The sequence below is a fragment of the Corallococcus sp. EGB genome (assembly GCF_019968905.1).
In the GTDB taxonomy this organism is placed as follows: Bacteria; Myxococcota; Myxococcia; order Myxococcales; family Myxococcaceae; genus Corallococcus.
Genome location: NZ_CP079946.1, coordinates 8,970,206 through 9,027,245, shown reverse-complemented (window position 1 = coordinate 9,027,245; position 57,040 = coordinate 8,970,206). Strand labels below are relative to the sequence as shown.

General features: G+C 71.1%; 46 protein-coding genes and 2 pseudogenes (2 of these 48 cut by a window edge). 32 read left to right on the top strand and 16 right to left on the bottom strand.

Features of this window, described 5'->3' with window-relative positions:
- On the top strand, positions 1-322 hold the end of the coding sequence (locus tag KYK13_RS36910) for a S9 family peptidase (protein ID WP_223639688.1). The gene continues 1,736 nt to the left of window position 1, outside the view; 322 of the gene's 2,058 nt are visible here — the last part of the coding sequence; its start codon lies beyond the left edge, outside the window; it ends in the stop codon at positions 320-322.
- On the opposite strand, the gene KYK13_RS36905 is transcribed toward KYK13_RS36910, so the two are convergent.
- The 3 genes from KYK13_RS36905 to KYK13_RS36895 all read right to left on the bottom strand — a co-directional run bounded on the left by KYK13_RS36905 (position 323) and on the right by KYK13_RS36895 (position 2,669).
- A complete protein-coding gene (locus KYK13_RS36905) occupies positions 323-916 on the bottom strand; it encodes a GNAT family N-acetyltransferase (RefSeq protein ID WP_223639686.1) in 594 nt (197 codons plus the stop codon). It lies immediately after the preceding gene.
- Between the two features lie 124 nt (positions 917-1,040).
- Positions 1,041-2,246, bottom strand: coding sequence for an OmpA family protein (locus KYK13_RS36900; protein WP_223639684.1), 1,206 nt, complete (start codon positions 2,244-2,246; stop codon positions 1,041-1,043).
- 57 nt (positions 2,247-2,303) lie between these two features.
- Positions 2,304-2,669 carry a DUF4398 domain-containing protein gene (locus KYK13_RS36895; protein WP_223639682.1) on the bottom strand — a complete coding sequence of 122 codons (366 nt, stop codon included), beginning with the start codon at positions 2,667-2,669 and terminating at the stop codon, positions 2,304-2,306.
- Positions 2,670-2,920: 251 nt separating this feature from the next.
- Between KYK13_RS36895 and KYK13_RS36890 the strand changes: the two genes are divergently transcribed.
- From KYK13_RS36890 to KYK13_RS36875, 4 genes are all read left to right on the top strand, one after another.
- Complete coding sequence (locus KYK13_RS36890; protein WP_223639680.1) at positions 2,921-3,805, top strand: 5'-3' exonuclease H3TH domain-containing protein; 885 nt, start codon at positions 2,921-2,923, stop codon at positions 3,803-3,805.
- Between the two features lie 7 nt (positions 3,806-3,812).
- Positions 3,813-4,253, top strand: a complete 441-nt coding sequence (locus KYK13_RS36885; RefSeq protein ID WP_223639678.1) for a group II truncated hemoglobin — start codon at positions 3,813-3,815, stop codon at positions 4,251-4,253.
- Positions 4,254-4,308: 55 nt separating this feature from the next.
- A complete protein-coding gene (locus KYK13_RS36880; RefSeq protein WP_223639676.1) occupies positions 4,309-5,118 on the top strand; it encodes a hypothetical protein in 810 nt (269 codons plus the stop codon).
- An 82-nt stretch (positions 5,119-5,200) separates the two neighbouring features.
- Positions 5,201-5,680, top strand: coding sequence for a hypothetical protein (locus tag KYK13_RS36875; RefSeq protein WP_223639673.1), 480 nt, complete (start codon positions 5,201-5,203; stop codon positions 5,678-5,680).
- A gap of 15 nt (positions 5,681-5,695) precedes the next feature.
- On the opposite strand, the gene KYK13_RS39165 is transcribed toward KYK13_RS36875, so the two are convergent.
- On the bottom strand, positions 5,696-6,547 hold the full coding sequence (locus KYK13_RS39165) for a hypothetical protein (protein WP_304504077.1): 852 nt from the start codon (positions 6,545-6,547) through the stop codon (positions 5,696-5,698).
- A gap of 129 nt (positions 6,548-6,676) precedes the next feature.
- Here KYK13_RS39165 and KYK13_RS36865 point away from each other — a divergent pair, with 129 nt between their 5' ends.
- The 5 genes from KYK13_RS36865 to KYK13_RS36845 all read left to right on the top strand — a co-directional run bounded on the left by KYK13_RS36865 (position 6,677) and on the right by KYK13_RS36845 (position 12,323).
- Positions 6,677-7,396: a sterol desaturase family protein gene (locus KYK13_RS36865; protein WP_223639670.1), complete on the top strand. Its 720-nt coding sequence runs from the start codon at positions 6,677-6,679 to the stop codon at positions 7,394-7,396.
- A 47-nt stretch (positions 7,397-7,443) separates the two neighbouring features.
- Positions 7,444-9,240, top strand: a complete 1,797-nt coding sequence (locus KYK13_RS36860) for an amidase (protein ID WP_223639668.1) — start codon at positions 7,444-7,446, stop codon at positions 9,238-9,240.
- A gap of 62 nt (positions 9,241-9,302) precedes the next feature.
- Positions 9,303-9,887 (top strand): TetR/AcrR family transcriptional regulator, encoded by a 585-nt coding sequence (locus KYK13_RS36855; protein WP_223639666.1) that lies wholly within the window; start codon positions 9,303-9,305, stop codon positions 9,885-9,887.
- Positions 9,888-9,986: 99 nt separating this feature from the next.
- On the top strand, positions 9,987-11,105 hold the full coding sequence (locus tag KYK13_RS36850) for an aldo/keto reductase (protein WP_223639664.1): 1,119 nt from the start codon (positions 9,987-9,989) through the stop codon (positions 11,103-11,105).
- An 87-nt stretch (positions 11,106-11,192) separates the two neighbouring features.
- A complete protein-coding gene (locus KYK13_RS36845) occupies positions 11,193-12,323 on the top strand; it encodes a spore photoproduct lyase family protein (protein ID WP_223639662.1) in 1,131 nt (376 codons plus the stop codon).
- A gap of 28 nt (positions 12,324-12,351) precedes the next feature.
- Here the strand turns inward: KYK13_RS36845 and KYK13_RS36840 are convergent, their stop codons facing one another.
- Positions 12,352-13,611, bottom strand: coding sequence for a hypothetical protein (locus KYK13_RS36840; RefSeq protein ID WP_223639660.1), 1,260 nt, complete (start codon positions 13,609-13,611; stop codon positions 12,352-12,354).
- Between the two features lie 220 nt (positions 13,612-13,831).
- Positions 13,832-15,391 (bottom strand): alpha/beta hydrolase-fold protein, encoded by a 1,560-nt coding sequence (locus KYK13_RS36835; RefSeq protein WP_223639658.1) that lies wholly within the window; start codon positions 15,389-15,391, stop codon positions 13,832-13,834.
- Positions 15,392-15,608: 217 nt separating this feature from the next.
- Between KYK13_RS36835 and KYK13_RS36830 the strand changes: the two genes are divergently transcribed.
- Entirely contained in the window at positions 15,609-15,812 is a 204-nt protein-coding gene (locus KYK13_RS36830; protein WP_223639655.1) for a YtxH domain-containing protein, read from the top strand.
- A 104-nt stretch (positions 15,813-15,916) separates the two neighbouring features.
- On the opposite strand, the gene KYK13_RS36825 is transcribed toward KYK13_RS36830, so the two are convergent.
- Entirely contained in the window at positions 15,917-17,314 is a 1,398-nt protein-coding gene (locus tag KYK13_RS36825) for a hypothetical protein (RefSeq protein WP_223639652.1), read from the bottom strand.
- Positions 17,315-18,086: 772 nt separating this feature from the next.
- Positions 18,087-18,794: a thioredoxin family protein gene (locus KYK13_RS36820; protein WP_223639649.1), complete on the bottom strand. Its 708-nt coding sequence runs from the start codon at positions 18,792-18,794 to the stop codon at positions 18,087-18,089.
- A 114-nt stretch (positions 18,795-18,908) separates the two neighbouring features.
- Here KYK13_RS36820 and KYK13_RS36815 point away from each other — a divergent pair, with 114 nt between their 5' ends.
- The 10 genes and pseudogenes from KYK13_RS36815 to KYK13_RS38970 form a co-directional block, all read left to right on the top strand.
- The gene (locus KYK13_RS36815) at positions 18,909-20,129 is read left to right on the top strand and encodes a helix-turn-helix domain-containing protein (RefSeq protein ID WP_223639646.1); all 1,221 of its coding nucleotides are present in this window, start codon (positions 18,909-18,911) and stop codon (positions 20,127-20,129) included.
- 26 nt (positions 20,130-20,155) lie between these two features.
- Positions 20,156-20,824 (top strand): glutaminyl-peptide cyclotransferase, encoded by a 669-nt coding sequence (locus tag KYK13_RS36810; protein ID WP_223639643.1) that lies wholly within the window; start codon positions 20,156-20,158, stop codon positions 20,822-20,824.
- Positions 20,825-21,029: 205 nt separating this feature from the next.
- Positions 21,030-21,566: a hypothetical protein gene (locus KYK13_RS39420; protein ID WP_370645236.1), complete on the top strand. Its 537-nt coding sequence runs from the start codon at positions 21,030-21,032 to the stop codon at positions 21,564-21,566.
- A 119-nt stretch (positions 21,567-21,685) separates the two neighbouring features.
- A complete protein-coding gene (locus KYK13_RS36800) occupies positions 21,686-24,166 on the top strand; it encodes a sensor histidine kinase (protein WP_223646942.1) in 2,481 nt (826 codons plus the stop codon).
- 71 nt (positions 24,167-24,237) lie between these two features.
- On the top strand, positions 24,238-26,718 hold the full coding sequence (locus KYK13_RS36795; RefSeq protein ID WP_370645235.1) for an ATP-binding protein: 2,481 nt from the start codon (positions 24,238-24,240) through the stop codon (positions 26,716-26,718).
- Entirely contained in the window at positions 26,718-27,494 is a 777-nt protein-coding gene (locus KYK13_RS36790) for an AraC family transcriptional regulator (protein WP_223639640.1), read from the top strand. The genes KYK13_RS36795 and KYK13_RS36790 overlap by 1 nt, the downstream gene beginning before the upstream one ends.
- Positions 27,495-27,526: 32 nt before the next feature.
- Positions 27,527-27,892, top strand: a complete 366-nt coding sequence (locus KYK13_RS36785) for a VOC family protein (protein ID WP_223639637.1) — start codon at positions 27,527-27,529, stop codon at positions 27,890-27,892.
- 136 nt (positions 27,893-28,028) lie between these two features.
- Positions 28,029-28,229 (top strand): annotated as a pseudogene (locus KYK13_RS38975) (two-component system response regulator); the annotation flags it as partial.
- A gap of 193 nt (positions 28,230-28,422) precedes the next feature.
- Positions 28,423-29,202, top strand: coding sequence for a sensor histidine kinase KdpD (locus KYK13_RS36775; protein WP_223639634.1), 780 nt, complete (start codon positions 28,423-28,425; stop codon positions 29,200-29,202).
- Between the two features lie 51 nt (positions 29,203-29,253).
- Positions 29,254-29,346: pseudogene (locus KYK13_RS38970) on the top strand (hypothetical protein); the annotation flags it as partial.
- Positions 29,347-29,593: 247 nt separating this feature from the next.
- Here KYK13_RS38970 and KYK13_RS36765 read toward each other — a convergent pair.
- Positions 29,594-30,772, bottom strand: coding sequence for an acyltransferase (locus tag KYK13_RS36765; RefSeq protein WP_223639631.1), 1,179 nt, complete (start codon positions 30,770-30,772; stop codon positions 29,594-29,596).
- A gap of 527 nt (positions 30,773-31,299) precedes the next feature.
- On the opposite strand from KYK13_RS36765, the gene KYK13_RS36760 reads away from it, so the two are divergent.
- Positions 31,300-32,352 (top strand): FadR/GntR family transcriptional regulator, encoded by a 1,053-nt coding sequence (locus KYK13_RS36760; protein ID WP_223639628.1) that lies wholly within the window; start codon positions 31,300-31,302, stop codon positions 32,350-32,352.
- A gap of 33 nt (positions 32,353-32,385) precedes the next feature.
- On the opposite strand, the gene KYK13_RS36755 is transcribed toward KYK13_RS36760, so the two are convergent.
- The gene (locus KYK13_RS36755) at positions 32,386-32,916 is read right to left on the bottom strand and encodes a hypothetical protein (protein WP_223639626.1); all 531 of its coding nucleotides are present in this window, start codon (positions 32,914-32,916) and stop codon (positions 32,386-32,388) included.
- 109 nt (positions 32,917-33,025) lie between these two features.
- Here KYK13_RS36755 and KYK13_RS36750 point away from each other — a divergent pair, with 109 nt between their 5' ends.
- The 3 genes from KYK13_RS36750 to KYK13_RS36740 all read left to right on the top strand — a co-directional run bounded on the left by KYK13_RS36750 (position 33,026) and on the right by KYK13_RS36740 (position 38,358).
- Positions 33,026-33,955, top strand: a complete 930-nt coding sequence (locus tag KYK13_RS36750; protein WP_223639623.1) for an ABC transporter ATP-binding protein — start codon at positions 33,026-33,028, stop codon at positions 33,953-33,955.
- Entirely contained in the window at positions 33,952-37,533 is a 3,582-nt protein-coding gene (locus KYK13_RS36745; RefSeq protein WP_223639620.1) for a M1 family aminopeptidase, read from the top strand. The genes KYK13_RS36750 and KYK13_RS36745 overlap by 4 nt, the downstream gene beginning before the upstream one ends.
- Before the next feature lie 171 nt (positions 37,534-37,704).
- Positions 37,705-38,358, top strand: a complete 654-nt coding sequence (locus KYK13_RS36740; RefSeq protein WP_223639618.1) for an autotransporter outer membrane beta-barrel domain-containing protein — start codon at positions 37,705-37,707, stop codon at positions 38,356-38,358.
- A 5-nt stretch (positions 38,359-38,363) separates the two neighbouring features.
- Here KYK13_RS36740 and KYK13_RS36735 read toward each other — a convergent pair whose 3' ends face one another.
- Positions 38,364-39,851, bottom strand: coding sequence for a DUF4397 domain-containing protein (locus tag KYK13_RS36735; protein ID WP_223639616.1), 1,488 nt, complete (start codon positions 39,849-39,851; stop codon positions 38,364-38,366).
- A gap of 332 nt (positions 39,852-40,183) precedes the next feature.
- Between KYK13_RS36735 and KYK13_RS36730 the strand changes: the two genes are divergently transcribed.
- From KYK13_RS36730 to KYK13_RS36720, 3 genes are all read left to right on the top strand, one after another.
- A complete protein-coding gene (locus KYK13_RS36730; protein ID WP_223639614.1) occupies positions 40,184-42,211 on the top strand; it encodes an alpha/beta fold hydrolase in 2,028 nt (675 codons plus the stop codon).
- 121 nt (positions 42,212-42,332) lie between these two features.
- Positions 42,333-42,878, top strand: a complete 546-nt coding sequence (locus tag KYK13_RS36725; RefSeq protein WP_223639612.1) for a hypothetical protein — start codon at positions 42,333-42,335, stop codon at positions 42,876-42,878.
- 8 nt (positions 42,879-42,886) lie between these two features.
- Positions 42,887-43,870 carry a hypothetical protein gene (locus KYK13_RS36720; RefSeq protein WP_223639610.1) on the top strand — a complete coding sequence of 328 codons (984 nt, stop codon included), beginning with the start codon at positions 42,887-42,889 and terminating at the stop codon, positions 43,868-43,870.
- Here KYK13_RS36720 and KYK13_RS36715 read toward each other — a convergent pair.
- Positions 43,867-46,437 carry a GAF domain-containing protein gene (locus tag KYK13_RS36715; protein ID WP_223639606.1) on the bottom strand — a complete coding sequence of 857 codons (2,571 nt, stop codon included), beginning with the start codon at positions 46,435-46,437 and terminating at the stop codon, positions 43,867-43,869. The genes KYK13_RS36720 and KYK13_RS36715 overlap by 4 nt on opposite strands.
- Positions 46,438-46,617: 180 nt before the next feature.
- Between KYK13_RS36715 and KYK13_RS36710 the strand changes: the two genes are divergently transcribed.
- Both KYK13_RS36710 and KYK13_RS36705 read left to right on the top strand, forming a co-directional pair.
- Entirely contained in the window at positions 46,618-48,615 is a 1,998-nt protein-coding gene (locus KYK13_RS36710) for a potassium transporter Kup (protein WP_370645234.1), read from the top strand.
- Positions 48,616-49,012: 397 nt separating this feature from the next.
- On the top strand, positions 49,013-50,026 hold the full coding sequence (locus tag KYK13_RS36705) for a hypothetical protein (RefSeq protein ID WP_223639603.1): 1,014 nt from the start codon (positions 49,013-49,015) through the stop codon (positions 50,024-50,026).
- A 64-nt stretch (positions 50,027-50,090) separates the two neighbouring features.
- On the opposite strand, the gene KYK13_RS36700 is transcribed toward KYK13_RS36705, so the two are convergent.
- On the bottom strand, positions 50,091-50,672 hold the full coding sequence (locus tag KYK13_RS36700; protein ID WP_223639600.1) for a DUF2378 family protein: 582 nt from the start codon (positions 50,670-50,672) through the stop codon (positions 50,091-50,093).
- A gap of 78 nt (positions 50,673-50,750) precedes the next feature.
- A complete protein-coding gene (locus tag KYK13_RS36695; protein ID WP_223639597.1) occupies positions 50,751-51,494 on the bottom strand; it encodes a metallophosphoesterase in 744 nt (247 codons plus the stop codon).
- A gap of 433 nt (positions 51,495-51,927) precedes the next feature.
- Between KYK13_RS36695 and KYK13_RS36690 the strand changes: the two genes are divergently transcribed.
- Together KYK13_RS36690 and KYK13_RS36685 are read left to right on the top strand one after the other, a co-directional pair.
- The gene (locus tag KYK13_RS36690) at positions 51,928-53,544 is read left to right on the top strand and encodes an N-acetylmuramoyl-L-alanine amidase (RefSeq protein WP_223639593.1); all 1,617 of its coding nucleotides are present in this window, start codon (positions 51,928-51,930) and stop codon (positions 53,542-53,544) included.
- 88 nt (positions 53,545-53,632) lie between these two features.
- On the top strand, positions 53,633-54,667 hold the full coding sequence (locus tag KYK13_RS36685; RefSeq protein WP_223639590.1) for a tolB protein precursor protein: 1,035 nt from the start codon (positions 53,633-53,635) through the stop codon (positions 54,665-54,667).
- On the opposite strand, the gene KYK13_RS39160 is transcribed toward KYK13_RS36685, so the two are convergent.
- Positions 54,664-56,631, bottom strand: coding sequence for an ATP-binding protein (locus tag KYK13_RS39160; RefSeq protein ID WP_304504076.1), 1,968 nt, complete (start codon positions 56,629-56,631; stop codon positions 54,664-54,666). The genes KYK13_RS36685 and KYK13_RS39160 overlap by 4 nt on opposite strands.
- Before the next feature lie 148 nt (positions 56,632-56,779).
- Positions 56,780-57,040, bottom strand: the end of a protein-coding gene (locus tag KYK13_RS36675) for a carboxypeptidase-like regulatory domain-containing protein (RefSeq protein ID WP_223639587.1). Its footprint extends 588 nt past the window's final position; only the last 261 of its 849 coding nucleotides appear in the window; the start codon falls outside the window, past its right edge; it ends in the stop codon at positions 56,780-56,782.

Genomic DNA, 57,040 nt, shown 5'->3' with positions numbered 1-57,040 from the left:
GTACTTCGGGGCCTCGGTGTACGACGAGCCGGAGGTGTACACGCGCTCCTCGCCCATCAACGGGGTGAAGCAGGTGAAGGCGCCCACGCTGGTGTTGCACGGCGAGCGGGACGTGGAGGTGCCCGCGTCGCAGGGCTACGAGTTCTACAAGGCGCTGAAGACGCTGGGGGTGAAGACCCAGCTGGTCATCTACGCGGACGAAGGCCACGGCCTGCGCAAGCCCGAACACCAGAAGGACCGGCTGATCCGCACGCTGGACTGGTTCGACGAGAACCTGCCGGCGGCGGAGCCGAAGCCGCGGGTGCGTGCGCCCGCGCGTTGATCAGGGGCCGCCGCGGAGGCCGGGCTCGCCGGGGGCCACGAGCGAATTGAGCACGTGGTCGCGCCACTGTCCGTTGATGAGGAGGAAGTCGCGGGCGTAGCCCTCGGGGATGAAGCCGAGGCGGCGGAGGACGGCGGCGCTGCGCAGGTTCTCCGGCAGGTGGTTGGCCTGGAGCCGGTGCAGGCCCATGGCGCTGAAGGCGAAGTCGCAGAAGGCGCGGAGGGCTTCGGTCATGAGGCCCTTGCCCTCGTGGCGGTGATCCAGGCCGTAGCCCAGGTCCGCGGCCTGGAGCGGCCCCCGGCGGATGTGGGCGAGCGTGGCGTTGCCGATGACGGGAGAGAGCGCGAGAGGCTGGCCTCTGGGGAGGAGGAAGACGCGCAGGGACACGTCATGGCGGAAGTCTTCGCGGTCCTGGGCCAGGCGCGTGCGCCAGTAGGCGGTGGAGAAGAAGGTCGCCGGGCGGGCCGGAGACACCGGGCCCAGGTGGTCCTTGTTGGCCACGTGGTACGCGAGCACCCGCTCCGCCGCGTCAGGCGGCAGCAGCATCAGGTGCAGGCGCTCGGTGGTGAGCAGGACGGGCGACTTGTCGGTCATGGCGGAGCCGGGCTTCAGGGGTTACGCGCCCCCCTTTAGGACATGCGTGCCTGAAGCACGGAAAGAAAAAGGTCTCCATCCAAGCGGGATGGAGACCCTCGTGCGCAAGGCGCGCGAGCGTGCGCTACTGCCCGTGGTCCATGGGCTGCTGGGGCACCTGCTGCTGCGCGGAACCGTCGCCCGTGCCCTGCTCGGGCTGGGGGCTCTGGTGGTCGATGCCCGCTCCGTGCGGCTTCGCCTCCGTGCCGCTGCCGCCCACGCCTCCCGTGCGCGACGGCTGCGCTCCCGCCACGTTGCGCTCCACGACGATCTCCACGCGGCGGTTGTTCGCGCGGCCTTCCGCCGTGCTGTTCGAGGCCACCGGGCGGCTCTTCCCCATGCCCCGGATCTCGATGCGGTCCGCCGGGACGCCCTGGTTCACCAGGAAGTTCTTCACGCTCTCCGCGCGGCGCTCCGACAGTTGGTCGTTGTACTCCGCCGACCCTCGCGCGTCCGTGTGACCCTCGATGAGCAACGGGCTGTTCGACTGCTTCAGCGCCGTCGCCACGTCCGACAGCCGGTCGCGCGCCGCGGGCAACAGCTCCGTCGCGTTCGTCGCGAACAGCACGCTGCCCGACAACGTCACCACCGTGCCGCGCGCCTCCTCGCGCACCTTCAGGTTCTGGTCCTGAAGCCGCGTCAGCGCCTGCGACGCGCGCTGCTCCGCCTGAAGCCGCGCCTGTCGCTCCTGCTCCAGCTCCTGCGTGCGCTGCTGGAGCTGCTGGTTGAGCTCCGCCAGCCGCTGCGCCTCGGCCTGCTGCTGCTCCGTGCGCCGCTGCATCTCCGCTTCCAACTGCTGACGCTGCTGCGCGTCCGCCGTGCGCAGGCGCTCCGCCTCCTGCTGGCGCTGGGCGTCGTACTGCTGGCGCTGCGCCTCGTACTGCTGACGCTGCTGCTCATACTGCTGGCGCTGCTGCTCGTACCTCGCGCGCTCCTCCTCCTGCTGACGCGCCAGCAGCTGCGCGCGCGACTCCTGCTCCTGACGCAGGAGCGCCTCGGCCTGGGCCCGCTGCTGCGCGGCCAGGTCCGCCTCGCCGCGCGCCTGGGCGATCTCCGCCTTGCGCAAGGCCACGTACGCCAGCGAGCGCGTCTTCACCGAACCCTTGCTCTCCGCGTACTCGTTCTCCGCCTCCTGCAGGGCCGCCCGGGCCGCCGCCACGTCCGCGGGGCGCTCGCGTCCCTCGGGGCTCCTGGCCACCTCGTGGTAGGCTTGGCGCGCCGCGGTCAGCTCGCTCGGCGGCGGACCATGGGCACACCCCACGGAGAGCGAGGTGACTCCCGCGACCGCCAACCATCCAAGTTTCCAACGCTGCATGACTCACTCCTCACAAGGCTAGAGGTGGGGGACTCACTGACCGCGGCGCAGGGACTCGGCCTGCTCGGAGGCCCGCCGCGCCTCGTCCTTCATGGGCACCGCGCGGGCCAGCGCCGCCGCGAGGTCCGCGTCCGCGGCCGCCTGGCGGAACCGCAGCTCCGCGGCCTCCTGCTCACCGTCCCGCATCAGCCGCTCGCCATCGGCGATCTGCTGGCGCGCGTACTCCAGATGCCGGGCGGCCTCGGGCACCTTCGGCGCCTGCGAGTTCTCCGCCGAGCGGAGCGCCGCCTCCGCCTGGACGCGCTGCTGATGGGTGGACGTAGCAATCACCTGCCTGCCTCCTGCACAGCCAAGGGCCGCGACGGAGAGCAGGGTGGCGGCGAACAGCTTCGGGCGCATGGATCACCTCATGCCGGTGGAAACGCTGGGACGCTCCGGCGCGGCCCAGAGGGAGTCGGCTCAGAAGATGGGCGGTGTGCCCCCCGTCGGCATCGGCGACCCGTCCCCACAAGGCACGCTGGCCAAGGGGGTTGACAGGCGTCGTGTAGGGAACGAGGCGCACAGGCGGGAGACGCCGCGCAGGGCCACTCCCTGGAGCGCCCGAGCACGGGCTGCTGGCCGTGCGGCGGCAGGGACGCTAGAGGGGGGACATGCGCCTGCACCTCGTGGACGGCACGTATGAGTTGTACAGGGCCCACTACTCGCCCCGGCCGGGCACCACCGCGCCGGATGGGCGCGACGTGAAGGCCACGGCCGGCGTGATGGACTCCCTGCTCGCCCTCCTGCACGACGAAGAGGAGGCCGTGACGCATGTGGCGGTGGCGTTCGACAACCCCATCCGCTCGTTCCGCAACGCGCTGTTCGCCGGTTACAAGAGTGACGAGGGCGTGCCTCCGGAGCTGCACGCGCAGTTCGACCTGGTGGAGGAGGCCGTGGCGGCGCTGGGTGTGCGCGTCTGGTCCATGAAGGACCAGGAGGCGGATGACGCGCTGGCCACCGCGGCGGCGCGCTGGGCGGGCGAGGTGGAGCAGGTGCGCCTGCTCACGCCGGACAAGGACCTGGGCCAGTGCGTGCGCGGCCAGCGCGTGGTGCAGGTGGACCGGCGGCAGCAGAAGGTGATGGACGCGGAGGGCGTGAAGGCGAAGCTGGGCGTGGCGCCGGAGAGCGTGCCGGACCTGCTGGCGCTGATGGGCGATGACGCGGATGGCATCCCGGGGCTGCCCGGCTTCGGGGCGAAGGGCGCGGCGGCGGTGCTCCAGGCGTATGGGAAGCTGGAAGCCATCCCGGACTCCGCCGAGGAGTGGACGGTGAAGGTGCGGGGCGCGGACAAGCTGGCGGCGACGCTGAAGGCGCACCGCGAGGACGCGCGGCTGTACCGCACGCTGGCCACCCTGGTGGAGGACGCGCCGCTGCCGGGCACGGCGTCGCTCGCGGACCTGGAGTGGAAGGGCGTGCCGGAAGCGCGCTTCAAGGCGTTCTGTGAAGGATTGGGATTGAAGAGCCTCCAGCGCCGGCCAAGGCGCTGGGCGGCATGAGGAAGACATGAGCATGGAATTGAAGCCCCCGCCGGCGGACGGCTGGGTCCCCACGCTGGACGACACCCCCTTCACCCGCATGGGCGGCGAGGAGGCCGTCCACGCGCTGGCGGAGACCTTCTACGACGTGATGGACGCGGAGGAGCCCGCGCTCGCGTCGATTCACGAGCTGGACGCGCAGGGCAAGGTGAACCGCGGCACGCGCCAGCGCTTCGGCATGTTCCTGGTGGGCTGGCTGGGTGGGCCACAGCACTACAGCGCGACGCACGGCCACCCCCGGCTGCGCATGCGCCACGGCCACCTGCCGGTGGACACGGCCATGCGGGACGCGTGGCTGCGATGCATGCAGAAGGCCATGGACAAGCGCGGCGTCACCGGCGGCCTGCGAGGCTTCCTGGATGACCGCTTCGCGCAGGTGGCGGACTTCCTTCGCAACACGGAAGGGTGAGGTCCTCGGAGTCCAACTGGATACGAATGGCGCCGGCCCGGCGTAGACTCACGCCATGAGCACGCGATTACAGCCGTCCCCCGTCGCGCCTTCTGTCGATGAGCTCGTGCCGCTGTTCGAGGAGGCCTTGCGTGACCCCGACGACTCCGAGCGCGCGCTGAAGGCGGGCCACCTCAATGCCATCATCGGTCAGCTCTCGCAGTCCGCGGATCCGGCGGCGCTCGCGCCCGCGTTGCAGTCATTGCTGTCGAGGGAGGACGCGAAGCGGCTGCTGGACGGGCAGGGCACGTCCGTCAGGATCGCCGCGACCCAGGCCATGCTGAGCCTGTCCTATCCGCACCCGCTGGAGGTCGCTCCGGAGCACCTGGAGGCCTTGCGCCTGCAGCGCGCGTCCGTCGCCCCTCCCGCGCCCAAGGGGCGGATGTTCACGGTGCTGGCCCTGGCGACCCTGCTTCAAGCCGTCTCCTTCGTCCTGGCGGATGACACGCGGCTCATGCTCCACGGGCTCACCGCTGATCAACTGGCGGGAGGAGCCGGCCTGCACCCCCCACCGGTGGATGGCTTCCTCGACAGGTTGGAGATGGTGGCGTGGTGGCCCGTGCGGCCCCTGGTGCCCTGGGTCCAGGTCTTCGGAGCGGCGGCCCTCTATTACTTCGCCACGACCGTCGCGACGACGGTGTGGGACCGAACCCTGGTGCGGCGCGCCTTCCTGGGCCTGGGCGTCCTGGGACTCGTATGGGGCGTGCTCCCCATGCATGTGTATGAGAACTGCGGAACGCTGGTGTCCGCGCTGGGCTCGCTGCTCGCGGGCTGGCTGCTCCGCACGCCGAAGCCCTCCGGATCGGACGTCCCCCCGGCCGCCTGAGCGCCTGCCCGCCCGGTGGTAGCCGCACGGGCGCGGCGCCCCCAACCTCCAGTTTTCACCACCCAGTTGGGGGTTGGAATCCATGCGAACGAACAACGATGTCTGGACGGCTGCGGGCTTCGGCGTCCTGGCCGGGATGCGGAGCCTGACGGCGCCCGCGTTCCTCGCGCAGGAGCTGTCGCGCAAGCCGACGCGCGCACTGAAGCGGGCCCTGCCGGGCCTCACCTCGAAGCGGACGGCGCGGCGTCTGGGCCTCCTGGCGCTCGGCGAGCTGGTGGGTGACAAGTCTCCCGCGACGCCGGCGCGCACCGCCTTCCCCATCCTGACGGGCCGCGTCCTCTCGGGGGCCATCACCGGCGCCGCGGCATCGCGCGACCGCAAGGGCGCGAGGCTTGGCTTCGCCCTCATTGGCGCCGCCGCCGCCATCGCCTCCAGCTACGTCTTCTATGGCTTCCGCCACCTCCTGACGCAGCGGCTGCGGGTGCCGAACGTGGCTGCGGGCCTGGTCGAGGACGGCCTCGCGCTGGCCCTGGGCGCGCGCCTCACCCGGGCGCTGCGTTAGGCACCACCTCGCGGCTCACCCTGGCGCCTTGCCGGCGGTGAGCCGCGCCTCCAACCGCGTCAGCACCGCGTGCTCCGCCCGCGCCCGCTCCGCCAGGGGCGCGAAGAGCAGCCGCGAGCGCAGGCCCATGCCTTCCGTCAATTCGAACTGGCGCAGGTCCTCCGGCAACGCGAGCAGCACCTCGCCCAGCGGCCGCACCCGGTGCAGTTGGTACGAACCCGCTGCCTCCAGCGCGCGCACCACGTCCGCCACGGGCTCCGCGCGGGCCATGGCCTCGCGGGACTGCTCCTCGTATCGCAGGCCCGCCTCCACGCGCTCCTCCAGGTCCGCGAGCACCGCCGCCGCCGTGCGCTGCGCCTCCTTCACCAGCCGCAGCGGATCCAACGCCCGCTCCACGCGCCTGCGCACCGCCGGAGACAGCGCCCGGGCCCGTCCCTCCACGCGCGACAGCACCGCGTCCCGGTAGCTCGCCGCGAAGCAGACCACGAACAGCGCCTCCTCCAGCGGCGCCCGCTCCCGCGCGGCCAGCCCCTCCGACAGCGCGCACAGCCCCTCGCCGGTGAGCACGTACCGCCGTCCCCGGGGCATTCCCTTCACCGGCGCGCTGGTGCTCGCCTCCGCGTGGCCCGCGCGCACCAGCCGCTCCAGCGTCCGCCGCACCTGCGTCAGGTCGATGTCCTGCGAGGGCCGGGTGACGTCGTGCTCCACCCAGTTGGTGAACAAGAGGAAGTAGAAGCGCACGTCCGACACGCGGAAGCCTCCCGCTCGCGCACCCGCTCCATGCGCCGCGAGCAGCGCCGCCTGCACGAAGGTGGCCTGCGTGTCGATGTAGCCCAACCGCGCCGTCAGGGTGCTGTTCCGAGCCATGCCCGCCAGGATGCCAGCTCCATTCCTCCCGTCCCAAGCCTCTCAGGTGACAGTGTCCGTCAGGCATTTAGACATCTCCGGGCGCGTCATTCGTATGAGGAGCCAGCCTGATTTCTCCGAGGGATTTCCATGCTGCCCTGGCTCATCCTCATCGCCGGTTTCTGTCTGCTCATTGAACAGCTGTCCCTGGGGTGGAAGCTGCCCCATGTGCGCGGCTGGCACGTGCGGGTGGTGCTCATCAACCTGGCGCAGGTGGGGGTGGTGGTGCTGGGCGGCTTCACCTGGGACCGGTGGTTCTCCGCGTCCTCGCTCTTCCACCTGTCCCAGCACGTGAACCCGGTGGTGGGCGGGGTGCTGGCCTATCTCATCGCCACGTTCGTCTTCTACTGGTGGCACCGCGCCCGGCACGAGAGCGACGTGCTCTGGCGGTTCTTCCATCAAATCCATCACAGCCCGCAGCGGCTGGAGGTCATCACCAGCTTCTACAAGCACCCGCTGGAGATGACGGCGAACAGCCTCATTGGCGGGCTGCTCGTCTACACGGTGCTGGGATTGAGTCCGGCGGCGGGCGCCATCTACACGGCCTGCTGCGCGCTGGGCGAATACTTCTATCACACGAACATCCGCACCCCGCGCTGGGTGGGCTGGTTCTTCCAGCGGCCGGAGATGCACCGCATCCACCACGAGTACGGCAAGCACAAGAACAACTACGGCGACCTCCCCCTCTGGGACATGTTGTTCGGCACCTACGAGAACCCCGCCACCTGGGACGCCACGTGCGGCTTCGATGACGCGAAGGAGCAGCGGCTGGGGGACATGCTCGCCTTCCGCGACGTGCACCGCTCGTAGGCGGTGGCACACTGGCGCTCCCTTCGCTCCATCCGAGAGGTTGCGCCATGGCCAGCTCGCGTCGGCAGTTCCTGACCCACACCGTGATTGGACTCGCGAGCACCGCTGTCTCCGCGGCGCCGGACGCGGGCACGTCCACGCCGCCGGCCGGTGCGCCGCCCACCTTCGGCGCGGGCCCCACGGTGGGGCCGGAGGTCACCCCCACCACCTTCGCGGAGGCGGAAAAGCTGATGCAGGTGCATCTCACGCCCGCCGAGCGCGCCCAGGCCGCCAGCAACTGGCGCGTGTCCCTGGCCCCGCTGCACGAGCGCCGCGCCGGCCCTCGCAAGCTCGCGCTGGAGCCCACGCTGTCGCCCGCGTCGCAGTGGAACCCCTCGCTGCCGGGGCTCAAGCCCACCGCGCCTCCCAAGGACCGCTTCGTGCGCAGCCGCGCCACGAAGGTGCCGCTGCCCGCGAAGGAGGAGGACATCGCCTTCGCGCCGCTCACGCAGCTGTCGCGCTGGGTGGAGTCGCGCGCCATCACGTCCGAGCAGCTCACGCAGCTCTACCTTGCACGGCTGAAGCGCCACGACCCGAAGCTCCAGTGCGTCATCACGCTGACGGAGGAGCTGGCGCTCCAGCAGGCGCGGCAGGCGGACCGCGACATCGCGGCGGGCCGCTACAAGGGCCCGCTGCACGGCATCCCCTGGGGAGCGAAGGACCTGGTGGACACCGCGGGCATCCGCACCACCTACGGCGCGGAGCCGTTCCGCGACCGCGTCCCCACCACGGACGCCACCACCGTGGCCCGGCTGCACCAGGCGGGCGCCGTGCTGGTGGCGAAGCTCAGCCTGGGGGCGCTCGCGCTCAACGACATCTGGTTCGGCGGTGAGACGAAGAACCCGTGGCTGTTGGAGGAGGGCTCCTCTGGCAGCAGCGCGGGGCCGGGCGCGGCGACGGCGGCGGGGCTCGTGGGCTTCTCCCTGGGCAGCGAGACGGGCGGCAGCATCGTGTCGCCGTCCATGCGCTGCGGCATCACCGGCCTGCGCCCCACCTACGGCCGCGTGCCGCGCACGGGCGCGATGACGCTGTGCTGGTCGCTGGACAAGCTGGGGCCCATGACGCGCGGGGTGGAGGACACGCTGCTGGTGCTCGCGGCGCTCAACGGACCGGACGCGGGCGACGTGGCGAGCGTGCCCGCGAAGCTGGACTTCGACGCGAACGCGCCCGTGAAGGGGCTGCGCGTGGGCTACGTGCCCGCGTGGATGAAGGAGAACCCCGCCACGGACGTGGACCGCCAGGCGCTGGAGACGCTCAAGGGGCTGGGCCTGACGCCGGTGGAGGTGAAGTTCCCCGACTGGCCGTACTCCGCCCTCAACGTCATCCTCTTCGCGGAGGCCGCCGCCGCCTTCGAGGAGCTCACGCTCAGCCACGGCGTGGACGCGCTGAAGATGCAGACGCCGGACGCGTGGCCCAACCTCTTCCGCCAGTCCCGCTTCCTCTCCGCGGTGGACTTCGTCCAGGCGGACCGGCTGCGCCGCAAGGTGGCCCAGGAGATGGCGCGCATCATGTCGCAGGTGGACGTGCTGCTCGTGCCCTCGCTGCGCGACGAGGCCCTCACCATCACCAACCATACGGGCCACCCGTCGCTCACGCTGCGCACCGGCTTCGTGGAGGTGTCCCAGGCCCGCAGCGACTGGGCCCCGGACCCCAAGCGCCCCATGCCCACCTTCGCCACCCCGCGCCGCGTCCCGCACGGCGTGACGCTCATCGGCCAGCTCTTCGACGAGGGCACCCTGGGCCGCGTGGGCATCGCGCTGGAACGGGCCTCCGGCGTCGCCGGCGAGCGCCCGCCCGGCTTCTAGCCACCCGGGTCCCCCGGGCGGGTTTGTTTGACAGGTCAGTCCAGAATCATTACGTAGGGGGCATGGCACGCACGAAGGAGTTCGACCGCGACGAGGCGGTGCGCCGGGCGATGCAGGTCTTCTGGGAGCAGGGCTATGAGGCCACCTCCACGGACGACCTGCTGCGCGCCATGGGCATTGGCCGGCAGAGCATGTACGACACCTTCGGGGACAAGCACGGCCTCTACCTGGAGGCCCTGCGCGCCTACCAGGCGGAGTACAGCGCCAACCTGATGGAGTGCCTGCGCTCCCGCCCGTCGCCCCTGGGCGCCATCCGCGAGTACCTCCTCTCCATCCCCAATGGCACGCAGAAGGTGCGCGCCCGGGGCTGCCTCTTCGTGAACGCCACGGCGGAGCTCGCGCACGTGGACGCGGACGTCGCCACGCTGCTCAAGACCGGAGGCGCCCTGGGCCAGGGCACGCTGGAGCGTGTCGTGAAGGATGCCCAGCGCAAGGGCGAGCTGAACCCCAGGCTGGACCCGGGCGTCGCCGCCACCTTCCTCCTGTCCACCATCAGCGGGCTGCGCCTGAGCGCCAAGGCCGGCACCCCGCCGGAAACCCTGCGCGCCGTCGTGGACTTCGCGCTGGCGGGCCTCGAGGCCCAGTAGCACCCACCGGTTTTCGCCGCGGGAAGCCCCGCGTGACGTCTTCGCATGCCTGAATCTGGATTGTTCAGTCCAGATATTCCGCTGGAAGGGAGCAACACCATGTCGATGGACCGCTACTACCTGTTGGGCCGTTCGGGGCTGCGCGTCAGCCCGCTGTCGCTGGGCACGATGACGTTCGGGAAGGACGGGACCTACGGAGGGCCCTGGGGCTCCACGGAGGACATGTCCCGGACGCTGTTCAACCGCTACCTGGACGCGGGCGGCAACTTCGTGGACACCGCTGACCTCTACACGCACGGCACCAGTGAGACGCTCATCGGGAAGTTCCTGGAGGAGCGCGGCAGCCGGGACCGCGTCGTCATCTCCACCAAGTACTCGTACAACAGCACCCAGCCGGGGGACCCGAACGCGGGCGGCAACAGCCGCAAGAACATGATGCGCGCGGTGGAGGCTTCCCTGAAGCGGCTGCGCACGGACTACATCGACCTGTACCTCCTGCACACGTGGGACCGGCTCACTCCGGCGGAGGAGGTGGTCCGCACGTTCGACGACCTCGTGCGCTCGGGGAAGATCCGCTACGCGGGCCTGTCCGACGTGCCGGCCTGGTACGCGGCGCGCGCGCAGACCTGGGCGGAGGCGCACGCGCTCACGCCGCTCATCAATCTGCAACTCCAGTACTCGCTCGTGGAGCGCAGCCTGGAGCACGAGTACGTGCCGCTGGCCCAGACGCTGGGCCTGGGCATCACCACCTGGAGCCCGCTGGGCGCGGGGCTGCTCTCCGGCAAATACCGGCCGAGCGAGGCCGGCGCCCACGGCGATGGCCGCCTCAACTCCGCCATCGGCGGCAACCAGCTGGGCCTCTTCACCGAGCGCAACTGGCGCATCGTCGGTACGCTGGAGCGCGTGTCGAAGGAGCTGGGCCGGGACATGTCCCAGGTGGCGCTGAACTGGGTGGCCACGCAGCCCGGAGTGGGCTCGGTCATCATCGGCGCCACGAATCCCAAGCAACTGGACGGCAACCTCGCCGCGCTCGACTTCACCCTCCCCGCCGAGCTGCGCCGCCAGCTGGACGAGGCCAGCGCGCCGCCCGCGCCGTTCCCCCACGGCATGTTCACCAATCCCTACCAGCTGAACCTGCACGGCAACGCCGCGGTGGGGGACAAGCCCGCGGGCTACGCGCCGCCGGTCTTCACCGGCGTGGCACCCCGGGCCGGGTAGGGGGCACCCCGCGTCCCCCCGCCCCTGCTCGAGGCCCTGTGACGGGAGGCGGGTGCATGGCGGACGGAACGCGGTTACATCCGCCGCGTGAAGAACCTGGACCTCTTCCTCCCGGAAGCCGCTCCGCGCCCGGCCCCCGTCCCGGCGGGCCCTGGCCCGCTCGACCGGCTGTTGAGGGTGTCGCGCATCTACCTGGAGCCCGCCGTGCGGGAGCACGCGCGCGGGAGGGAGATATTGGCGAGGTACCCGGAGGCGGAGCGGGTGGAGGTGGCCTCTCACCAGCACATCCCCGGCCTCTTCGGCAACGAAGGCAATGTGGAGGCGTGGAACCGCATCAAGGGCAGCACCCTGGTGCTGGGCGTGAAGAAGACGCTGTCCTTCATCGCCAATGACCGCAGCTCGGACTTCATCGCGCCCTCCACGGCGAACGGCTGTGTCATGGCGTGCGCGTACTGCTACGTGCCGCGCAACAAGGGCTATGCGAACCCGGTCACGGTGTTCGTGAACATCGACCGCATCGAAGAGGCCATCCGCAAGCACGCGTACAAGCACGGGCCCAAGCGGGAGCCCAACACCGTGGATCCGCACGCGTGGGTCTACGACATCGGGTGCAACAGCGACTGCGCCGCGGATGCCGCCATCAGCGACAACGTGCGGGACCTGGTGCGGCTGTTCACCACGCTGCCCAACGCCAAGGCCAGCTTCGCCACCAAGCTCGTCAACCGCGAGCTGCTCACCTACGAGCCCCAGGGCCGGACGCGCATCCGCTTCAGCCTGATGCCGCAAGCGCAGGCGAAGCTGTTGGACGTGCGCACCAGCTCCATCGCGGAGCGCATCGCCGCCATCGACGACTTCGTGGCCGCGGGCTACGAGGTGCACCTCAACTTCTCCCCCGTCATCCTCCACGAGGGCTGGCAGGACGCCTACGTGGAGCTGTTCCAGCAGGTGGACGCCGGCATCGGCGAGCGGGCGAAGCAGCAGCTCGCGTGCGAAATCATCTTCCTCACGCACAACGCGGGCCTGCACGAGGTGAACCTGCGCTGGCACCCGAAGGCGGAGGCGCTGCTGTGGCGGCCTGAAATCCAGGAGACGAAGGTGTCCCAGGGTGGCGGCGTCAACGTGCGCTACCGCACCGGCTTCAAGGGCCGCCACGTGGCGGAGTTCCAGGCCCTGCTCGCGAAGCACCTGCCGTACTGCCGGGTGCGGTACGCCTTCTAGGCGCACCGCCCCCGGCGGACCTCTCCGCTCAGTACTCGTGCTGGATGAGCCAGAACACCGCGGTGCGGTGCGACTGGGGGAAGTAGACGATGTAGAGGTTGTGGAAGTCGTGCGCGCCCGGGGCCACCAGCGGGTCATCGTAGAGGTGCGCCACCACGGGCACCTCCGTGCCGTTGCCCAGCTCCTGCGGCAGCACCTGGCCCAGCTCCGGGAACATCCACGCGATGCGGCTCGCGAAGTCCGCGTACGTCAGGTCCGCCTGCCGCGTGAACCGCACGCGCTGGTTGGAGGACAGCTCCGGCAGCGTGGCGAAGGCGCCCTCCACCACCCAGTCCAGCTGCGTGGGCTGCGTGCCCGCGATGGACGGGACGTTGAGCGTCCAGAGCAGCTCGTCGCAGTAATTCTCGCCGGCCTTGCACCGGGTGTGGCCCGCGGCCCGGGCCGCGTCGATGGCGGAGGAGTGGGCCAGCTCCGTGAGCGGCAGCGGGCCCGCGCCGTAGTAGCGCTGGTAGAAGTCCTTGCACACCGGCCACATCCGCGACGTGAAGGCCGCCTCGCCGTTGGCGCACCAGGCCTTCTGGCCAGAGGGCATCACGCACTGGGACACCCAGGCGTCGTGCGCGTCCTGCGCGTCCGTGCACGGGGGCAGCGCCTGCGCGGGCGCCACGCCCTGCGTCTCCACCACGCTCTCGTCACACACCTCGATGCGCGTGGCCACGTCCAGGTCGCACGCGGTGAAGAGGTCGTCCTGCGCGCAGGCGCCGTTGACGCAGCCCAACGCCAGACGGAGCCGCTTGCCCGCGCCCGTGCCGGTGCTCACCACCGCCAGATATTCGCCGCCCTGCGCCAGCGTCAGGTTGGCCACCTTGGACAGCTCGCCATAGCCCGCGTCGTCATCCTGCGCGAGCACCGTGGTGCCATAGCTGCCGTTGGCGTTCTTCGGGCCGTAGATGAACAGGCCCGTGTCCAGGTACATGCTGCTGCCCAGGTGCGTCACCTCCAGGCTCACCCGAGCCCCCGCCGCCACGTTGAAGCTGAAGGACAGGTACTGCGGGTTCGTCGTGAACTGCGTCTGCACCGAGTCGTTCAGCCCCACCGGGCCCAGGTACGCGGTGCTGTCCACGATGTTACCGCTCGCGGGCACTGGCGGCGGATACAGCACGGACTGCGTGCTCGCGCCGACCTCCGCGGGCGCTTCCGGCGAAGCCACCGGCTCCTGCGACGGACCACACGCCGCCACGAACAGCGACGGCACCAGCCACCACAGCCGATTCCAGGCGTGACGCATGAAACACGTCCTTCGTGTCTTGGTGGAAATACAGCTTGAGACACGGAAGCCTGTTTCACATCTGGAGGTAGGCGTTCAAGTCACAACGGGTTCACGAGGCCTCAGGACCGGCCCTGGAACCAGGCGGCGGAGGGCGTGAGCTGGACGCGCCGCCGATGGACGTCCGGCGCGCCGTCCGTCCACCCCAGGTCGCGTCCATCCGGAGGGGACGGCGGCTTCGTCACTTCTTCACGGGATACAGGAAGCGGAGGATGTCACCGAAGCGGGCGCTCCACGCGGCCTCGTTGTGCAGGCCTCCGTCCACCACGGTGTACTTGAGGTCGCTGTCCACGACCCAGCCCTTGGCCACCAGCGCGTCGCGCAGCGCCTGGGCATCCGCCACCGTCTCCGCCTGGCTGCCGGTGCCCTCGTGGGTGCCGATGTCCTCCCAGATGCGCAGCGCGGGCTTCGCGGTGAGCGCATTCACCTCCGCGATGATTTCGCGGTCCGCCCACCACACGGACGGCGACACCACGCCCAGGCGGCTGAAGACGTCCGGGTGCTTGAGCCCCAGCGACATGGACACGAGCCCGCCCAGCGACGAGCCCGCGAGCCCCGTGTACTCCGCCTCAGGCTTCGTGCGGAACTCCGCGTCGATGCGCGGCTTCAGCTCCTGGATGAGGAAGCGGCCGTACACGTCCGCGCGGCCCGCGTTCGGGTACTCCGGAGGGAACGGTACCGGCGTGTACTCCGCGATGCGGTCCGCCCCGGCGTTGTAGATGCCCACGATGATGAGCGGCTCCACCTGGCCGGACTCCACCAGCGCCTGCGCCGTCTCATCCACGTTCCATTCCCCCGCGAACGCGGTGCTGGCGTCCATCAGGTTCTGGCCGTCGTGCATGTAGAGCACCGGGTAGCGGCGCGTGGCGTCCGCGTCGTAGCCGGGCGGCAGCCAGACGATGACGTCGCGCGGCTTGAGGGTGGCGTCCGTGGGAGTGACGTTGCTCAGGTAGCGCACATCTCCGGTGAGCGTGTGGGTCGGGGGCGGCGGGGTGGTGAGGTCCGCCCACCCGCCCACCACGATGGACACGCGCTCGAAGCCGCCGCCGGTGGTGAAGGTGTGGTTGCTCACCTCCGCGCCGGTGCTGCTCTTCTCCACCTGCTCCCACGAACCGCGCGTCACCTTGAACTCCATGCCCGTGCCCGCGGCGAAGGAGAGGGCGCCCGCGTAGGCGCTGTCCACGGCCTTGTAGAGCTCCACCTCCGCGCCATTCCATCCCCCCAGTTCCGGCAGGTCCCCGGTCAGCCACACCTTCGCATCCACCGGCGTGATGTCCGGGACGTGGACAATGAACACGGTCTTCGCGCTTGTCTCCCCTCCCTCCGCGCCGAAGCGCTCCACCGTCAGGGCGACGTTCTCCTCGTTCTCCTGGACGATGAGGGTGTGGTCCGCCTCCGGCGCTCCCTGGGCGTCCAGCGCCACCTGGGCCGTGGGCGCCGTCATCCGCACGGCGTAGGTGAAGGCGGTGCCCTTGAGCACCCGGGCCTTCTGGCTGAACACCCGGCCGCCCTGATAGACCAGCTCCAGGCCCCGCCCGTCCGTGCCGCCGAACGTGGCGCTGGGGCCCTTGAGGAAGAGCTCCGCGTCCACCGGCGTCTCCGGCGGAACGGTGAGGTCGAACTGGACGTCGGAGTAGGGCTGCTCGGTGGGTTTCGGGTCGTCCGAGGAACAGCCCCAGAGGGCCGTCAGCGCCAGGACGAGCAACAGGGTGGGCCGCGAGAGCCGGACGGACGACGACATGGATGGGTGGGCCTCCGGGGGCGGGACGCGGGCCCCCCGTGAAGGGCTCACGCTAGCAGCGCGCCCCGACGCCTTCAGCGGGGCTCCCAGGACCCGGCGCGCGATGTCCCCGGGGGCTGGCCACTTGGCAGTGGGTGAACAGTGCCTACCTTGCGCCGCGCACGGGGGACGGCGGAACGCATACTGCTCCCCCCCTCAAGCGAAGGAGTCACACCGCATGAAGAAGCTGACGCTGCTGGCCTTGACGCTGGGCGCCCTCTCCGTGGGCGTGGGCTGCCACCGCAACACCCGCGAGTCCGCCAAGGACGACATGGAGCAGGCTGGCGACACCGTGAAGAACAAGGCCGAGGACGCTGCCGAGGCCACGGGCGACGCCGCGGAGAAGGCCGGCGACAAGATCGAGGACGCGACGGACAAGTAGTCCCTCCGCCGCGCCCGGGCGCGACGCGAAGGCCCCGACACCCCGGGCGCCGGACCCTTCACGGGCCCGGCCTCCGGGGTGTCTTCATTCACGGACCCCGCGCGCTACGGGAAGGTGAGGATGCCGTAGCCCAGGAAGAAGCCCTGGATGCTGGAGCGCAGGCTGTTCTGCTGGGGCGTGCCCTGCGTCGTCCCGTAATCCCAGACGGCCGCGTCCGCCAGGCCGGGGATGCTGGAGCAGGACAGCCGGCCGTGGATGGCCTGGGCATGGCCGTTGGTGGTGATGGCGCTCGCCATGCCGGACGTCGAGGGCACCGTCACCGTGCCGGTCGTGTTGACCGCGTTGTAGTTGCTCACGAACGCGAACGCGGTGGACGTCGCGGTCCTGTCGAAGGCGTTGTTCTGCGTGATGGTCTGGTTGATGAGCGGCGCGCCGCCGTTCACGCGCCACGCGCCCTGCTCCTGCGCCGTGGCCACGCCGCTGATGGTCGTCCGGCCGCTGACGCGCCCCAGGTGGTCGAAGCGGGCCGCGCACGGCGAGGTGCAGGGCACGTTGACGGGGAACGGGAAGCGCACCGGGAACAGCCCGCCCGGCCGGTGGATGATGAGGTCCCACCAGTAGTAGTAGACCCAGCGCGAGCAGCTCAGCCGCAGCGACAGCTGGCTGACGCCGGTGGCGGTCCGGTTGAGGCTGATGGGGTACGCCGTCAGCGCGTTGGCGCTCAGCGTGTGCTTCGCGCCCGGCCCGTTCCAGCCGTAGAGGCTCCGGTTCGGGTACGACTGGAAGATGAACTGGGTGACGTTGGGGGTGCGCGCCGTCACCGACTGCCAGCTGCACGTGCAGGGGCCGGAGCGCGGAAACCACCAGTAGAGCTGCTGGGCGTAGACCATGGCCTCGCCGCGCAGGGCCGGGAAGTTCTTGGAGACCTCCTGCACCAGGTCGTACTCGCCCTGGCCAAACTTCGCGTCGAGCTCCGCGACGGCGGCGTCCAGCTCGCTGCTCACGTGCATCACGCCCTTGTCCGACCCTGCGCCGGCGGACACCGTGAGGCCGCACTCCTTCTCGTTCGAGCAGTCCAGGCTCACGTCGTAGGGCTGGGTGGCCAGCGCCTCGCCCTTCGGGTCCTCCAGCACCAGTCGCTGGGCCCAGCCCGTCTCCCAGGGCTTGTCCAGCGCGCCAAACAGCTTCACCTGCGAGGTCTCGCCCGCCTTCGGTGTCACCTCCACGCCCGCGTTGACGGTGTCGTTGCCGTCATGGGAGACGAGCTTCGAGAACGCGGGCAGGTCCTCCTGCCGGTCCGTCCACAGGATGCGCGCGGTCAGCTCTCCGTCCTCCAGCGTCACGTCGAGGATGGTGGCGACCGGCGGGTGCTCTTCCTGCGGGTCCGCGGCGTGGGCCGGGGCGCCCAGCAGCAGCCCTCCGAGCGCGAAGGAGGAGACGGTCAGCGAGCGAAGCCAGGACGGAACGAGGCCTGACAGGACTCGCGAGGAATGATGGGGCATGGGGCAATCCCTGACGGAGAATGGGGTCCCCCTCCGGCGTGGGGCGCCGGAGGGTGGTGCCCTGTCAGAGCAGGTCCCGTGCCAGGGATTGAATCATGTTTGGGATTGTGACTGTTTTCAGAGGGAATGCGTGGTTTTCCACGATGGCTCCGAAAACTTTTTTTGCGTAGGAGATGTATCTCTTCGCGTTACGTGAAGCCCGCCGGTTGTAGCGCGGAGGGCTACAGGCCGAAGGATTCCCAGACCTCGCCGCGCAGGACGCCCTCCTGGTCCAGGGGGAGGGTGCGTGCCATGCATGGCCCCGGTGGCGGCAAGAGTGGACATCGCGTTGCCGCTGTTCAGGCTCGCCTCGGTGCTCTCCCAGCGGCCCGCCGCCCGCACGGAGCCACGGGACTCGAAGCGGCCGGTGCTGCTGTCGCCCTGGCAGGGCGGCCCCCTCCACGCGGGAGCGGCCCGTCTCCTCCGCGATGGCGCGGTTGCCGGGGCTGTGGCGGGTCAGGTCGTCCGCCGTGGGGCTCGTTGAACGGACGTCCGTCTGTGCATGTGACGAACAACGATGAATCCCAGTGAGAGGGTCGCCACGGCGAAGCCCGCGGGGCGCAGCATCGCGCTGAGGGTTCCCGCGACACCGACCGTCACTCCGAGCACCGGCAGGTACGCGACGAGGCACAGCGGGCATTTCGGGAGGAGCGCGGCCATGAGCCCCAGGACCAGCGATACCGCGGGAGCACGCACTGCCGGGCGGCGCTCCACCCGTGGGCCTGCCTCATGCTCAGGGGCCATACTCGTCCCGCCGGCGAACCCAGTGCATCGGCGAGGGCAATCCGTCCTCGGCTCGGCCTTTCGGGACGAGGTCCAGGAGCTGATAGCCCGTGTTGAGCGGATCAATGCCTCGCCCGTAGGTCCCGTAGGTGTGGAAGACGTCGCCGCGTTCATCCTTCGAGAAGACGCTGAAGCCTGGCATGTCTGAAGCGGAGTGCGGCAGCGGTCCGTAGTTGTAGACGGCGTCGCCACGCGCCACGGCGTCTGCTCGGAAGGACACCTGGAAGTCGAAGTTGAACTCGCTTCCATGCGATGACACCCACTTGAAGCGCCAGCCCATCCGCTGCCGGAAGGCCTGCAGCTTCGGCAGCTCCGCGCGTGAGATGGCGACGAAGCTGACGTCCCGCTGACTCAGGTGCTCGACGACTCCGTTGAAGGAATCGGCCCAGAACGAACAGTTCTTGCAACCGGCCTCCCATTCGGGGGCGAACATGAAGTGGTAGACGAGCAACTGGCTTCGGCCCGCGAAGAGCTGCGCAAGCGTCTCCCTGCCCTCGGGGCCATCGAACACGTATGGCTCGGTCACACGCAGCCAGGGCATGGTGCGGCGTGTGGCGCTCAGCTCGTCGCGCATGCGCGTGAGGGCCTTCTCCTTCGCCAACAGCTCCTTGCGCGCGGCCAGCCACTCACTCCTCGACTCCGTAATGGCGTGTGTCACCGTGATTCCTCTGCTGGGGTGGATGCCCCAGACGTAATGGACGGGAAGCGCGAGCCGGGAGTAACAAACGCGACGGGCTTCCCAACACGGAAGGGGTGCCAGAGGATGTGCGTCATGGATGCACTCACCATGGCGGCGGCTCGGGCACTGGAGGAGGGAGACCCCCTGGGTGCACTCCAGCGCGTGGCACTCCGAGAGGACGCGCCAGCGTTGGCCATGAGGGGCATCGCCATGGCGCAGATGGGGGGATTCGCGCAGGCGACGCAGCTCCTGCGGCGCGCGGCTCGCGCCTACGGCTCCAGCGACGCCCTCGCGCGGGCTCGCTGCAACGTCGCGGAGGCCGAGGTGGCACTCGCGTCTCGGGACCTCGGAGGGGCCGGCCGCACGCTCGGCGAAGCGCTGCGCACCTTCATTCGCCACGGTGACTGGCGGAACGCGCGCTACACGCGGTTGTTGCAGGCGCGGCGAGCCCTGTTGCTGGGGCGCGTCGATGAGGCCGAGCGGGCCGTGGCCGAGCTCGACCTCCTGGGTGCATCCGCGATGACCCTGGCTGTCGCGCGTCTGCTGGAATTCGAGGTGGCGCTGCGGCGAGGGGCCACCCATGCCGCCCGCGTCGCGCTCGGACACGCGCGGAGCGCCGCCGAACGTGCGCGCATCCCCTCGCTCGACGCCGAGGTCGAGCATGCCGCTCGTGTCCTGCGCCTCCCCGCCGCGCGAGTCATCGTCCGGGGCGAGGCGAGCCTGGTCATGCTCGATGAGGTCGAGTCGCTGCTGGGCTCGGGGCACCTCGTCGTCAACGCCTGCCGTCGAACGGTCCACGCACGCGCGCGCGTCGTGACGCTGGCCACCCGCCCCGTGTTGTTCGAACTCCTGCGCGTACTGGCCGAGGCCTGGCCTGGCGCGGCCTCGCGAGATGACCTTGCCCGGGACGTATTCGGAGCGCGGCGCGTGAACGCATCCTATCGCGTGCGCCTGCGCGTCGAGCTGGGCCGCCTGAGAGCCCAGTTGCGCGACCTGGCGGATATCCGGGCAACGCCTCTTGGCTTCGCCCTGGCTCCGCGGCATTCAATGGAGGTGCGGGTCCTCGCGCCACCCGTCGAGGGAGCGGGCGGTGCTGTGTTGGCGCTGCTCGCGGACGGCGAACATTGGTCGACTTCGGCGCTCGCGCTCGTGCTCGGTGCAAGTCAACGCACGGTGCAACGCGCCCTCTCCTCGCTGGCGGAGGACGGACGGGTGCGCGCGCTCGGCAGTGGCCGCGCGCGCCGCTGGGTGGCACCCCCTGTCAGTGGCTTCACGACGGCTTTGTTACTCCCAGCCTCCACTCTCTTTGAGTAGAGCGGGGCGCGGGATGGAGCGTGGACATGGACAAGACGCGGAGCGAGGCGGAGGAGACACAGCCAGCGGAGATTCTCCGTGAGTACGGCCCATTTGATGTCGCCTCGCGCGTCCATGGCGTGACGTATGACGGCGCGAACGTCTGGTTCGCCGGAGGCGAGAGACTCCAGGCCTTCGACCCGGTGAGCGGTGAACCTGTGCGCACCCTCGACGTTCCATGCGACGCGGGAACCGCTTTCGATGGTCGGCACCTCTTTCAGCTCGGCGAGGGCCGCATCCGGAAGATCGACCCTGGGACGGGACAGGTTCTGAAGACCGTGCCTGCCCCCGGCAATGGCAACGACTCGGGGCTCACCTGGGCCGAGGGGTTTCTATGGGTGGGGCAGTTTCGCGGCCGGGTGATTCATCAAATCGACCCCGAGACGGGCGCTGTCCTGCGCACCCTTGAATCCAAGCGCTTCGTCACGGGCGTGACGTGGACGCAGGGCGAGTTGTGGCACGGCACCGCGGAAGGTGATTCGAGTGACATCCGACGCATCGACCCGGAAGACGGTCGCGTGCTTGTCCGGCTCACGCTGCCCGAGGGCATGACGGTCACCGGGCTCGAGTCGGACGGTGGCGACATCTTCTACGCGGGTGGAGGGGCGAGCCGCACGGTTCGCGCCGTGAGGAAGCCCCGGCGCCCGCGCCACTGATGCTGCGGCTCCAGGACCTGTTCCGGGTTTTGCGGCGCGTCGCGCTCGCAGGCGGTGAAGGACTCTTTGCGAGAAGTTGCCGCAGCCTTGGGCCGCGGCACTTCGTCTCCAGTCTCTCGGTACGGGCACCGGGCGCGGCTGACCGTCGCCTCGCCAATGCTCGGCCTGCGCATCCGACAGGCCCTCGTCGTGGAAGGCCCAGCGCATGGCCCTCCGCGGCCTCGCCCGGCGTGCGCAGGCCGATGCGGTAGTGGCCGTTCTCCTTCGTGCCGTCGAACAGCTTCTGCGCGAAGGAGCCGCTGTCGATGGGCTCGAAGTCCTGCACTTTCACACCCGGGTGGCCACCGCCGCGGCCCGTGCGGAGGATTACCATCAGGTGGTCGTCCGGGGCCGTGTCGCGCAGCACCTCTTGCTTCAGCTCCTGGCACACCTGGACAATCTCCGGACGCACCGCAGGGGCCTTGTCCTTGCCCGGCGACCTCGGGCCCAGCCACGCCGCCGTTGGACGCAATGCCAGACATTGGCCGTGGAGGAACTGGCCCGCCCGCGCCGCTCTGGGGCCTTGCGACGCGCGCGACAAGCCTCACCGGCGCAACGCTTCGCAGCGGGCCTTCACGATGGGGTCGTGGAGCGCGGCGGCGACAAGGTGCTTCGCAAGGGCGGGGCCGGTATTACGCAGTCGGACTTTTTGATCATCAACAAGACGAAGGCCGCACCGCATGTGGGAGCGGCCCGGGCGTGAGGGAGCGTGACACCCGGAGGATGCGAGCCGAAGGGGCGGCGCCAAGCATTGGACGAACGGCGTGGTCGCCCGACACCCGCGCCCCGCGCCTCGGGGCGGGTTGTGTCAGGGTGCGCGCCGTGGAACTCCTGGAGCGGGCGCGCATTGAGTGGTTCGCGGTGGCGATGGGCCTCGTGGTGGGCACCTCGATGGTGTTCGTGCCCTATGAGTTCGGCTCCGTCCTCTTCCAATACATCTATCCGCACATCCGGCTGCTGGGGAGCCTGTTCCTCGTTGGCGCGGCGCTGATGCTCGTCGCGCGCATGTATCCGGCCTGGCCTGCCTTCGTGGGGTGGGTGGGGCGCGCGTTCGTGCTGGCCGCGGTCGCGGTCTACTGGTGGGCGGTCTGCGTCCTGCCCGTCAGCCTCACGGGCACCGTCGTCTACCTGTTCCTGATGGCCCTGCTCGTCATGGAGCCGCGGACCCTGCGCCGGGGGCGGGGCCTGCTGCCGGTGTTCCTGTCGTGCGTGGCGCTGTGCTTCGGGCCGCTGATGCTCTGGGCGCCCCAGGACTTCGTGCGCTTCGCCCTGGCGTCGCTGGGGCCCTACCTCCGGTGGGTGGGGTTCCTCTTCCTGCTGAAGGGGACGCTGCTCGCCGTGGGGCTGTGGCGCCGCAAGCCGGTGCAGTGCCGGCTGGCCCTGGGCGGCCTGGCCCTCCTGTTCCTGCACATGACGCTCGCGGTGGTGTCGCGGCGCTCGTGGTCGGGGATGAGCGTGTATGCCGTGCTGACGGTGGTGTGCGCGCTGCTGGCGGGGGTGCGCCGGTGGCCGGTCCTGGCAGGGGTGCGCTGGCGGCTGTTCCGCGGCATGGCGCTGGCGTCGGTGCTGCCCATCATGGGCGTGGGCGCGATGGCGTCGTACCTGGCGCAGAAGGCCCTGGAGGCGGAGCTGCACGACAAGGCGCGGCAGGCGGTGGCCGCGGAGACCGCGTGGCTGGCGCAGACGGCCGCCATGGCGAGCTCGATGTTGCGCGTGTACAGCCAGGGGCCCGGCTTCGTCGCCCTGGTGCGCGCGGGGAACCGCGAGGGCATGCGGGAGCGGCTGGCGCTGCTGGAGGGGCAGTCCGGGCTGTTCGACGCGGCCTGGCTGCTGGATGACACCGGCGACACGCTGATGCCCTCCGTGCGGCTCAACTGGGTGAGCGGCAACTTCGCGTACCGGGCCTACTTCCATGACGCGATGAGGGGCGGCGCCCAGGTGCTGCTGTCTCGGCCCTTCCTCTCCCACGCGAACCTGCCCTTCGTCGTGGTCACGGTGCCCATGGACCTGGGCGCGGGCCGGCGCGCCTTCCTCGTGGGCGCGCTGTCGCTGAAGCGGATGGAATTGCAGCCGGCGCTCGCCTCACCCGGCTACCACGTGGAGCTGTTCGACCGCCGTGATGGGACGCTCCTGCGCGAGACGGACCGGGGCGACGTGCTCACGCGGGCGCCGGTGCTGGACCTCATCGGGGCGGAGGCGCTGGCGCGGCCGGAGGGGCTCGTGGAGGCATTCGACGGCACGGGGCGCCGGATGGTGGTGGCACACGCGCAGGTGGAGGGCACGCCCTGGACGGTGGTGGTGACGGCGGGGCTGCGCGAGGCATTCGCGCCGGTGACGCGCATGGGCGGGTGGGTGGTGGCCATCGCGTTGCTCGCGGGGGCCGTCTCGCTCCTCCTGTCGCAGTGGGTGGGGCGGGACGTGGCGGTGCGGCTGGAGAGTCTCCGGGATGGCTTCGCCGTGCTGGGCACGCCGTCCGTGGAGCAGCGCGTGCAGGCCCGGGGCGATGATGAGATTGCCCAGCTCACCGCGGGCTTCAACGAGATGGCGGCGCGCATCGACCGGACGCAGAAGGAGCTGCGCGAGGCCATCGCCATCCGGGATCAATTCCTCTCCATGGCGAGCCACGAGCTGCGCACGCCGCTGACGCCCCTGAAGGCCACGCTGGAGCTGCTCATCCGTCAGCTCAGCTCCGGCCGGGAGGCGAGCCCGGAGCGGCAGCGAGACACCATCGCCCGGCTGAACCGGCAGGTGGACCGGCTGACGCGGCTGATTGGCGACATGCTGGACGTGTCGCGGTTGCAGTCCGGGCGCTTCACGCTGACGGTGGCGCCCATGGACCTGGTGGCGCTGGCGCGCGAGGTGGTGGAGCGCATCCAGGTCACGCGCCCTGAGCGCCAGGGGTTGTTGTCCCTGGAGGTCCCGGACGCGCCGCTGGTGGGGCGGTGGGACGAGCAGCGGTTGGATCAGCTGCTGACGAACCTGGTGGAGAACGCCCTGCGCTATTCGCCGCCGGGGACGCCGGTGGCCGTGCGGGTGCGCGAGGAGGACGGGCAGGTGCGGGTGGACGTGGAGGACCGGGGCATCGGGATTCCGGCGGAGAGCCTGTCGCAGCTCTTCACGCCCTTCTTCCGAGCGCGCAACGCGGCGGAGCACTACGCCGGAGGACTGGGCCTGGGCCTGGCCATCTGCCGCGAAATCGTGGAGCGGCACGGAGGCCGCATCGAGGCGCGCAGCGAGGGGCCGGGGCAGGGCACATGCTTCACGGTGTGGCTGCCCCGCTCGGCTGTCGCGGAAGCGGCCTGATACGCGACAGGGAGCGAGCGGCGGCGACAACCGGGCCGTGCGCTTCCGCCCGGGTTGTGTACTCTCCTTCCGTGGGCATCCTGGAGCGGGCACGGGTGGAGTGGTTCGCGGCGGCCTTCGGCCTCGTCGTGGGCACCACGATGGTCTTCGTGCCCTACGAATTCGGGGCCAGCATCTTCCAGCTCATCTACCCGTACGTCCGCCCGCTCGGCAGCCTCTTCCTGGTGGGCTCGGCGACGATGCTCGCCGCGATGCTGTACCCCACCTGGCCCCCGTTCGTGGGGTGGCTGGGCCGGGCGCTCTTCCTGGGAGCGGTGGCGTTCTACTGGTGGGGCGCCACGGTGCTGCCCCGGGGCATCACCGGCTTCGTGCTCTACCCGCTGCTCGCGGGCCTGTTGTTGCTGGAGCGGACCCGCCGCTTCCAGGAGCGGGGCCTGCTGTCGGTGCTCATCGCCTGCGTGGCGCTGAGCTTCGGCGGACTGATGGTCCTGATTCCCAGCAGCTTCATCCGCATGTCGCTGCTGGCGTTCGGGCCGTTCGTCCGGCTCCTGGGTGGGGCCTTCCTGGCGACGGGAGCGCTGCTGGCGGTGGGCCTGTGGAGACGCCACGGCCGGGCCTGCCGCATCGCCTTGGGTGGCCTGGGCATCCTGTTCCTGAACATGACGCTCGCGCTGGGGTCGCGGGGCTCCTGGGCCGGGATGGGCGTGTACGCGGTGCTGGCCTTGTCCTGTGTGCTGTTGCTGGGGATGCGCGAGCTGCCCGTGCTGTCCGGGGTGCGCTGGCGGCTGTTCCGGGGCATGGCCCTGGCGTCGGTGCTGCCCATCCTGGGGCTGGGGGCGGTGACGTCCTACGTGGCGCAGCGGGCGCTCGAGGTGGAGCTGCGCGGCAAGGCGCAGCAGGCGGTGGTCGCGGAGAAGGCGTGGCTGGAGCAGACGGCGTCGCTGGCGCGCGCGCTCCTGGGCGCGCAGAGCCGGGACCCGGCCTTTATCGCCGCGGCGCGCACGGGGAACCTGGAGGTCCTGCGCGAGCGGGTGGAGCTGCTGGAGTTCGACTCCGGACTGTTCGACGCGACGTGGCTGCTGGACTCGGCGGGGGAGACGCTGGTGCCCTCCGTGAAGCTGAACCGGCGCACCGGCAACTTCGCGGAACGGGAATACTTCCAGCAGACGTTGAAGGGCGGCGACCAGGTGTCCCTGTCCAAGCCCTTCCTCTCCCGGGCCGGGGTGCCCTTCGTGGTCTTCACCGCGCCGGTGGAGCTGGGGGACGGCAGGCGCCTGGTCTTGGTGGGCGGGCTGTCCCTGAAGCGCCTGGGCCTGCAGCCGACGCTCGCCTCGCGCAGCTACCACGTGGAGCTGTTCGACCGCCGTGATGGGACGCTCCTGCGCGAGACGGACCGGGGCGACGTGCTCATGCGGGCGCCGGTGCTGGACTTCATCGGGGAGGAGGCGCTGGCGGCGCCGGAGGGGATGCGGGAGGCGTTCGGCGCGTCCGGGCGGCGCCTGCTGGTGGCACACGCGCAGGTGGAGGGCACGCCCTGGACGGTGGTGGTGACGGCGGGGCTGCGCGAAGCGTTCGCGCCGGTGACGCGCATGGGCGGGTGGGTGGTGGCCATCGCGGCGCTGGCGGGGGCCATCTCACTGCTCCTGTCGCAGTGGGTGGGGCGGGACGTGGCGGTGCGGCTGGAGAGTCTCCGGGATGGCTTCGCCGTGCTGGGCACGCCGTCCGCGGAGCAGCGCGTGCAGGCCCGGGGCGACGACGAGGTGGCGCAGTTGGCATCGGGCTTCAACGAGATGGCGGCGCGCATCGACCGGACGCAGAAGGAGCTGCGCGAGGCCATCGCCATCCGGGATCAATTCCTCTCCATGGCGAGCCACGAGCTGCGCACGCCGCTGACGCCCCTGAAGGCCACGCTGGAGCTGCTCATCCGTCAGGTGGAGTCCAGCGCGGGGATGACGCCGGAGCGGCAGCGCGCCAGCCTGGAGCGGCTGACGCGACAGGTGGACCGGCTGACGCGGCTGATTGGCGACATGCTGGACGTGTCGCGGTTGCAGTCCGGGCGCTTCACGCTGACGGTGGCGCCCATGGACCTGGTGGCGCTGGCGCGCGAGGTGGTGGAGCGCATCCAGGTCACGCGCCCTGAGCGCCAGGGGTTGTTGTCCCTGGAGGTCCCGGACGCGCCGCTGGTGGGGCGGTGGGACGAGCAGCGGTTGGATCAGCTGCTGACGAACCTGGTGGAGAACGCCCTGCGCTATTCGCCGCCGGGGATGCCGGTGGCCGTGCGGGTGCGCGAGGAGGAAGGGCAGGTGCGGGTGGACGTGGAGGACCGGGGCATCGGGATTCCGGCGGAGAGCCTGTCGCAGCTCTTCACGCCCTTCTTCCGAGCGCGCAACGCGGCGGAGCACTACGCCGGAGGACTGGGCCTGGGCCTGGCCATCTGCCGCGAAATCGTGGAGCGGCACGGAGGCCGCATCGAGGCGCGCAGCGAGGGGCCGGGGCAGGGCACATGCTTCACGGTGTGGCTGCCCCGCTCGGCTGTCGCGGAAGCGGTCTGATGCGCTACGTGGAGGCACTCCCTTGTACGGCGCTGGCGCCGTACGTCCAGTGCTACTGGGCGCTGGAGCTGTCGGGCGAGGCGCCAGTGGGCGTGCACCGGGTGTTGCCGGATGGGTGTCTGGACATCCTGGTGGACCTGACGGGTGGGGTGGGGCTGCACGTGGTGGGGGCCATGCGGAAGGCGGAGGTGGTGCCGTTGTCTCCGCGCGCGGCCTTCGTCGCGGTGCGCTTCCGGCCCGGAGGCGCGCAGCCGTTCCTGCGGCTGCCCTTGAACGAACTGACGGACGCGAAGGTGGCGCTGGGGGACCTCTGGCCGCCCGAGGCGCGCGAGTGGCGGGAGCGGCTGGCGGAAGCGCCGGGGACGGCGGCGCGCTTCGCCCTGCTGGAGCGGTTGTTGCTGGGCCGGCTGCCCGGGCAGGAAGGGGACGCGGGGGTGCGGCGCGCGGTGGACCACATCCTGGGGGCGAGGGGCCAGGTGCCGGTGCGCACGCTGGAGGCGGTGGTGGGGGTGGGGACGCGCCAGGTGGAGCGGCGCTTCCACGCGGCGGTGGGACTGTCGCCGAAGGTGTTGTGCCGCATCGCGAGGATGCAGCACGCGGTGGAGTTGTCGCGCGGGCTGGAGGGCGCGGAGTGGGCGTTGGCTGCGGGGTACTACGACCAGGCGCACCAGGTGCGGGAATTCCGGGCGCTGACAGGCCTGACGCCGGGGGCATACGTGCGCGAGCAGGCGCGGCAGGTCGGATTCGTCCAATCCTCCCAGGAGGCGGGTGCGTAAGGTGGGGGTGTTCCCACTTGGAGGAGACACCCATGTCCGCCGCACCGCAGCAGGCCGAGCAGCACCACCGCATCGACTACATCGAGCTTCCCGCGAAGGACATCTCGGAGGCGAAGCGCTTCTACGGCGCCGTGTTCGGCTGGAGGTTCGAGGACTATGGCCCGGACTACACGAGCTTCATGGACGGGCGGCTGAACGGTGGCTTCGACAAGGAGCGCCAGGTATCCAAGGGCGGCGTGCTGCTGGTGCTCTATTCGAAGGACCTGGACGCGACGCTGGCCAAGGTGCGCGAGGCCGGAGGGCGCATCGTGAAGGACACGTTCTCCTTCCCCGGAGGCAAGCGCTTCCACTTCACGGACCCCACGGGCAACGAACTGGCGGTGTGGACGGAGCCTTGAGCCGTCGCGGTTCCAACACTCTCCGCCCGCCTGGAACGCGCTGCGCGTAAGGGGGCGGGGAGTGGGATGATCCCAGGTCGCGTGCGTCGCTGGCGCGCGGTAGAAGCCGGCTCGGCTCCTCCCTGGGAGCGTCGCCGTGCTCGCTGCCATCAAAGCCACCGTCCTCCACGTCAACGACACGCCCGCGAGCCTCTACGTGGGCACCTTCTCGTTGCGCCAGGCGGGCTACGACATGCTGGAGGCGGTCACCGGCGGGGAGGCCCTGCGGCTCGCCGTCGATTCGCACCCGGACGTCATCGTGCTCGACGTGAAGCTGCCCGACATGAGCGGCTACGAGGTGTGCCGGCGGCTGAAGGAGGACCCCCGCACCCGGGAGATCGCCATCATCCACACCTCCGCGACCTTCATCACCGCGGAGAAGAAGGTCGCGGGCCTGCGCGGACGTCTACCTCACCCAGCCCTTCGACCCCGGAGAGCTCATCGCCACCGTCAACAGCGTCCTGCGCCTGCGACGCGTGGAGCGCGAGGCCTTGGCGAACGCCGCCCGCCTGGAGGAGGCCGACCGCAAGAAGAACGAGTTCCTCGCCATGCTCGCCCACGAGCTGCGCAACCCCCTGGCCGCCATCTCCGTCGCGGTGCAACTGCTCGGGCAGAAGGACTCCAATGGCCTGTCCGCGGCCGCCGCGCGCCGCCGCGCCATCCTCGAGCGGCAGGTGAGCCACCTGCGCCACCTGGTGGATGACCTGCTCGACGTCAGCCGCATCACCCGGGGCAAGTACGCCCTGCGCCGCGGCCGGCTGGACCTCCACTCCGTGCTGCAACACACGCTCGCCGCCGCGCGGCCCGTGATGGAGGAGCGCAAGCTCATCCTGCGCGAAGCCCTCTCCACCGGACCCTGTTGGGGGGACGGCGACCGGACGCGCCTGGAGCAGGTCTTCACCAACCTGCTCGACAACGCCTCCAAGGATTCGCCTGAAGGCGGCATCGTCACCGTGGGCGCCCACGTGGCCGAGGGCTCCCGGGTGCGCGTCTCCGCGCAGGACACAGGAATCGGCCTGTGGCCAGAGTACCAGGAGCGCATCTTCGAGCTCTTCGCGCAGCTGGACGCGGGGCTCGCGCGCAGCCGGGGCGGACTGGGCATTGGCCTGACGCTGGTGCGCCACCTGGTGGAGGAGCACGGCGGCCAGGCGGAGGTCTTCAGCGAGGGCCGGGGCCAGGGCAGCACGTTCACCGTCACGCTGCCGCTGCTCACGGAGGGTGCGCGGCCTGAAGCCACCGTGGAGCGCATCGAGTCCCGCAGGGGCAAGTGACACATCCTCCTGGTCGATGACAACCCCGACGCGCGCGAAGGCCTGCGCGAGATGCTCCAGATGTGGGGCCACACCGTCGAGGTCGCCTCGGACGGCTCGGAGGCGCTCGCCATGGCGACCCCTGGCACCTTCGACGTCATCATCCTGGACATCGGTCTGCCGGGCCTGGACGGCTATCAGATGGCGCAGGAGCTGCGGGGGCGCGTGGCCTCGGACGCGCACCTCATCGTATGGGACGCCGGAGGACCGGGCCCGCAGCGAGCACGCCGGCTTCGATCTGCACCTGGTCAAGCCCGTGGAGTTGGTGGAGATCGGCCGGTTGCTCGCGCAGCTGGGACCCGTCAAGTGCGCTCCGCACCGCAGGTCCCAGTCAATGAGCGCGTAGTCGTTCCTACGTCCGAGGCTGGAGGCCCGCGTCGCGCTGCCCCGCGCCCCGGCGCACCCACTGGTCGCGGATCCATCCGCGCGCGGGCTTCTCCACGCGCTCATACGCGAGCACGCTCGTGCACACCGTCCCCACGCAGAACACCGCCACCGCCCAAACCGACGTGGGCGACGCACCCAGCCGCTTGAGCACCGACTTCCAGGCGAACAGCAGCGGCATGTGCAGCAGGTAGAGCGCGTAGCTCGCCTCTCCCAGCAGACGCAGCGGCCGGGAGGCCAGCACCCGCGCCACCACGCCCTCGCTCCGAGCCAGCAGGAGGATCAACGCCGCGAACACCGGCGCCAGCAGCCCATTGTGCAGCAGCGGGAAGGGCAGCGAGGTGCTCCCCAGGAGCGCCGCGACGACCCCGCCTCCCACCACCGCCAGCAGCACCGGACGCGGACGCGGCGCCGCTCCCGCGCGCAGCATGAAGAGGCGGGCCGCGAGGATGCCCAGGACGAACTCCGGCACCCGCGCCAGCGGGTTGAAGCGCAGCGCCAGCATCCACGGTCCGGAGTTGTATGCGGACGCCGTGCCCCCGGTGCGATCCGGATCCACCACCATGTAGAGCGCCGGCAGCAACAGCGCGGCCCCATACGCGAGCACCACGCCCACCGTGAGCGCTCGGGTCCCCAGCCGGTTCATCCGCCCCGCCAGGAAGGGGAAGAGCGCGTAGAAGACCGCCTCCACCGCCAGCGACCAGCCCGCGCCGTTCCACACCAGCGCCGTCCACGGCGTCCAGCTCTGGAGCAGCAGCGGCGTGAGCACCAACGCCTCCGCCTGCCGCAACGCCTCCGACGGCTCCACTGCCCACGCGTCGCGCAGCCCCTTGAGGTACGCGGGCGCGGCGATGGCCAGGCCCAACACATAGACGGGATAGATGCGCGCGAAGCGGGCCACCCAGAATGCCTTGCGCGCCTCACGCGTGTCCGGCGGCCGCTCCAGGTAGTTGTAGCCAAGGATGAAGCCCGACAGGACGAAGAAGAAGCTGACGCCCACGTACCCGCTGTCGAGCAGCCCATGCAGCGCCGGTGGTGCCTCCGCGCCGGTGAACACCAGGTGATACACGTGGTAGGCGACGACGTGCGCGGCCGCGAGGAACCGCAGCCCCGTGAGCGCATCCAGCTGCTGCCGGGAGGAAGCCATGACGGCCGCGAGTCTCGCAGCCCCCCGCGCGTCCCTCAATCAGACCCTGCACCGTGGAGCTGCTCGGCTGCAGGGGAGACGCATTCTCCAACCCCGTCCGACAGTCGGACACGTTCGAGTCGCAGGAGCCCAGGGGCGCACGCATTGAGAAACACCGCGGCGGACCGCGAGACGGACCCGCGGGGGCGCGGAGGTGAGACCACGGCCAGCGTCCCCAGCCGGACGCACTTTCCCGAAAACCCGTGGCTGTCGGAGAGAGCGTCGCAGCCTCAGGCCAGGGACGGGCACCTCTCTCCGTGGCGCGGTGAATGCGAACGGTGTGCCCGCGCGGACGACGATTCGGGACCCCGGGCAGAGCCGCCCGCCGGGCGCGCTGTCTCAAAACCTGTCCGACAGTCGGACAGGTTTTCGCAGCCCGCGCCCCGGGGGGCACGCCGGCCACGCGGGCGGCTCGGACGGCGGGCCTGCGCATCCATCCATGTCAGACCCCTGTGGTTGGATGGCGATGCTGGGACGAGGAAGGGGGAATGGGGATGGGGCGGGGTGGGCTCGTGGCATACGTGGAGGCGGAGTTGGAGCGCGATATCGCTCTGGGGCGGCTGCCGCCCAGCGGGCAGTTCGGCTCGGAAGCGAAGCTGGCGCGTCGCCATAACGTATGTCGGGGCACCATTCGTGAGGCGCTGCGGCGGCTGGCGGCGCGGGGCCTGGTGGTGCAGCGCTCCGGACGCAAGACGCGCGCGGTGGCACTGGATGAGTCGCTGACCCTGGAGAACCTGGGGTTGGCGCTGCATGACGCGCGTTCGCCGGAGGCCCGGTGGCTCCTGGAGGGCTACTTCAGCCTCCGGCGGCAGGTGCTGGTGGAGCTGCTGGTTGACTGCTGCGCGAAGGCCTCCGAGCGGGACCTGGACGTGCTGGGCAGCCTCTGCTTCAGGCTTTGGGACGCGGCGAAGTGGGAATTGGGAGAGCGGTGCGCCCAGGTGGAGTTCGAGCTGCTCCGGCTGGCGGCCCGGGTGGCGGAGCGGCCCGGGCATGTCCTCCTCGTTCAATCCCTGCAGCGGGCCTTCCTGGGCGGCCCGGCCCGACTGCTGCCCTTCATGGAATGTGAAGCGCTGCGCCAGTGGGTGATTTGCGCGACGGATGCCCTGAGAGAGCGTGACACGCGGGCGCTCCAGCAGGACCTGCCCAAGCTGATGAAGGCCTGCGATGACCGCTTGCTGAACGCCTTCGCTCCTGTTCCGAAGGAAGCGGTCTCCGCCGAGTCCCCGTGCGCTCAGGAGTGTTTCTCCAACGATCCCGTGCCAGTCGCGCAGGAGGAATCGCCGGAGGCATTGCCTGGTGACGAGGGGCAGGGCGTTGGCCATTCCGCGCCGGCAATTGAAGACAACACGGCGCCGGTGAGTGCCCCCTTCCCTCATGGGGAGGTCCTCCCTGGGGAGCCAGACCGGGAAACACCACGGCTCCCGGCTGCGACTGAACCCACTTCCCGCGAGCCACGGGGGGACTGCATTGGGGAGGACGTGCCGAGAGCGCCTGTTCATGCGGCTCCTCACACCATCCCTGATGAAGAGCGTCTGTTTTGAACCGGGCTCCCGTACGGAGGGGACTCACGAAGCCTAGATCTGCTCGACGCCCGGTGCGCGCGAGCCATCTTTCACCGGTGCCTCGGCAGGGCGCAGCTTCGCGCGCACGCGGGGATCCAGCTTGATGATGACCGCCTCCACCGCCTGCGCCTGACTGTAGTCATTGGCTGGCGTGAGCAAGAAGATGCCGACGGCCGCGTCACCTCCCGCCGCCACTGCCACCTGCCGCACGTGCTCGATGAGGTCCTGCTTGGAGTCCACCTGCCCCCGGCTGAAGGCCAGTTTGCCCAGCAGTTGGTGCGAATACCCGGCCTTCACCTGGAGCATTTGAGGGGTCATCTCGATGCCCTCCGGAAACGTCTCCTGCAGGAAGATGACCGACGCTACGTCCTTCACCGCCTCGGCCTGGGCCAGCACCTCGCGGTCGCGCTCGGGCAGGTACTCGCCATAGCCCCGGTACTCGTTCTGCTTCAGAGCCCGGCCCTGAAGAGAGGCCGGACCCGAGCAGCCCAGGGCCGCGAAGGCACCCAACACAAGAGAAAGACAGACAGGTCGAAGGTTCATGGTCTGGCTGTCTATCACGCCGCGTGAAGGCGTCTACAGATGCAGCGTGTACCCGCTTCTCGCACGAAGCCGGAAATGGAGCACCCGACTTCGGCGTAGAACGGGCCACATGCTCAGCCTGCGCAATCTGGTGAAGGTGTATCCGGGCCCGGTGACGGCCCTGCGTGGCGTGGACCTGGACGTCCCCAAGGGGATGTTCGGCCTGCTCGGGCCCAACGGCGCGGGCAAGTCCACCCTGATGAAAATCCTCTCCGGCCTGCTGGAGCCGACCTCTGGGGAGGTGACGCTCGACGGCCTGGACCTCGTGCGCCACCCGGAGGCGCTGCGTCCGCACCTGGGCTACCTGCCGCAGGAGTTCGGCTTCTACCCGTACCTCTCCGGACAGGACATGCTGCGCTACCTGCTGGAGCTCAAGGGCGTCACCGCGCCGCAGGGACTGAAGGTCCTGTGTGACCAGCTGTTGGAGCGCGTGAACCTCACCTTCGCGGCGAAGCGCAAGGTGAAGGAGTACTCCGGCGGCATGCGGCAGCGGCTGGGCATCGCGCAGGCGCTGGCCGGCGACCCCAAGCTCATCATCGTGGACGAGCCCACCGCGGGCCTGGACCCCGAGGAGCGCCAGCGCTTCTACCGGCTGCTCGCGGAGGTCGCCCATGAGCGCACGGTGCTCCTGTCCACGCACATCGTGGAGGACGTGGCCATGCTCTGCCCGCGCTTCGCCGTCATCCGCCAGGGCCGCGTGGTGGCCATCACCAGCCCCACGGAAGCGAAGGCCGCTCTCCACGACACCCTCTTCGAGGGCACCGTCCCCCCGGCCGACATGGCCGCCTTCCAACAGGCCCACCGCGTCACCCAGGCCGTGCTCTTCGAGGGCAGGAACCGCGTGCGCATCCACGCGGCCCCGGGCACGCCCGTGCCCCCAGGCTTCGAGCGCACGCCGCCCACGCTGGAGGACGCCTACCTGCTGCTGATGAAGGACGCGCCCGAGCCCACGGCCCCGGCGCCCGTGGCTCCGGAGTCCGCCCCGGCGGTGGGCACATGAACGCAGCCCGGCTCTGGCGCGTGGCGCGCACCGAGTGGCGCCACCAGGTGCGGCGCCCGCTGTTCTGGGTGCTGCTCGTGCTGCTCCTGGCGGTGGTGTGGGGCGTGTCCTCCGGCAACGTCACCATTGAAGCGGGCAGCTCGGAGGTGGGGGGCAAGAAGGCGTGGATCACCAGCGCCTTCGCCGTCGCGCAGGCGGTGCTGCTGCTCACCTTCATGCTGTTCACCTTCTTCGTGTCCGTGGGCGCGGGCATGGCCGTCATCTCCGACGACGAGGCCCGCGTGCAGCCGGTCCTGCACACCACGCCGCTGACGCCCGCGGAGTACGTGTGGGGCAAGTTCGCGGGCGTGCTGAGCGCATACGTGCTGGCGCTTGGATGGATGATGGGGCTGCTCGTCTTCTTCCACCACGTGGTGCCAGCGGGCGCGGACGCGGAGTTCCGCGGGCCCCTCGTGTGGGGGAACTACGTGAGCGCCGCGGTGTGGTTCGGCCTGCCGCTCATCGTCTTCATGGCGGGCATGGCCTTCGCCACGGGGGAGCGCACGCGCCGCGCGGTGCCGGTGTACTTCCTGCCGGTGGGGCTGTTCTTCCTCTGCGCCTTCTTCCTCTGGGACTGGTCCCCCGGCTGGCTGGACCCGCGCGTGAACCGCTTCTTGATGGCGCTGGACCCCGGCGGCTTCCGGTGGCTCACGGAGACGTGGATCAAGGTGGACCGGGGCGTGGACTTCTACAACACGCAGCCCGTGGGGCTGGACGCCCTCTTCGTCACCAGCCGCTTCGTGCTCATGGCCCTGGGCCTGGGCGCGGTGGCCTGGAGTGAACGCCACTTCCGCCGCGCGCTCCGCGGCGAGGTGCGCACGAAGGCTCCCAGCGGGGGGGCGGTCTTGGACGCGCCTCCCAAGCAGGTGGCGCTGTCGCACGCGGAGGCGCCCCTGTCCGCGCTGCGCATGGGCGTCCGTCCGCCGGGTTTCTGGGCGGGACTGTGGACGGTGGCGCGCGCGGAGGGGAGGGGCCTCTTGTCGCAGCCGGGGCTCTACCTGTTCCTGCCGCTCCTGATGTTGCAGATGGTGTCCGAGGGTGCCACGGCGGTGGGCCCCTTCGACACGAGCGTGCTGCTGGTGCCCGGCCGCTTCGCGGTGCGCACGATGGGGCAGGCGTCCGTGCTCGTGTGTCTGTTGTTGATGTTCTACGTGGTGGAGTCGCTGGAGCGCGAGCAGTCCTCCCTCTTCGCGCCCATCCACGACGCGACGCCGGTGCGCACGCTGTCGGTGCTGCTGGGCAAGGCGCTGGCGAACAGCCTGGTGGCGGTGGCGCTGCTCGTGGCCATGGCGGTGGCGGGCACGCTGGTGCAGCTGTCCCAGGGCAAGGTGCCGCTGTCGTTGACGCCGTACGTGCTCGTGTGGGGGCTGCTGCTGTTCCCCACGTTCCTCCTGTGGACGGGCTTCATCCTGGCCGCTCGCGCGGTGACGGGAGGCCGCTTCGGGACCTATGCGCTGGCGCTGGCCGCCCTGGGCCTCACCGGCTACGTGGCCGTGCGGGGTGACCTCAACTGGGTGACGAACTGGCCGCTGTGGGACGCGGTGCGGTGGACCGACCTGGGCGCGTTCCAGGTGGACCGCGCCGCGCTGGTGCTCAACCGCGTGGCCGCGCTGGGCGGGGCCGTCTTCTTCACCGCGCTGGCGGTGCGCCTGGATGGACGGCGCGTCCGCGACTCGGTGACGACGCTGGAGGGGCTGAAGCCCTCGGGCCTGGCGCGTGGGCTGTGGCGGCTGGCGCCGTCTCTGGCCGTGCCGGTGGTGGCGCTGACCTGGCTGGGCATCGCGGTGGGGCAGGGCCACCAGGGCGCGGCGGCGAAGAAGCGCGCGAAGGAGTACTGGCAGAAGAACCTGGCCACGTGGAAGGACGCGCCGCAGCCCATGCTGGCGGACGTGGACCTGGACGTGGACCTGGAGCCGGAGGCGAGCGCCTTCCGCATGAAGGGCACGTACACGCTGATGAACCGGCACGCCGTGGCGCTGCCGCGCTTCGCCCTGAGCGGCGGCGATGGCTGGACGGACGTGCGCTGGACCCTGGACGGCCAGGACGTGACGCCGGAGGACCGCTCCGGGTTGTATGTCTTCACGCCCTCCACGCCGCTGGCGCCCGGGGCGAAGGTGACGGTGGGCTTCCAGTACTCGGGCCATGTGCCCGCGGGCGTGTCCCGCGCGGGCGGCGCGCTCAAGGAGTTCATCCTCCCTTCGGGCGCGGTGCTCACCAGCGAGACGCCCACGTTCGCGCCGGTGGTGGGCTACGAGGAGGAGCGCGGCATCGACCCGAAGGAGAACAAATACGAGCCGCGCGTGTACCCGGACGACTTCTACGAAGGGCCCACGGAGTCCGCGTGGGGCAGCAACAGGCCGTTCCCCCTCCGGATCCGCGTGAGCGGCCCGGAGGCCTACACGCTCAACTCCGTGGGCGTGCGCGAGAGCGACACGGTGAAGGACGGCCGCCGCACCACCGTGTGGCGGAGCGACCATCCGGTGAGCTTCTTCAACGTCATCGCGGGGAAATGGACCCGCGTGGAGGGCGCGGGCTCGGTGGTGTTCCACGACCCGGCCCATGGCTACAACGTGCCGGAGATGATGCGGGGGCTGGAGGGCGCGCGCCGGTACTACTCGGAGTGGTTCCACCCGTTCCCATGGGCGGAGCTGAAGCTGTCCGAGTTCGCCGGCCTGGACAACTACGCGCAGGGCTTCCCCACGGACATCACCTTCTCGGAGTCCATCGGGTTCCTCACGCGCTCCACGCCCGAGTCGAACGCCGTGCTGCTCGTCACCGCGCACGAGGCCGCGCACCAGTGGTGGGGCAACCTGCTCATCCCCGGCAAGGGGCCCGGCGGCAACGTGCTGTCGGAGGGCATGTCGCACTACTCGGCGCTGAAGCTCATGGAGCAGCTCGACGGGCAGGAGGCGCGCCGCCAGATGGCGAAGCGCCTGGAGGAGCGCTACGGCAAGGAGCGGCGCGTGGACGCGGAGCAGCCGCTGGTGAAGCTGGACGGCTCGCGCGACGGCGACACGGTGGTCCTCTACGAGAAGGGCGGCTGGACGTTCTGGATGCTGGAGGACCTGATGGGGCGCGACGCGATGCACGCGGGCCTCCAGGCCTTCCTGGAGCAATACATGAACAACGCGGACCACCCGGTGCTGCAGGACTTCCTTCGGGTGATGCGCCCCTTCGCGCCCTCTCCTGAAGCCTTCGACCGCTTCACCCGGCAGGCCTTCTTCGAGGTCGTGGTGCCCGAGTACCGCGTCACCGACGCGCGCGTGACGAAGGACCACGGCCAGTGGGTGACCACGGCGACGGTGACGAACGTGGGCACGGGCCGCATGCCGGTGGAGGTGGCGGTGACCAAGGCCGGGGAGTCCACCGCGCCCGAGGGCATCGCGGAAGCCCTGACGCGCGTGGAGCCCGGAGCCGGCGAGTCCGTACAGGTGACGCTGCGCTCGGAGTTCGAGCCGGAGCGGGTGTTGGTGGACCCGGACGTGCGCGTGCTCCAGCTGCGCCGCGAGCAGGCCCAGGTGAAGCTCACGCCTCCGTGACGTGATGACACGCGTGTCCCCGCACGCCGGGGACACATTGTCATGAGGTCAGACGCACCTGGCGCGTCGCTCCCTCCGGAGGCTGACCTGGCACATTGATTGCGAAGGGCGTCCCCGGCATGGCGGACCTTGGGGGTCCGGCTTCATGACGGGGGTCATCAGATGGTCGCGATGCAGTGGAAGTTGGCGGTGCCGTTGGCGCTGGTATCGGCGGGGGCCTTCGCGGAGGAGGGCGTCACCACGGGGTCGTTCCCGGTGGAGCGGCGAAACGTGGTGACTGTGTCCGTCCCCCTCCAGAGCTTGAATCAGCTGTCCCTGGAGGGCGAGCGCGTGATGGGGGAGCACTTCTCCGTGGGGTTGGGCGTGTTCGCATCCTTCACGGACGTGCGTTCGCGGTTCGACGAGGTCCAGCCCGGCGGCGTGGAGGGCTTCGACAGCGGGAATTGGCAGCTCGGCCTCTCGCCTTCGGTGCGTTTCTACCTGACGGGCCGGGCGCCCCAGGGGCTCTGGGTTTCACCGCACCTGGATGTGGCCGTGGGGCGCACCACCAACGAGACGGTGGTGAGCCCGGAGGTGGGGACGCCGCCCGACAACGAACCCACGAAGGTCTGGTCCGTGGGCGGGGCGGCGGTCGTGGGGTACAGCGTGGTGCTGGAGCCCGGCTTCACGGTGCAGGGCGGCGTGGGGTTCGGGGCCCGCCGCGAGGCGCTGGCCTACGACTCCTTGACCGGGAGCTTGAACGGCGGTCTGGAGATGAAGCGGATCCACCAGCACGCGTGGCTCCTCACCCAGCGCATCCTGCTCAACGTGGGCTGGGCCTTCTGATGACGTCAGGGCGCGTGGGCCTGCGTGCTCACGGTCCACGGCGTGCGGGTGGCGTCCACCCACAAGAGCTGCAGGTCCCAGCTGCCGGGCGCGGAGCCGAGCGTGTCGGTGGCCACGGCGAAGGCGCGCGTGTCCGGCTGGGGCTTCACGGAGAAGCTCGTGCGCGGCGCGCGGTTGGCATCATTGGACGGCACCACGCCCAGCGTGACGGTGCCGCCCGGAGGCAGCGGCAGGCCGTCCTGCGCGGTGGCCGAGGCGAAGGGCACGTCGAGGAAGGGCGCGTCCGGCAGCACGCGGCGCTCCGAGCCCAGCGGGCCCACGTCCACGGCGGGCGTGTCCGCCGCCGCGTGCACCCAGCGCAGGCGCAGGTTGGCGGGGTCGCTCGAGAAGCGATCCATCAGGGGCAGCAGCGTGAAGCGCGACGCCGTCGGCCGTGGCGGCACGAGGTAACCCGCGGCGACCATCAGGTAGCGCTCCCCCGGGACGAGCGTGGGCGTCGTCGCCGTCACCACCGGGTCGCCCGTGGGGCGCTGTGTCCCGGGCGTGGCGGCGAAGAAGTCCAGGGTGTACGTGCCCGGCGGCACCTGGAGCGGCGAGGACAGCGCGCCGTAGGAGAGCCCGCCGGAAAATTCATGGTCGCTGGCGAAGAGGTCCAGCGCGGGCGCGTCCGGAGCCGCGTGCAGCACGTATACCGTCGGGTTCTGCCGGAGGATGGCCAGCGTGCCGTCGCGGCCCGCGGTGAGCAGCGAGAAGCCGTCCCCCGCGCGTGCGGGCGCGGACATGAGGCCCGTGGCGATGATGAGCGTGTCGGTGCCGGAGCCGGCCGCGGGTACGGTGAAGGACGTCAGCGCCTTGCCGCCCGTGCGAAGCCCCACCTGGAACGCGGCGCCCGACGGCAGCACCAGCGCCGCCTCTCCCGAGTCCTGGAAGCGCGCGAGCGACTCCACCTCCACCGAGCCGTCATTGCCCAGGTCCACGCCCACCGTGGGCGCGTCCGTGCCGGCGTTGACGATACGCACGCGCGTCTGGCCGCCATCCGCGGGCACGGTGTTGTCGCGAAGCACCAGCGTGCGCATCGCCGTGCTGGGGTCCGTGGCGCCGAACGCACCCGCGGTCACCACCGTCCAGCGCGTCCCGGCCTCCATGCCCACGCGCTGGGACAGGATGGGCGGCGAGCTGGCCGTCGCGCCCGTGGGCCGCAGCTCCACGGTGACGGCGCCCGCGTCGCGCGTGAGGTAGGCGGTGGTGGCGCCATAGGCCACGGCCCGGGCCACGGGCGTGGGGTCCCCGGCGAGGTAGACGTCCATCGCGGGTGAGCCCGGCGAGGCCTGCACGATGCGCAGCTGCGCCTGCGTGGGCGGGACGAGCACCGGACCGTCCTGGGCGGGCGGCGTCCCGGGGTCCTCCGCCGCGCCGCCTCCGCACGCGGGCGCGAAAACGCCCAGCGACGTGAGCGCGACGACGAGCAGTGTCTTCCCCCGCATCCAGGCCATGTCGAAGTCCCCTCCCCGGCGGGCCGCGCACGCAGCTCGGCACCGATGGCGACAGGGGGAAGGGTGGGCATCCCCTCCGCGCGGGCGAACCCCCCCACCCGGGCCACTGTCCGCCCGCGACGTTGTGCACCGGCGCACGTCGCAAGTCCCGGGCATCACGGGCGCAACGGCCCCACGAAGACCGCGCGTGCGATCACCCGGCCGCCGCGATGCGGCATCGAAGCGGTGACCTTCGCGGGCCATCCAGTGTTCAACACGCGTCATCGCGCGGGGAGGGGAGAGCGGCGCGCGTGGATGCCGGGGAACGCGACGGCGCTGGTAGGGTCGGCATCATGACCCTCGCGTCCCTTCCGCTCATCGTGTCCCTGCTCACGGCGCAGACGCCCGCTCCCGCGCCATCGACGAAGGCGGCGGCTCCCGCGCCGGCCGCCGCGAAGGCCCCGTCCGCGGTCCCCGGCATCGCCCCGCTGCCCGGCCTGCCCAACCTGTGGGTGAGCGGCGTGCCGCCGGTGCCGCCCGCGCTCTCCCAGCGCGTGCAGCAGTACCTGGAGTCCCGCTCCGCACAGCTCCTGGACCTGAGCGGGGATGGGCAGCAGGTGCTCATCTCCACGCGCTTCGCGGACGTCAACCAGCTGCACGTGGTGGAGATGCCGCTGGGCGCGCGCACGCAGCTCACCTTCACGAAGGAGCCCATCAACCAGGCGCGCTTCCTGCCGGGCAATCCGCAGATCCTCTTCTACCTGCAGGACACGGGCGGCGGAGAGTTCTTCCAGGTGTTCAAGCTGGACCGGCGCACGGGCCGCTCGGAGCTGCTGACGGACGGCAAGAGCCGGCACGAGGAGCTGGTGATGTCGAAGGACGGCCGCTGGCTCGCGTACGCGGGCACGGGCCGCAACGGCAAGGACACCGACGTGTACGTGGCGCCCACGTCGGACCCCAGGCAGGCGAAGCGGGTGACGGAGGTGGAGGGCAGCTGGGCGCCGCTGGAGTTCTCCCAGGACAGCGCCAAGCTGCTGGTGCGCCAGTACCGCGCGGCGGACGACGCGGACCTGAGCGTGGTGGACCTGAAGACGAACGCGCGCACGCAGCTCACGCCCAAGGAGGGCAAGGGCAGCGTGGAGGCCGCCGTCTTCACGCACGACGGGCAGGGCGTGTACGTGGCCACGGACCGCTACAGCGACTTCGCGGAGGTGTACCGGCTGCCGCTCACGGGCGCGCCCCCGGCCGCGCCGCCGTCGCTGACGAAGTCGGTGCGCTGGAACGTGCAGGGCCTGGAGCTGTCTCCGGACGGGCGCAAGCTGGCGGTGGCCTTCAACGAAGAGGGCTTCGGCAGGCTGTACCTGCTGGACACGCGCACGCAGGCGCTGTCGCCGCTGGAGACGCCGCGCGGGGTGATTTCGCAGGTCCGCTTCCCGGACAAGCGGTCGGACCGGGTGGCGCTCTCGCTGACGTCCGCGCGCGTGCCGCTGGACGTCTTCACGGTGGACCTGGGCACGAAGAAGACCACGCGCTGGACGCGCTCGGAGGTGGGCGGGTTGGATCCGGAGACGTTCGTGGAGCCGGAGCTGGTGCGCTACCCGTCCACGGACGGCGTGAAGGTGCCGGCGTTCCTGTACGTGCCGAAGAACGCGAAGGGGAAGGTGCCCGTGGTGGTGGTGTTCCACGGCGGCCCCGAGGGGCAGAGCCAGCCCGGCTTCAGCGCCATGACGCAGTTGATGGTGACGGAGCTGGGGATGGCGGTGCTGCTGCCCAACGTGCGCGGCTCGGAGGGCTACGGCAAGGCGTACCGCGCCATGGATGACGGCGTGAAGCGCGAGGCGAGCCTGGCGGACATCGGGGCCACGCTGGACTTCGTCGCCTCGCGGCCGGAGCTGGACGCGTCGCGGGTGGGCATCTACGGCGGCTCCTACGGCGGCTACATGACGCTGGCGACGGCGGCGTTCTTCCCGGAGCGCATCAAGGCGGCGGTGGACGTGGTGGGCATCTCGTCGCTGCCGTCGTTCCTGCAGAACACGCAGGCGTACCGGAGGGACTTGCGGCGCGCGGAGTACGGCGACGAGCGCGACCCGGCGGTGCGCAAGGTGCAGGAGCGCATCTCCCCGCTGGGGTCGGTGGACAAGATCCGCGCGGCGCTCTTCGTGCAGCAGGGGGCCAACGACCCGCGCGTGCCGCAGTCGGAGGCGGAGCAGATCGTCCAGGCCGTGCGCAAGAAGGGCTCGGACGTCTGGTACCTGCTGGCCACGGACGAGGGCCACGGGTTCCAGAAGAAGTCCAACCGGGACATGGCCCAGACGACGGCGCTGATGTTCTTCGAGAAGCACCTGCTGGGCCCGGACGCCGGGCAGGCGGGCGGCAAGTAGCCCCTCCCCATTGCTCGAGTCGCGGGCGGCCGCCGGTATGGCGGCGGCCCGGGGACGTTGCAGATTGATGGGGAGAGGCAGTCGTTTTGCGCGCGGCCGGAGGGCCAGAAGGGACGTGACCATGAAGCGCTACAGCCAGACGTTGCGGCGGGGAGTGGGAGTATTGACGGTGCTCGCGGGGGTGGGCGGCGCACTGGCGGGTTCCGAGCAGGACCAGCTGGCCTTCAGCGTCGCGCGGACGCAGTTCAACCTGCGGATGACGCCGGACGACGTCACGGGCCCCTCGTTCCAGGTGTCCCGCCTGCCCAACGAGCTGCGCGGCCGGGTGGCGGACAGCCCGGTGCAGTTGAGGCTGGGGGACGAGAAGGTGACGGGCAACATCGGGACCTCGGTGGTGAACCTGGACGTGAAGAAGGAAGGTGACGCGCTGAAGGCGAAGGGGGGCTTCCACGGGCGTCCCGCCAACCTGACGTTGTCGCCGCAGGAGTTGACGGTGTACGTGCACGACTGCACGTACCGGCTGAAGGCGAAGGAGCCGGGCCGCACCTACGAGGGCCCGCGCAGCTGCGATCGCGCGTCCACGCCTCCTACGCAAATCACGCTGCCGGATGCCTTCATCAATGCTCCGCCCACGGAGCAGGCGTCGCTGCTGCTCCTGGCGCTATAAGCGCCGCGGTGAACCCGCGCAGGCTCAGCCTCCTCATCGCCTTCCTCGCGCTCGTGACCGCCGTGGGCACGGGCGTGTGGCTCGCGTGGCCCGGACCGGACCTCACCGCGCAGGCGGACCTGTCGGGCGAGCCCGTCCACCTGCGCTCCGAAGCCGCTGACGCCGTCGTGCTGAGCAACGGCGTCCGGCTGACCCACGTCCCCACGAACTGCCACGCGGACACCCGGGGCTCCCTCGCGTGTGAGGACCGCTGCGGCGCGGATTCCGCGTGCCCCGCGGACACCGTGTGCGCGCACCACCCGGACTTCGGCTTCCTCGACTGCCAGCCCCTGCACCGCTTCTGCGACGACGCGTCGGACTGCACCCCTTCCGACACGTGCCACCCCGTGGACACGTCCGCGTCAGGCCAGGTCCTCCGCCGCTGCGTGCCGAAGGGAGGACTGCGCGCCGGGGACCGGTGCGCGGGAGACGCGCGGGAGCCGGAGGGCCGCTGCGCCCCCGGGCTCCTCTGCATCCATGGGTTCTGCGGCCCACCGTGCGGCGTGCACGACCCGGACGCCTGCGCCCCCGGCACCGAGTGCGCTCCCAATCCCTACCGCGTCCGCGGCGCCTGCGTCCCCAGCTGCCGCGACCGGGCCTGCCCCCCGGGCGAGCGCTGTGAGACGGACGGCCCGGGAGCGGTGCCCACCTGCCGCCCCTTCATCGGCCCCGCCTGCCTGGACGCCGCGCCCTGCGCCGCCCACCAGGACTGCCTGCGGGGCTTCGCCGAGCCCACCCTCGACACCGAGGCCTTCGAGTGCCGCACCCGCTGTGACGCCCAGGCCCCCTGCGAGAGGGGCCTCACCTGCGACGAGGCCAGCGGCTACTGCTTCAAGCCCTGCACCCGCGACACCGACTGCCCCACCCCCGAGCGCTGCCACGTCCTCCACCACCGCGAAGCCCAGCGGGGCTGCGGCTTCATCGCGGAGGGGCTCCCCGCCCTCCACCGCTAGCCGCGCGGCAGCTCCACGGTGAACGTGGAGCCCTCGCCCAGGACGCTCTCCACCTCGATGTAGCCGCCCATCGCCTCGACAATCTGCCGGGCGATCCACAGCCCCAGCCCGAAGCCGCCGTAGTTGCGCTCGGACACCGCGCGCTCGAAGCGGTGGAACAGGCGCGGCAGGTGCTCCTTCGCGATGCCGATGCCGCCATCCCGCACCTTCAGGCGCGCCCGGTTGCCGTCCACCTCCAGCGACACGCGCACCGGGTTGCCCCGGCCGTACTTCAGCGCGTTGGACAGCAGGTTCGTGAAGACCTGATCCAACCGCAGCCGGTCCCACTGCCCGCGCACCTCCGGCGCCAGGGACAGCTCCAGCGGCGTGCCCGTGCGCGCGTACTCCGGCTCGAAGCGCTCGGCCACCTCGCGCACCAGGCTCCCCAGCTCCAGGGGCTGGAGCACCAGCTCCAGCTTCCCCGCGCTCAGGCGCGACACATCCAAAAGGTCGTTCACCAGCAGCGTCTGCCGCTTCACCTGCCGGTCCACCCGCTCCAGGCCGCGCTTGAGCCGCTCGGGGTCGAGCCCCGCCCCGGACCGCGCCAGCCCCGCCAGCAGGCTCTGCACCTGGAGCTGCAGCGCGCTGATGGGCGTCTTCAGCTCATGGCTCGCGATGGACAGGAACTCCTCGCGCAGGCGGATGGCGTCCCGCGCGTCCCGGTAGAGGCTCGCGTTGTCCAGCGCCAGCGCCGCCCGTCGCGCCAGCTCCTGCGCCAGCGCCAGGTCCTGCGCGTCATAGGCCCGCCTCGACGTCACGAACGTCAGCGCCCCCAGCGTGTGCCCCCGCACCCGCAGCGGCACGCACAGGTACGCGCACGTCCCGCCCGCCCGAGCGCTCGACGGGTCCACCCCCGACAGCCCCGAGCGCGACTCCGGCCTCCCGGACTGGATGACCCGCGCCACCACCGCGAGCCCCGGGGGCGGCACCTCGCCGGCCTCGCCGCCCGCGGTGGCCACGCAGCGCACGCCGCCGGACTCGTCCTCCAGGAACACGCCGCAGGCCTCCGCGTACTGCGGCACCGCCAGGTGCGCCACGCGCTCCAGCGTCTCCTCCTCCTCCAGGCTCCCCGCCAGCACCCCGCCGGCCTCCGCGAGGAAGCGCTGCGCCGCCTCGCCGCGCTGGCGCTCGGTGATGTCCACCATCACGCTCAGGCACTGCGGCGGGCCGCTCGCCGGGTGCACGCGCCCCGTCCACATGGCCACCTGCACCGCGCCCCCGTCGCGCCGCCGCGCCGCCAGCGGGGCCCCGTCCAGCACCGTGCCCCGCGTGGCGCGCTCCAGGCCCTGGCGGAACGCCTCCCAGTGCTCCGGCGGCACCGCCGGCAGCACCTTCCCCAGCACCTCCTCCGCCGTCCACCCCAGCATCCGCTCCGCGGCCGGATTCCACAGCCGCACCGTGCCGTCCGGGTCCAACAGCATGATGGCCGTGGGGCTCGCCTGGATGATGGCCTCCAGCGTCCCGTGCGCCTCGCGCAGCGCCGCCCGCGCCCGCTGCTCGCGCTCCAGCAGCCGCGCCCGCGCCAGCGCCTGCGCCGCGTGGTGCGCCACCAGCTGGAGGAAGGCCCGCTCGTCCTCATCGAACCTGTGCGGCAGGCCGAAGGTGAACACCAGCGCCCCCAGCGCCCGCCCGTCCGCCACCAGTGGCAGGCACGCCGACGAGGGCGCCGGCCGCTCCTGCCCCGCCAGCGCGTCCTCGTCCATGAGCCACACCGGCCGGGACTCGCGCAGCACCCGCGCCACCGGCGAGCCCCCCTCCAGGGGCATCCGCTTCAGCCGCTCCGCCGCGTCCGGTGTGCAGCCCGCGCAGCGCAGCAGCGTGGCGCTCGCCGCGCCCGGCTCCACGCCCCACAGCGCCCCGGCCTGCGCGTCCGCCACCGTCAGCCCCTGCTCCAGCACCACCTCCGCCACGCGCGCCGCGGTGAGCGCCTCCGACAGCTCCGCCGTGACGTGCTGCAGCCGGGCGAGCCGCCCCGCCGCCACCTCCGCCACCTGCCGCGCCTGCCGCTCCCCCGCGTAGGCCCGCGCCACGTCCAGCGCCAGCGCCGCGCGGTCCGCCAGCTCCTGCAGCAACAGCTGCTCCCCGGACTCGAACGACGCCGGCTCCGGCGCCTCCCGCCACACCGTCAGCGTCCCCAGCGGGCGGCCCCGGGCCCTCAGCGGCAGCACCAGCACCGCCTCCACCGCCTGCGCCTCGCCCGTGTCCAGCACCTCCGCCGACACGCCCTCGTCCGCGCGCACCCGCTGGGTGAACAGCGCCTGCAGCCGCACGCGCGCCTCCGGCACGTCCGCCGCCGACGCCACCGTGCGCAGCCACAGCCCGTCCTCCGTCAGCAGCCGCAGCGCGCACGCGGAGCCGAGCAGCGGCACCACCAGGCCGCACAGCCGCTCCATCACCGCCGGGGGCTCCAGCGACGCGTCCGCCAACACCCGCGAGGCTTCCGCCAGCAGCGCCAGCCGCTCTTCGATTTCCGGAAGCCGCGCCCCGTACTGCCGCGCCTCCTCCCGCCTGGATGCAACCCTCGTCATGCCGTCCCCCCGTTGCACCCGCCATGGGAACACGCACGCGGCCACCGCGCTCTGCGTCTCAGGTCCCGCCATCCCTGATTTCTGTGGATGCTCGACACCCACCCCCCGGAAGCGTTGGTGGCGGGCACCCGCCTCGTTCCACGGCCCGGCACCCCCGGGGGCAGGGAGCCGTGCGCGCACATGGGAGCACCTGAAGCGGTTGGAAACCAAAGGAGTGTGTCGGCAGTCGTTGCGGTGGGCCCGGGTTCAGCTAAGTCGGGGGCCGTGAACGCACCTTCGGAATCACCGTCCGCCCCTGCAGAAGGGCCGGACTCTCCCAAACGCATCTTCATGCTGGCGCTGGGCGCGCTGGGCATCGTCTACGGAGACATCGGTACCAGCCCGCTGTACGCCCTGCGCGAGTGCTTCACCGGCCCGCACGGCATCACCCCGACGCCGGCGAACGTGATGGGCGTGCTGTCGCTCATCTTCTGGTCGCTCATCATCGTCGTGTCGGTGAAGTACCTCATCTTCGTGATGCGGGCGGACAACCGGGGCGAGGGCGGCATCCTCGCGTTGATGGCGCTGGCCATGCACCGGCCCCGGGGGCAGTCCCACCGCGCCCGGCCCGTGCTCATCACCCTGGGCATCTTCGGCGCGGCGCTGCTCTACGGCGACGGCCTCATCACCCCGGCCATCTCCGTGCTGAGCGCGGTGGAGGGCCTGAGCGTGGCCACCCCCGTCTTCGAGCCGTACGTCCTGCCCATCTCGCTCATCATCCTGGGGCTGCTGTTCCTCGTGCAGAGGAAGGGCACCGGCGGCATCGGCGCGGTGTTCGGCCCCTTCATGAGCCTGTGGTTCGTGGTCATCGCCGTCCTGGGCTTGAAGGAGCTCTTGCACAACCCCGCGGTGCTCTGGTCCCTGTCGCCCCTGCACGGCGTGCACTTCTTCATCGACAACGGGGGGCACGGCTTCCTGGTGCTGGGCGCCGTGTTCCTGGTGGTGACGGGCGGAGAGGCGCTCTACGCGGACATGGGCCACTTCGGCTCGGGCCCCATCAAGCGCGCGTGGTTCGGCCTGGTGCTGCCCTCGCTGGTGCTCAACTACCTGGGGCAGGGGGCGCTGCTCCTGCGCCACGCGGAGGCCGCCCGCAACCCCTTCTTCCTCCTGGCTCCGGACTGGGCCCGCTACCCGCTGGTGGCCCTGGCCACCGGCGCCGCGGTCATCGCGTCCCAGGCCCTCATCTCCGGCTCCTTCTCCATTACCCGCCAGGCCATGCAGCTGGGCTACAGCCCGCGCATGGAGGTGGTGCACACCTCCGCGGAGGAGATGGGGCAGATCTACCTGCCCGGCCTCAACGGCGTGCTCCTGGTGGGCGTGGTGTCGCTGGTGCTGGGCTTCGGCTCCTCCAGCCGGCTGGCGGCGGCGTACGGCATCGCGGTGACGACGACCATGGCCATCACCACGGTGCTCGCCTACGTGGTGGCCCGCGAGCGCTGGGGCGTCAGCCGCGCCGTGGCCCTGCCCGTCGCGGGGCTGTTCCTGCTGGTGGACCTGTCCTTCTTCGGCGCCAACGCGGTGAAGATTTCAGACGGCGGCTGGTTCCCGCTGCTGCTCGCCGTCTGCATCTTCACGCTGATGACCACCTGGAAGCGCGGCCGGGACATCCTCGCCGGCAAGCTGCGCGCGGCCAGCCTCAGCCTCAAGGACCTGCTGGGCAGCTTCGGGGACCACCCGCCCGTGCGCGTGCCCGGCACCGCCATCTTCATGACGGGCAACCCGGAGGGCACCCCGCCCGCGCTCCTGCACAACCTGAAGCACAACAAGATCCTCCACGAGCAGGTGGTGCTCCTCACCATCATCCCGGAGGAGATTCCCCACGTCGTCGCGGGCGAGCGCGTGGAGGTGGAGCCCCTGGAGCAGGGCTTCGTGCGCGTCGTCGCCCGCTACGGCTTCATGGAGAACCCCAGCATCCCGGACATCCTCAAGCGCTGCCGGGAGAAGGGCCTCCAGTTCCAGCTCATGGGCACCAGCTTCTTCCTGGGCCGCGAAACGCTCATCCCCACCAAGAAGCCCGGCATGGCCGTCTGGCGCGAGGCCCTCTTCGCCTGGATGAGCCGCAACGCCCGCAGCGCCACCGCCTACTTCCGGATTCCGCCCAACCGCGTGGTGGAGCTGGGCAGTCAGGTGGAGCTGTAATCCGGCCACGCCGCACCATGACTTCACCCCATGAGTAGAAAACCTACTCGGGCTGTGTTGCGCGTGTTTTGCGGGGCTTGAGGTTTATTCCGCCTCGTAACCCCGTGGAAACACATGGGCACGGCCCTAAAGGGAGGGGTATTTCAGACCCATGTGTGTCAGACAGTGGGTGCTACTCAGCCCTTTACGCAGGGGCTTGCCTGCTTCAAATTACACCGCCTCCGCCCTGTTTTTCCGGTTCCGACAGAAAAATATGGCGGGGCAGCAACACTTTCGCCGATAAATCGAGAATCATTTCGCGGGGCAGAGAAAAATCCTGCCCTGTCGTAACAGTCCTTGGTTACCCTGCGGCCAGGTGTCCCCCGGCACCCGGCGTCTGAAACGAGGTCAGTCCCCCATGCTCCAGGCCACCGTCTCCGCTCCCGTGTCGTCCCCGGCCTCTCCGGTGAAGTCCGTCATGCCGTGGATGGCCGAGCCGCGGATGCCGCTGTCGGACGCGGCGCCGTACACGGTGCTGAGCGCCCAGGAGCTGTACCCGCGCATCTGCGTGCGTGATCCGTACTTCGCGCTGAAGGACGTGACGGTGCTGCCGGGCGAGGTGGTGGCGCGCGTGCCGGTGCAGATGGCGCCGGACGCGGAGGCGATGCCGCTGGGGCTGGGCGAGGCGGGCCGGCACCTGGCCATCCTGGGCTCGTGCGGCGCGGCGCTGGTGGCGCCCAAGGACGGGCAGCACTTCTACCTGGCCAGCGCGGCGCGCGGTCAGTGGCTGCGGCCGGCGCCGCAGGAGCGCGCCACGGACATGCTGTGGGCGCTGGCGCAGGCGGAGTACACCGGCAAGCGCACCTGCACGGCGCGCACGCTCCTGTCCGCGTCGGACGGCACGCCGCTGTTCAGGCTGGAGGTGGACTACAACGTGCTGTCCGCCGCCGCCTTCGCCCGCCTGTTCGGCGAGGCCCGCGTGGAGATGCGCCGCGAGCCGCGCCCCGCGGACACCGTGCAGCGCACCCCGGAGGAGTGGGCCAAGCTGCGGCAGAACCCGTACAGCAAGCCGCTGGACCTCCAGGACTTCCGCATGGACGGCGACCTGATGTCCGCGTCGCTCACGGTCACCTCGGAGCTGTGCAAGGGCCACTTCGCCATGCACCCGGTGATGCCGGTGGCCGTCGTCGCGGGCGGCATGACGCGCATGGCGACCACGCTGGGCCGCAAGCTGGAGCAGGCCCCTGGCGCCCGCTTCGTGGCCAGGGACGTGAAGCTGTCCGCGGACAGCCTGGCCTACGCGGGCCAGACGGTGGTGTTCGGCGCGCACCGCACCCACGTGCGCGGCGCGGACCACACCTTCGCCTGCTGGGCGTCCGTCGGTGAGCGCGTGGTGGCGCAGCTGGACGTGACCTACACCCGCGTCGACTGACGTCCGCGGGAGCCTCCCGGAAGTCCCCGCGAAGCGCTGCCGGCGCGCGGCCCCGCGTCCCGCTTCAGGTCCACTCGATGTCGTAGTCGACGCGGTCGATGCCCTGCGGCTTCGCGGTGGCCTTGCCCGTCAACCCCAGCACCTTCAGCGAGCCGGTGAGGATGCCCACGTGGTACGCGGGCGGCATCATGTCCCGGCGCATGCGCAGGGTGCCGGACTTGGGGCCCGTCGTGAGGTACTCGCGGTTGCCGTAGGACACCGCCGCGCTGTACGCCATCTGCGCGCCCGCGAAGAGCTTCTGGGGGTCTCCCCGGGAGATGATGCCGAACACCAGCATGCCGGGTCCGGTGGAGTAGCGGGTGATGCTCACCTCGCCGCACGCGTGGAACACCGCGTCCGCGGGGCCGAGCGCGCCCTCCAGCAGGTCCGCCGTGTGGAACAGGAGCGTGAGGAACTCCCGGGCCGGGTACGAGCGCAGCTCCGCGTAGTCGTGGTCCAGCTCCCCCACGCGCAGCTTCTCCATCCCGATGGCGCCCGCGTGCTGCTGCACCAGGCCGAAGACGGACTTGAAGATGAGTCCACGGATGGAGTCCCCCGACTGCAGAACGGCGATCCGGGCGGCGAGCTCGGCCTTGTCCGACGGCATGCCTTCCACTCCTTGGTTCACGGGCGAACCCGGGGCCAGCTTAACGGGCCCCTTTCACCTGTCGACAAAGCGCTTCACTCACAGTCCGCGCTCGTCCAGCAGCACCGGCGCGAAGCCGGCCGCGTCGCAGGACGCGAGCACGTAGCGCACGCCCGCCCGTTCACCGGTGAAGCCCGCGGGGATGCCGCTCGAGTGCAGGTGGCCGTACACGCAGACCTTGGGGGCGAAGGCTTCGATGGGCGCGCTGAACGCGGTGGCCCGCTCGTTCGCGTACACGGGCGGGAAGTGCACCGCCACGACCCGGGTGAGCGGCGTGGGGTGGGCCGCCTCCTTCTTGAGCGCGTCCTCGATGGAGGTGTTGAGCCGGCGCGTCTCGCGCTCCACGTAGCCGGAGTCCCCCTGCTCGTCGCCCATCTCCCCGCCGGGCATGGGCGGCGCTTCCGGCGCCGTCCACAGCCGCGAGCCGGCGATGACCCACGGCCCCATTACCACGGCGTTGTTGTGCAGGAAGCCCTCCAGCGTGCGGAACGGCTCCAGCAGCTTGCGCAGCTTCGACGCGGAGTCGCCCCACCAGTAGTCGTGGTTGCCGCGCACCAGCACCTTGCGGCCGGGCCGCGCGTCCAGCCACGCCAGGTCCTCCATCACCTCGTGGGGACGGGTGGCCCAGGAGATGTCGCCCGCGACGATGACCGCGTCCTCCGGCCGCACCCGTTCATCCCACGCGCGCTGCAGCGGGAGCGGGTGGTCCGTCCAGCCGAAGCGGTGCATGTCCTTCTGCCGGGTGGAGGGCAGGTGCGTGTCGCCAATACCGAAGAGCCGCATGGTGCGGCGTCATACCGGATGGCCCGCCCCGGTGTCGGCTCTTCCCGCACGCCGCCCGCCCGGACGGCTCGGGCCCCGGGTCCGCCAAGGCTTCAAATAGTGATTAATACAGGAAAATGCGTAACAAGACGTTACGCCACGGATGTCCTGAAACACGGCAGTGCGGCACGGATGCACCATGTCGGACGCCGGGTGAAATGGGTGAGTCAAGACATGTGTGTAATTCAGTGATTTCAGGTGGTTGGGGTTCCCTGCGACACCGCGCTCGTCGTGCGGGTGGAGCATGCATGCACCGGTCGCGGAAGAGAACGGGACGAAGGTGACGGGCCGGAGGCGGCTGGCACGCACGGTGCTGTGGAGGCGGCTCCAGCCGTCTCCGTGGGAAAGCGGGGGCGGGCCGTGGAGTTCCTCCCCCGACGTTGGAGTTCCCCTCATGTCGACCTTCCGCAGTCCCTTCGCGGCGATGGCCGCCGCCCTGGTGTTGTCCGCGTGTGGCCCCCAGGCGCAGCAGCAGCCCACCGAGCCCGCTCCGGCCGAGACGCCGTCGCAGCCCTCTCCGGACACGGCCGGCAGCACGCTGCCGCGTGAGATGGATCCGCTGTTCGCGCAGGCCGCGCAGGAGTTCAACGTCCCGGTGGAGCTGCTCAAGGCGGTCTCCTACGCGGAGACGCGCTGGCAGATGGTGCGCGGCGAGGCGGAGTTCCCGGGCCAGCAGCCGGCGTTCGGCCTGATGGCGCTGCGCGGTGAGGACCTGGAGCAGGGCGCGGCGCTGGCGGGCGTGTCGGTGGAGGCGGCGCGCACGGACGCGCTGTCCAACCTGCGCGCGGGCGCGGCGCGGCTGTCGCAGCTGGCCACGGACGCGAAGGTGGAGCGCGGGGACCTGTCCGCGTGGGCGCCGGTGGTGGCCCAGCTGAGCGGCATCACCAACCCGGAGGCGCAGGCGGAGCACGTGCACCGCGGCGTGTACGCGGTCCTCAACGAGGGCGTGGTGGCGCTCAACCAGGACGGGTCGGTGGCCGCGTCGCTGGAGCCGGTGAAGGTGGAGGCGAAGTTCGCGCGTCCCCAGGTGCGCGCCATGGCGGCGGGGCCGAACTACGGCGCGGCCGTGTGGCGCCCGTCGCCCAACTACAACTCGCGCCCCTCGGGCAGCACGGGCGACCCGTCGATGATCATCATCCACACCTGTGAGGGCTCCTATTCGTCCTGCTGGAGCTGGCTCACCAACAGCGCCTCGCAGGTGAGCGCGCACTACGTGGTGAACGAGAGCGGCAGCGAGGTCTCCCAGTTGGTGAATGAGGCCAACCGCGCCTGGCACATCGGCGCCACGTATGACTGCTCGCTCAACGGCAGCAAGGAGTGCTGGCTCAACGGCGTGTCGGCCAACCACTTCACCATCGGCATCGAGCACGGCGGCTACGCCAGCCAGACGTCCTTCCCGGCGGGGCAGATCGACGCGTCCGCGAAGCTGTCGTGCGACATCGCGCGCGACAACGCCATCCTCAAGGACAGCTACCACATCGTGGCGCACGGCAGGCTCCAGCCGGCCTCGCGCACGGACCCGGGCCCCAACTGGCCGTGGTCGTCGTACATCAGCAAGATCAACAGCTACTGCGGCACCTCGACGCCGTCGGGTGAGATCATCATCGACAGCAACAGCGCCAACAACGACGCGTCCAAGGCGAAGTTCTCGCTGACGGGCACGTGGACGGACGGCTACAGCGCCGGCTACTACGGCAGCGGCTACTACTACGCGGCCACGGAGGCCGTCTCCGCGCCGGCCACGTTCGAGTTCTACCTGCCCACCGCGCAGACTCGCACGATTGACGCCTGGTGGGTGGAGGGCACGAACCGCTCCCCCACGGCGCCGTTCATCGCCTACAACGCGTCGGGCGCCGAGGTGGGCCGCGTGTCCGTCAACCAGCAGACCAACGGCAGCAAGTGGGTGCAGCTGGGCACGTGGAGCTTCTCCGCGGGCTGGAACAAGGTGCAGCTGAGCCGCTGGACGACCGCGGGCTACGTGGTCATGGCCGACGCGGTCCGGGTGCGCTGACGTGAGGCGCGAGGGCCTTGGACGGAAGGCGCGTTCCGGGCCCTCGCGGCCACGGTGGGGCTGGGTCCTGCTCGCCCTGCTGGGCGCCATGGGGTGTCAGGGCCGCTGCGGTGGCGCTGGCGCGGCCCCGGCGCCCGGCGCGCTGTCGGAGGCGGAGCGGCGGGCCCTGCCGGGCACCATCGTCTTCCTCTCCGAAAGGGCGGGGCAGAAGGACGTCTGGAGGGTGACGCCCACGGGCGAGGAGACGCAGGTCACCTCCGCGCCGGAGGACGAGTACCCCGGCCCGCCGTCGCCGGACGGCCGCACGCTGCTGGTGATTGCGTCGGGCGAGGCGAACGGGCGCGTCTTCCAGCAGCTGCGTCTGCAGCCGCTCGCGGGAGGTCCTTCCGTGGCGCTGCATCCGCCCCGGCCCCGCGCGCGCAACGCGGCCTGGGCGCCGGACGGCACGTGGCTGGTCGCGGAGTCCGACGCGCAGGGCTTCAGCGACGTGGTGCGGGTGCTGCCCGAGGCGAACGCGGTGGACACGCAGCTGACGCACGTGAAGCAGGGCTGCTTCGAGCCCGCGGTGTCCCCGGACGGCACGGAGGTGGCGTGCGTGTGCAGCGGGGACGGGGACCCGGAGGTCTACGTCTACCGGGCGGACGGCACGGGCGAGCCCCGCCGCATCACCACGTTCTACCTGGAGGACCGGACGCCGCAGTGGAGCCCGGACGGCAGGTGGCTCCTGTTCGTGAGCAACCGCGAGCGCAAGGAGCGCGTGTACCGGGTGCGCGCGGACGGAGCGGACCTGAGCGCCGTCTCCGGAGAGGGCTTCGCGGGCGACGAGCGCGAGGCGGCCTTCAGCCCGGATGGGAAGAGAATTGCGTACGTGGCGCGGCTGCCGGACGGCAAGAGCCGCATCTGGGTGGCGGACGTGGCGGGAGGCGCGCCGGTGGCGCTGACGGATGGCCAGCACCGCGACGACATGCCGGCGTGGAGCCCGGACGGCAAGGCGCTGGTGTTCGTGTCCGAGCGCGACGGCGACACCGACCTGTACCTCATGCGCGCGGACGGCACCGGCCAGACGCGGCTCACCACGGCGAAGGGCGCGGACTGGCTGCCCCGCTGGTTCGTGCCGCGCTAACCCGTGCGCTGGCGCAGCGGCTCGGACTTCGTAGGGGCGCCGGGGAGCTGCAGGGGCACGCTGAAGAAGAAGGTGATGCCCCGGTCCGGCTCGCTCTCCACCCAGATGTGGCCGGAGTGGGCCTCCACGATGAGCCGGCTGATGTAGAGCCCCAGGCCCAGCCCCTTGCCGTCCTGCAGGCGGCCGTCCTCCGTGCGGTAGTACTTGTCGAACAGGCGCGCCGCGTCCCGGGCGGACAGCCCCGGGCCCTGGTTGGTCACCGACACCACGGCGTGGTCGTGCACGGCGGACAGCCGCACGTCCACCGGCGTCCCCTTGGGGCTGTACTTGAGCGCGTTGGTCAGCAGGTTCGTCACCACGCGCTCCAGCCGCGCGGCGTCGATGGGCACCGGCGGCAAGGACTCCTCCCGGTGCAGCCGGAAGCGCTCGCGCGTGTCGGGCGGCACGTCGCGCTCCAGCACCTCCTCCAGGAAGCGGCCCAGGTCGCGCGCCTCGCGGTGCAGGGTCACCCGGCCGGACTCCAGCCGCGAGCCCTCCAGCAGCTCCTCGATCATCGTGCTCATCCACTCCACGTTGTGGATGATGGCCTGGGCCATGTGGCCCTCGCGCTCCAGCTTCCGCTCGTGCAGCGCGCGCTGGAGCAGGTGGGCGCGCAGGTTGATGGTGTTCAGCGGGTTGCGCAGGTCGTGGGAGATGAGCCCCACGTACTCCTCGCGCAGCTTCTCCAGGTCCCGGCGCTCGGTGACGTCGCGCAGGATGGCGATGCGCGTGGCGTCGTCCTCGCCCTCCAGCGGGCTCAGCCGCACCTCCAGCGGCACGCCGGTGCCGTCCTGCCGCTGGCCCGTCACCAGCCGTCCACCGGTGGCGCGCCCCGGGCCCTCGCCGGCGGACGGCCCCTGGAGCCCTCCGGGCACCAGCAGCGCCACCTCGCGGCCCAGCAGCGCCTGCCGGCGGTAGCCGAAGACGCGCTCGGCCTCCGCGTTGGCGAAGCGCACGCGGCCGCTGGCGTCCACCACCACCATGGGGTCCGGCGCGGTGTCCAGGAAGGTGCGGAAGCGCTCCTCGGAGGCCTCCAGCGCGGCGGTGGCCCGCATGCGCTCCGTGTCGAGCACGTCCAGCGCCCGCGCCGCCAGCAGCACCAGCGTGGCCCCTCCGGCCGCCACCACCGTGGCGAAGAGCGGCAGCTTCGCGTCGTGGCTGAGCTCGCCCGTCAGGTCGAGCAGCACCAGCGTCAGCCCCAGCACCGGCGGCCCCAGCAGCGTCACCGGCACCAGCCGCCGCGCCACGAAGCCGCCCAGCGTGTCCCGCGTGAGCCGCGCCATCAGCCCCAGCTCCGGCCGGGCGCACAGCGTGCCCATGGCCAGCAGCATCAGCACGAGCGTGGTGTGCAGCCCCAGGCTGCGCTCCTGGAAGTACGGAGCGGCCGCGGGCGTCACCAGCGGGCCCAGCAGGAAGCTGTTGAGGCCCGTCAGCGCCGCCATCAGCGCCAGCACCACCAGCGCGTCCGACCACGACAGCCGCTGCGGGTGCCCCCGGTCCACCAGCGCCAGCGCCGGGCCCAGCAGCATCAGGCACAGCCCCGTCAGCGGCGACGCCGCGGCGCTGGGCGCGCCGCCGTCCGCACCGAAGGCGCGCAGGAACAGCGCGTCCAGGCCGCCGTTGCCACCGGTGACGACGCCATCCACGAGGCTCGCCGCGCCCACCAGCGCCGTGGCCAGCGCGAGCGCGGTGCCCAGCCGGTGGCGCGCGCGGTGGGTCGAGGCCGGCAGGCGCAGGCCCAGGGCCACCCCACCCAGCATCAACCCGAGCGCGGCACTGGGGCGCATGGCGGGGATCGCGGCGCCCATGGACTTGAGGACCATGACGTCCAGCGCCCAGCCCACCAGCACGAGCATGCCCACCAGGCAGGCCGCCACCGAGGAGCTGCGCGCAAGGGCACGGACCAACGCCGTGCTTCGTGGCATGGATCGGCCGCTCATCATCCGCGTCCCCCCGGAACGCCAGCCCTGCATCCTGCCACAACATCACGTCTCGGGGGCGCCCCGGCAATGGGACGCCGGGGTTGGAAGGATGTCCGTTCTAGGCGGGGATGTCAGGCCTGTCCAGGGTTCGTCAAGGCGGGTAGCGGCCCGGGTAGACGGTGAGCACCACGCCCAGGCCCGGGCCCACGTCGACGTTGCGTGGCACATAGGCGTCGGTGCCTTCGACGGACAGCTGGAAGGAGGAAACGCCGGCGCCCGAGTGCACGAAGAGGAACAGCCCGTTCGCCGCGGTGCCCGTGGTGCTCACGGAGGTCAGATCCTCCGACGGGTAGTAGACGCGGTCCGCCAGGTCGGCGCGGTCGAGCGCCACGCGCACGCCGCCCACCGGCTG

Coding starts and splice junctions, on each gene's coding strand:
- KYK13_RS36760 (WP_223639628.1), top strand. CDS start 31,300: ATGGGGATGGGGCGGGGTGGGCTCGTGGCATACGTGGAGGCGGAGTTG.
- KYK13_RS39420 (WP_370645236.1), top strand. CDS start 21,030: ATGGCCCTCCGCGGCCTCGCCCGGCGTGCGCAGGCCGATGCGGTAGTG.
- KYK13_RS36790 (WP_223639640.1), top strand. CDS start 26,718: ATGCGCTACGTGGAGGCACTCCCTTGTACGGCGCTGGCGCCGTACGTC.
- KYK13_RS36825 (WP_223639652.1), bottom strand. CDS start 17,314: ATGCCCCATCATTCCTCGCGAGTCCTGTCAGGCCTCGTTCCGTCCTGG.
- KYK13_RS36860 (WP_223639668.1), top strand. CDS start 7,444: ATGGCCAGCTCGCGTCGGCAGTTCCTGACCCACACCGTGATTGGACTC.
- KYK13_RS36885 (WP_223639678.1), top strand. CDS start 3,813: ATGAGCATGGAATTGAAGCCCCCGCCGGCGGACGGCTGGGTCCCCACG.
- KYK13_RS36855 (WP_223639666.1), top strand. CDS start 9,303: ATGGCACGCACGAAGGAGTTCGACCGCGACGAGGCGGTGCGCCGGGCG.
- KYK13_RS36725 (WP_223639612.1), top strand. CDS start 42,333: ATGAAGCGCTACAGCCAGACGTTGCGGCGGGGAGTGGGAGTATTGACG.
- KYK13_RS36765 (WP_223639631.1), bottom strand. CDS start 30,772: ATGGCTTCCTCCCGGCAGCAGCTGGATGCGCTCACGGGGCTGCGGTTC.
- KYK13_RS36890 (WP_223639680.1), top strand. CDS start 2,921: ATGCGCCTGCACCTCGTGGACGGCACGTATGAGTTGTACAGGGCCCAC.
- KYK13_RS36815 (WP_223639646.1), top strand. CDS start 18,909: ATGGATGCACTCACCATGGCGGCGGCTCGGGCACTGGAGGAGGGAGAC.
- KYK13_RS36865 (WP_223639670.1), top strand. CDS start 6,677: ATGCTGCCCTGGCTCATCCTCATCGCCGGTTTCTGTCTGCTCATTGAA.
- KYK13_RS36835 (WP_223639658.1), bottom strand. CDS start 15,391: ATGTCGTCGTCCGTCCGGCTCTCGCGGCCCACCCTGTTGCTCGTCCTG.
- KYK13_RS36705 (WP_223639603.1), top strand. CDS start 49,013: ATGCTCCAGGCCACCGTCTCCGCTCCCGTGTCGTCCCCGGCCTCTCCG.
- KYK13_RS36715 (WP_223639606.1), bottom strand. CDS start 46,437: ATGACGAGGGTTGCATCCAGGCGGGAGGAGGCGCGGCAGTACGGGGCG.
- KYK13_RS36730 (WP_223639614.1), top strand. CDS start 40,184: ATGACCCTCGCGTCCCTTCCGCTCATCGTGTCCCTGCTCACGGCGCAG.
- KYK13_RS36810 (WP_223639643.1), top strand. CDS start 20,156: ATGGACAAGACGCGGAGCGAGGCGGAGGAGACACAGCCAGCGGAGATT.
- KYK13_RS36785 (WP_223639637.1), top strand. CDS start 27,527: ATGTCCGCCGCACCGCAGCAGGCCGAGCAGCACCACCGCATCGACTAC.
- KYK13_RS36745 (WP_223639620.1), top strand. CDS start 33,952: ATGAACGCAGCCCGGCTCTGGCGCGTGGCGCGCACCGAGTGGCGCCAC.
- KYK13_RS36690 (WP_223639593.1), top strand. CDS start 51,928: ATGTCGACCTTCCGCAGTCCCTTCGCGGCGATGGCCGCCGCCCTGGTG.
- KYK13_RS36840 (WP_223639660.1), bottom strand. CDS start 13,611: ATGCGTCACGCCTGGAATCGGCTGTGGTGGCTGGTGCCGTCGCTGTTC.
- KYK13_RS36700 (WP_223639600.1), bottom strand. CDS start 50,672: ATGCCGTCGGACAAGGCCGAGCTCGCCGCCCGGATCGCCGTTCTGCAG.
- KYK13_RS39165 (WP_304504077.1), bottom strand. CDS start 6,547: ATGGCTCGGAACAGCACCCTGACGGCGCGGTTGGGCTACATCGACACG.
- KYK13_RS36710 (WP_370645234.1), top strand. CDS start 46,618: ATGGGAGCACCTGAAGCGGTTGGAAACCAAAGGAGTGTGTCGGCAGTC.
- KYK13_RS36905 (WP_223639686.1), bottom strand. CDS start 916: ATGACCGACAAGTCGCCCGTCCTGCTCACCACCGAGCGCCTGCACCTG.
- KYK13_RS36875 (WP_223639673.1), top strand. CDS start 5,201: ATGCGAACGAACAACGATGTCTGGACGGCTGCGGGCTTCGGCGTCCTG.
- KYK13_RS36850 (WP_223639664.1), top strand. CDS start 9,987: ATGTCGATGGACCGCTACTACCTGTTGGGCCGTTCGGGGCTGCGCGTC.
- KYK13_RS36755 (WP_223639626.1), bottom strand. CDS start 32,916: ATGAACCTTCGACCTGTCTGTCTTTCTCTTGTGTTGGGTGCCTTCGCG.
- KYK13_RS36695 (WP_223639597.1), bottom strand. CDS start 51,494: ATGCGGCTCTTCGGTATTGGCGACACGCACCTGCCCTCCACCCGGCAG.
- KYK13_RS36750 (WP_223639623.1), top strand. CDS start 33,026: ATGCTCAGCCTGCGCAATCTGGTGAAGGTGTATCCGGGCCCGGTGACG.
- KYK13_RS36895 (WP_223639682.1), bottom strand. CDS start 2,669: ATGCGCCCGAAGCTGTTCGCCGCCACCCTGCTCTCCGTCGCGGCCCTT.
- KYK13_RS36740 (WP_223639618.1), top strand. CDS start 37,705: ATGCAGTGGAAGTTGGCGGTGCCGTTGGCGCTGGTATCGGCGGGGGCC.
- KYK13_RS36880 (WP_223639676.1), top strand. CDS start 4,309: ATGAGCACGCGATTACAGCCGTCCCCCGTCGCGCCTTCTGTCGATGAG.
- KYK13_RS36830 (WP_223639655.1), top strand. CDS start 15,609: ATGAAGAAGCTGACGCTGCTGGCCTTGACGCTGGGCGCCCTCTCCGTG.
- KYK13_RS36735 (WP_223639616.1), bottom strand. CDS start 39,851: ATGGCCTGGATGCGGGGGAAGACACTGCTCGTCGTCGCGCTCACGTCG.
- KYK13_RS39160 (WP_304504076.1), bottom strand. CDS start 56,631: ATGCCACGAAGCACGGCGTTGGTCCGTGCCCTTGCGCGCAGCTCCTCG.
- KYK13_RS36685 (WP_223639590.1), top strand. CDS start 53,633: ATGGGGTGTCAGGGCCGCTGCGGTGGCGCTGGCGCGGCCCCGGCGCCC.